Source organism: Sphingosinicella microcystinivorans (genome assembly GCF_027941835.1).
Lineage (GTDB): Bacteria > Pseudomonadota > Alphaproteobacteria > Sphingomonadales > Sphingomonadaceae > Sphingosinicella.
On record NZ_CP116005.1, the window covers coordinates 1,789,168 to 1,843,824 of the forward strand.

Here is a 54,657-nt window from a genome sequence, read left to right on the forward strand (position 1 = left end):
CTCGTTGCGCTGATCGCGAACGGCTACCGCATCCTCGCCTTCGTCTTCCTCGCCCTGTTCGTCGTCCCGCTGATGACGATCGGCCTCTACCGGCTGCTGAAGGGTGGTGCGACGGCGGAGGCGCGGGCGTGAAACGGTGCTGACCCATCGCGATCGCCGAGGGCGATGACCCGGCGCTGTCCCAGGGCTTCGGGAATTGAAACGCGGCGAAAGCGCGCCGGTCGATTCGGGAACGGTCTTTCCGGCCCGGTCGACCGGCAAGCCGTTTGCCGGGTGATGAAAAGGGAGACCTGAAATGAAGCGCGTTCTTGCCTCTGTCCTGCTCGCCGCGGCGTTTCCGGCGCACGCCGAAACGCTGCACCAGCGCACGCTGACGCTCGACACGCACCTCGACACGCCGATGCACTTCGCGCGTCCGGGCTGGAGCTTCGGCGACAGGCACAGCTACGACACCGATCTCGTGCAGGTCGATCTCGGCCGCATGGACGCGGGCGACCTCGATGGCGGCTTCTTCGTCATCTACACCGAGCAGGGGCCGGTGACGCCGGAAGGCTTCGCAAAGGCGAAGGCGTTCGCGCTCGGCCGCGCCGATCTCATCCGCGCGACGCTGGCGAAGTTCCCGGACCGTATCCGGCTCATCTCCACGGCCGCCGACGCGAAGCGGATGGACGCCGAGGGCAAGCGCTTCGGCTGGCTCAGCATCGAGAATTCCTATCCGCTCGGCGAGGACCTGTCGCTGCTGGAGGACTTCTACAGGCTCGGCGTGCGCATGGCGGGGCCGGTGCACAGCAAGAACAACCAGTTCGCCGATTCCGCGACCGACACCCCGAAATGGAACGGTCTCAGCCCGCTCGGGCGGCAATGGGTGGCGGAGGCGAACCGGCTCGGCATCGTCATCGACGCGAGCCATTCCTCCGACGCCGCGTTCGACCAGATGCTGGCGCTGTCGAAGACGCCGCTGGTCCTGTCGCATTCGGGTTCGAAGACGATATGGGACAATCCGCGCAACCTCGACGACGCGCGCATCCGCAAGCTCGCCGAGGCGGGCGGCGTGATCTGCGTGACCACCGTGTTCCTCGCCACGATGAACTTCACGCCCGAACGCAACGCGCTGTTCGCGCAGCTCGAACGGATCGGCACGATGACGCCGGAGGAGCAGGCGGAGCTGACGCGCGAGACGCGCGCGCTCGATGCCGTGCAGCCCATCCAGAACACGGATTTCGAAGCCTTCATGAAAAGCCTGCTCCACGTCATCGAGGTGGCGGGCGTCGATCATGTCGGCATCGGTGCGGACTGGGACGGCGGCGGCGGCGTCAAGGGCCTCGAGGATATCGGCGGCCTGCCGAAAGTCACCGAGCGCCTGCGCGCCGAAGGCTTCTCGGACGCGGACATCGAGAAGATCTGGAGTGGCAACGTGCTGCGGCTCCTGCGTCTCGCCGAGGAACACGCCGCGCGCTAGGCTCCGGCGCGAGGCCATTCCGGTTTCCCGCTTTTCTGTTATCAGCGGGCGAATGACCGATGCCGACATCCTGCCGCCGGAAGGCGCCGCCGCCGACTGGACCGTGCCGCAGCGCTGGGGCGACTACACGCCCGCCGAACATGCGATGTGGGACCGGCTGTTCGCGCGGCAGGCGGGGATGCTGCCCGGCCGCGTCGTGCCGGCGTTCCTGAAGGGCCTCGACACGCTCGGCATGGCGGAGGCCGGGATTCCCGATTTCGCGGCGCTGTCGGAGCGGCTGATGAAGGCGACCGGCTGGCAGATCGTCGCCGTGCCGGGCCTCGTTCCCGACGCCGTGTTCTTCGAGCACCTCGCCAACCGCCGCTTCGTCGCGGGGCGGTTCATCCGCACGCCGGAGCAGCGCGACTATCTCGAGGAGCCGGACGTGTTCCACGACGTGTTCGGCCACGCGCCGCTGCTCGCCAATCCCGTCTATGCGGACTACATGCAGGCCTACGGCGAGGGCGGCCTCAGGGCGGCGGACACGGGCGTTCTCGGCAAGCTGGCGCGGCTCTACTGGTACACGGTCGAGTTCGGCCTGATCCGCGAGGAGGGCGCGCTCAGGCTCTACGGCGCGGGCATCGTGTCCTCGTTCGGCGAATCCGTCTTCGCGCTCGACGATCCCAGCCCCAATCGCCTCGGCTTCGATCTGAAGCGCGTGATGCGCACGCGCTACCGGATCGACGACTACCAGCAGACCTATTTCGTCATCGACAGCTTCGAGGACCTGCTGGAGCAGACGCTGAACACCGATTTCGGCCCCGTCTATGCCGACCTTTCCGGCGCGGACGACATTCCGGAGGACGTCGTCCTCGAAACCGACCGCGTGTTCACGCGCGCACGCAGGTCCACGCGCGCCGCAGGAAAGCGGTCCCGTCATCCTGACCGACGCGGAAAGCCGGGAGGAAAGCCATGTCCGCATTGCCTGACGGCCGCCGCTTCGCTCCCGCCGCCGCGCGCAACCGCGGCCCGATCCTGGACGTGCTGGGGCCGTTGCTGCCGGAGTCGGGGCTGGTCCTCGAAGTCGCGAGCGGGACGGGCGAGCACGTCGTGCATTTCGCGCGGGCGCGGCCCGGTCTCGTCTGGCAGCCGTCCGACCCCTCGCCCGAGGCGCGCGAATCCGTCGCGGCGTGGCTTGCGGCGGAGGGGCTGGAAAACGTGCGCGCGCCGCTCGATCTCGATGCGGCGGCGGAGACATGGCCCGCCCTGCGCTTCGACGCGGCGGTCTGCATCAACATGCTGCACATCAGCCCGTGGGCGGCCACGGAGGGTCTGATGCGGGGCACGGGCGCGTGCCTTGCCCCCGGCGGCCTCCTCTACATCTACGGGCCGTTCCGCCGCGCCGATGCGCCGACCGCTCCGAGCAACGAGGCGTTCGACGCCGACCTCAAGGCCCGGGATTCGCGCTGGGGCCTCAGGATGCTGGAGGATGTGCGGGCCGAGGCCGAAGCGAACGGCCTCGGCTTCGAAGGCGTTGCGGACATGCCCGCGAACAACCTCTCGCTGATCTTCCGCAAGCGCTGATCGTCAAGAAAAGAGCGGCGCAGGTTGCCCCGCGCCGCTCTCTTTTTTTGCGCGAAGCCCGCGTCAGGCGTTCGCTTCGCCGTCCGTCGTGGCTGCGGCCTCGGCCGGAGCGATCTCGCCCGGCTCGAGCGTCGGGTCGCGCTCTTCGGTGAAGCCGCTCACGTCCTTCTCGAACATGTCGGCGAGCACGTCGACGCCCTGCGCCTGCAGATCGGCCTCGTCGGTCGAGCGGGCGACGTTCGCCTCGATCTCGATGCTGACTTCCGGGTGCAGCGCGATGCGGACCTTGTGAAGGCCGAGCGCCTTGATCGGCGTGTTCAGCACCACCTGGTTCTTGTGAACCGTGACCTTGTTCGCCTCGCTGAGCGCCTCGGCGATGTCGCGGGCCGCGACCGAGCCGTAGAGGTGGCCGGCGTCCGACGCCGCGCGGATCAGCACGATCTTGGCGCCGTCCAGCGTCTTCGCGTCCTTTTCGGCGCCGGAGCGCTTCTCGGCGTTTTCCTTCTCGATGCGCTCGCGGTTCGCCTCGAACTTGGCCTTGTTGGCCTCGTTGGCGCGCAGCGCCTTGCCGCGCGGCAGCAGGAAGTTGCGGGCGTAGCCGGGCTTCACCGAAACCACGTCGCCGATGCCGCCGAGGTTCTCGACGCGCTCGAGCAGGATGATGTCCATGGGCATGGGTCTTATCCTTCCTTAGCGAACGAGGAACGGCAGCAGGCCGAGGTGGCGGGCGCGCTTGATCGCCTTGGCCAGCTCACGCTGCTTCTTGGCCGAAACCGCGGTGATGCGGCTCGGCACGATCTTGCCGCGCTCGGAGACGAAGCCCTGCAACAGGCGCACGTCCTTGTAGTCGATCTTCGGCGCGTCGGCCCGGCTGAACGGGCAGGTCTTGCGGCGGCGGAAAAACGGGCGTGCCATCGTTATTCTCCTTCACGCTCGCGGCGCGGGCCGCGGTCACGATCGCCGCCGCGGTCTCCGCGATCGCCACGCGGGCCGCGCGAGTCGCGGTCGCCGCGATCGCTCTTGCGCATCATCGCCGAGGGCTCCTTCTCGAGCGCGTCGACGCGGATCGTCTGGTAGCGGATCACGTCCTCGTTGATCGCGATGTTGCGCTCCAGCTCGTGCAGCGCCGGGGCCGGGGCCTCGATGTTGAGCAGCACGTAGTGCGCCTTGCGATTCTTCTTGATGCGGTAGGCGAGGCTCTTCAGGCCCCAGTATTCGGTCTTGGCAACCTTGCCCTCGCCGTCCTCGATGATCTTCGTGAACGTTTCGGCAAGGCCGTCCACCTGCGCGGTGGACAGGTCCTGGCGCGCCAGGAAAACATGCTCGTAGAAGGGCATGGTCCTATCTTCTCCTCAAATGCCGATCGCTGACGACGGGCAATCCGCCGCCCCTCCGGCTGGCTACGGGATACAAAAGCAAGCGGCGGGAAGGCTGGCTCCCCGCCGCTGGTGACGGCCCTATGGCGCAAAAGCGCCGGAAAGGCAAGCGCGCAGCTTAGGCGGCGCTGGTCGAGGTGTAGAGCGACCAGAGCCCGGCGACGCCGCCGTAGCCGCCCGCCTCCGGAATGCTCTTGAACGTCGCCGATGCCGCCGAACGGTTGCCCGAGCGCAGCTGGCTGATGCCCGCCAGTATCTTGGCCTGGTCCGCCGTGGCGCCGCCCGCCTTGGCAGCCGCGCCGTAGAGCGAGGCGGCCTTCGCATAGTCGCCGGCGCCGAAGGCGACATGGCCGGCCTGGAGCTGACCCGCGCCGTCCTTCGGCAGCTTGGAGACGCCCGCCGCCGCGGTCGCCGCGCGCTTGGCAGCGGCTTCGAGCAGCTTGACGTTCATCGTGTCCGTCGGCGCGATCGCGCCCGACTTCATGCCGCCTTCGAGCACGCGCTTGGCGAGCGCCGGCTGGTTCGCGACGATCGCGAGCTTCGCATACTCCTGATAGTCCTCGGGCTTCGTGATGTTGCCCGTCTGCTCCATCAGCTCGAAGAGCGCGAGCTTCGCCTCGCGCGGCATCTGGGCGCCCTTCATGTCGACGAGCAGCGCGCGCCAGCGCGCCGGCGACGGGTCGATCTTGATGAGCCGCTCGGTGGTGGCGAGATAGCCCTTCTTGTCGTCCATCTTGTACTGGGCGTTGGCGAGGCTCTGCAGCCAGCCCTCGCGGGCGCCGTGCTGCTTGATGAGGTTCTGGTAGACCTCGCTCGCGCCCTTGAAGTTGCCCTGCCGGAAGTAGGACTGCGCGACGATGGTCTGGCCCTGCACGCCGCCCGTCTTCTTGCCGAGCGCGACCGCCTTGTCGAGCTGTCCGGCGCGGTAATAGAGCGGTGCGAGCTGCGAGGCGGGCGCGCCGATGCTCTCCAGCTCCTGCGCGGCGGCGGCCCAGCGGCCGGCCTTCGTGTGCACGAAGGCGGCCATTTCGGCGACCTTGCGGCGTTCCGTCGCAGTGCTGGCGGCGCTGCGGGCGGCGTTCACGCGCGCCGTCGCGGCGGCGAGATTGCCGGCCTTCGCGAGGTTCGAGGCTTCCTGCAGCGGCTTGCCGACGCTCGCGGAGAGCGCCTGCGCCACGGCCGGAGCCGAAAGGGCTGCGGGAACCGCGAGCGCCAGCGCGGCAGCCATCGTCAAGCGGGAAACAAACGTCATCGTAATCCTTCCACTCCCAGTTGCGGGTCCGGCGTGCCGAATCACGCCATATTAACGCCTGAAAGGGCCCTCCGCTCCAGGCATTTGAACATGCTTTATTACACGGCGATGATGGCCCGCTGCTGAACGGCCCGTTCATCACCGTGAATGAAAACCGCGCGAACCTTACCGATTCGGAGCCGAATCGCAACATTCCTCTGTTGCTTGCGCGCACGCGCCGACATCACTAAGCGCCTGCCGCAGGCATTGTAACACACGCGAGGAAGGGGCGGCCCCTATGGCACGCGCATTCATTTTCCCGGGGCAGGGCAGTCAGTCGGTCGGCATGGGGCAGGCGCTCGGCCTTGCGAGCGCCGCTGCGCGCGAGGTGTTCGAGGAGGTCGACGAGGCGCTCGGGCAGAACCTCTCGAAGCTGATGTTCGAGGGGCCGGAGGCCGACCTCACGCTCACCGAGAACGCCCAGCCCGCGATCATGGCGAACGCCGTCGCCGTGCTCCGCGTGCTGGAGAAGGAAGGCGGGCTGCTGCTCGCCGACAAGGCCGCCTATGTGGCGGGCCACAGCCTCGGCGAGTACACGGCGTTGTGCGCTGCCGGAAGCCTCGGCCTTGCCGAGACGGCGCGGCTCCTGAAGCTGCGCGGGCAGGCGATGCAGGCGGCGGTGCCGGTGGGCGAGGGCGCGATGGCGGCGCTGCTCGGCCTCGATTTCGACGCCGCCGTGAAGGCCGCCGCGGAGGGCGCCGGGGGCGAGGTCTGCCAGGCCGCGAACGACAACGCGCCGGGGCAGGTGGTGATTTCCGGCCACAAGGCCGCCGTCGAGCGCGCCATCGAGATCGCCAAGGGACTCGGCGCCAAGCGCGGCATGTTGCTGCCGGTCTCGGCGCCCTTCCACTGCGCGCTGATGGCGCCCGCCGCCGAAAAGATGGCCGAAGCGCTGGCAGGCGCAAACATCGCGGCGCCCTTCGTGCCGCTGGTCGCCAACGTCACCGCCGCCCCCGTCGCCGATCCCGCCGAGATCCGCCGCCTTCTCGTCGAGCAGGTGACGGGCACGGTGCGCTGGCGCGAAAGCGTCCTTGCCATGACCGGGCTCGGCGTCGACAGCTTCGTCGAGTTCGGCGGCAAGGTGCTCGGCCCGATGATCAAGCGCATCGCGCCCGATGCCGCGACGCTCAGCCTCGTTTCGATGGACGACATCGAGGCGGCGGCGAAGACACTCTAGGGGGAGGCAAGGCATGTTCGATCTCACCGGGATGAAGGCGCTCGTCACGGGCGCCAGCGGCGGCATCGGTTCGGCGATCGCGAAGGCGCTCGCGGCGCAGGGCGCGACGGTCGCGCTGTCCGGCACGCGCGAGGAGGCCCTGAAGGCGGTCGCGGCCGAAATCGGCGGCACCACGCACATCCTGCCCTGCAACCTCTCGGACAGCGCCGCGGTCGATGCGCTCGTCGGGCAGGCGGTGGAGGCGATGGGCGGCATCGACATCCTCGTCAACAACGCGGGCGTCACCCGCGACAACCTCGCCATGCGCATGAAGGACGAGGAGTGGACGGACGTCATCCGCATCAACCTCGAGGCCGCCTTCCGCCTCTCGCGCGCCGCGCTCAGGCCCATGATGAAGGCGCGTTTCGGGCGCATCGTCTCGATCACGTCGGTGGTCGGCGCCACCGGCAACCCCGGCCAGATGAACTACGCCGCCTCGAAGGCCGGCCTCGTCGGCATGTCGAAGGCGCTGGCGCAGGAAGTCGCCAGCCGCAACATCACGGTGAACTGCGTGGCGCCGGGCTTCATCGTCTCGGCGATGACGGATGCGCTCCCCGAGGCGCAGAAGGAGGCGCTGACGGGCCGGATTCCCGCCGGCCGTCTCGGCGAAGGGAACGACGTGGCGGCTGCGGTCGTTTATCTTGCCAGCCGCGAGGCGGGCTACGTCACCGGCCAGACGCTCCATGTGAACGGCGGAATGGCGATGATCTGAGCTTCATGCGGGCTTCCCGGCGCTACGCGGGGACTTGCAAGGCCACGGACACACGGCTACTGCCAAAGTCAAATGTCAGCCAGTTCTTCTGAGGGGACCATTATATGAGCGATGTCGCAGAGCGCGTGAAGAAGATCGTCGTCGAACACCTCGGCGTCGAGCCGGACAAGGTGACCGAGGACGCGAGCTTCATCGACGATCTCGGCGCGGACAGCCTCGACACCGTCGAGCTGGTGATGGCGTTCGAGGAAGAGTTCGGCGTCGAGATCCCCGACGATGCCGCCGAGAAGATCCTCACCGTGAAGGACGCGATCGGCTACATCGAGGAAAACAGCGCCGCCTGACACGGGGACGCTTGCCGGACAAAACGGCACGGAATCGCGAGCGGCTCCCCGGAAAAGCCGGTGGGCCGCTCGCTTGTTATAAGGATCACGGGAGAACCGAATGCGCCGCGTCGTCGTCACCGGACTGGGCCTCGTCACACCGCTGGGCGGAGACGTTGACTCCAGCTGGCAGGGTATCCTCGCCTCGAAGTCGGGCGCCGCGCGCATCACCCGGTTCGATCCGTCCGATCAGGCCTGCACCATCGCCTGCGAGGTGAAGATGGACGGCCGCGAGGGCGGCTGGGACGTCTCGAAGCGCGTCGATCACAAGATCCAGCGGCAGGTCGACCTGTTCATCCAGTTCGGCATCGACGCCGCCGGTCAGGCGATCGAGGACGCCGGCCTCGCGAACCTCACCGACGAGCAGAAGCTGCGCGCGGGCTGCTCGATCGGCTCGGGCATCGGCGGCCTGCCGGGCATCGAATCCGAGTCGATCGTGCTCCATGAAAAAGGCCCGCGCCGCGTCAGTCCGCACTTCGTGCACGGCCGCCTCATCAACCTCGTCTCCGGTCAGGTCTCGATCAAGTATGGCCTGATGGGCCCGAACCACGCCGTCGTCACCGCCTGCTCGACCGGCGCGCACTCGATCGGCGACGCCGCGCGCATGATCGCGCTCGACGATGCCGACATCATGCTCGCGGGCGGCGCCGAGAGTGCCATCTGCCCGCTCGGCATCGCCGGTTTCGCGCAGGCGCGCGCGCTGTCCACGGCGTTCAACGACCAGCCCGAGCGCGCCAGCCGCCCCTACGACAAGGACCGCGACGGCTTCGTCATGGGCGAGGGCGCGGGCGTCGTGGTGCTCGAGGAGTATGAGCACGCGAAGAAGCGCGGCGCGAAAATCTACGGCGAGGTGGTCGGCTACGGCCTCACCGGCGACGCCTATCACGTCACGGCGCCGCACCCCGAAGGCTTCGGCGGCTTCCGCTCGATGCAGATGGCGCTGAAGAAGGCGGGCCTGAACCCGTCCGACATCGACTATATCAACGCGCACGGCACCTCGACGCCGCTCGGCGACGAGATCGAGCTCGGCGCCGTCCGCCGCCTGTTCGGCAGCGCGATGGCGGGCGTGTCCATGTCCTCGACCAAGAGCGCCATCGGGCACCTGCTCGGCGGCGCGGGCGCGGTCGAGACGATCTTCTGCCTGCTCGCCATCCGCGATCAGATCGCCCCGCCGACGATCAACCTCGAAAACCCGAGTGACGGCTGCGCGGGCGTCGATCTCGTGCCGCTCGTGGCGCGCGAGCGGAAGATCAAGGCGGCGCTCAACAACAGCTTCGGGTTCGGCGGCACCAACGCCTCGCTGATCGTCAAGGCGCTCTGACCTCATGAAAAAGCTGCTGGTCGCCATCGTCGTCGCGGCGCTGGCGGCCGCTGCCGTGCTCGTTTTCCAGTGGACCGCGAAAGGGCCGCTGCTCGCGGACACCGATTTCATCGTGCCGCGCGGGGCGACGCTGGCCGCGACCGCCGAGCGGCTCGAAGAGCAGGGTGCGATCCGGTCCTCGGACGCGTTCCGGCTGATGGCGCGCGCGCTCGGCTCCGTCGCGCCGATCAAGGCGGGCGAGTTCCGCATTCCGGCGGGCAGCAGCCCGGCAGCGATCCTGCGCATCCTGCAATACGGTGAGCCGCTCCAGCGGCTGATCGTCATCCCCGAAGGCCTGCCGTCGATCCTCGTCCATGAAAAGCTGATGGCCGAGGAGTTGCTGACCGGCGAGGCGGAGGTCCCCGCGGAAGGCTCGGTGCTGCCGGGCGGCTACAGCTTCGAGCGCGGTGAGCCGCGCGCCGCGGTGCTGAAGCGGATGCAGGACGCGATGACGAAGACGCTCGCCGAGCTCTGGGCGGCGCGCAGGCCCTCGGCGGTCGTGAAGACGCCGGAGGAGGCGGTGAACCTCGCCGCCATCGTCGAGAAGGAAACCGCGAAGGCGGAGGAACGCCGGACGATCGCGGGCGTCTATTCGAACCGCCTCCGCATCGGCATGATGCTGCAGGCCGATCCCACGGTGATCTACCCGATCACGAAGGGCAAGCCGCTCGGCCGCCGCATCCGCCAGTCCGAGCTGCGCGCCGACAACGGCTACAACACCTACGCGAAGGCCGGGCTTCCGGCCGGGCCGATCGCCAATCCGGGGCGCGCGTCGATCGAGGCCGTGCTCGACCCGGAAACCACCGACGCGCTCTATTTCGTCGCCGACGGCACCGGCGGCCACGTGTTCGCGCGCACGCTGGGCGAGCACAACGCCAATGTCGTGAAATGGCGGGCGATCCGCCGGGAGCGCGGCGAGCTGTAGGTCAGGTGCGTCCCGCTACTCCGCCAGCCTCCGCACCGCCGTCACGGGCGCGTCGTACCGCGGGAGCAGCCGGCCCACGACATCGGCGAGCGGCTCGATCACCGTCGACATGAAGAAGGCGTTGGCGTGCAGCAGCCGCGTCTCGTCGAACATGAAGCCGACATGGCCGGGGAAGAACACGAGGTCGCCGCGCCGGTAGTGCCGGTCCTCGACCTCGCGCCCGAGCGCCGCCTGCATGTCGCTGTCGCGCGGGGCCGCGATGCCGCAGGCGCCGAGCGCGACCTGCACCAGCCCCGAGCAGTCGAGCCCGCCGCGCGTGCGGCCGCCCCACTTGTAGGGCGTGCCGAGGAAGCGTTCGGCCACCGCGACCGGATCGGCGGCATGGTCGTCGAGGGCGGCGATGTGGCGCCTGTGAACATAGCCACCGGTCGCCGATACGAACGCCTCGTCGTGGCCGTCGGCGCGGATCGGCGCGCCCATCGGCAGCGCGCCGATCACGGTGGACTTGATGTCGGGCCTCGCGAAGACCAGCGCGGTCGGCGCGGCGATCCGGTGCGTCGGCGCATCCCCGCCTTCGGCGAGCAGCGCGGCATCGACATAGCCGACATAGCGATCGTGGACGCTGTACCCCCACGCGACGCCGCCCGCCACGTTGAGCACGTCGAAGGCCTCGCCTGAAAGCAGCTCGCTCACGGCGACGGCGTCCGCCTCCGGCGCCTTGCGGATGGGCGCCTGCGGCGCGGTCAGCCGATGGCGGACGGGGGCCGCGAAGCGCGGCACGTCGACGACGCCCTCAAGCGCTATATCGGCAAGGTCGTCCCGCCACGCATTGATGCGCGGGTCCGGGCGGCCGGAACCGGTGCTAGAGGTAGGCGCGATCCTCGCGTTCGTTGCTGCGGTTGGCATGGCCCTGCGTCGTCTCGATCATTCCTGCGAAGGTTTCGAGGAATTCGTGGCCCTGCGCCGTCCGCTCGACGAAGATGTTGCGCAGGTCACTCTCGTCCTTCTGGCGGCGGATATAGCCGAAGGCGCCGAGCGTGTTGAGTGCCCGCGTGATGACGGGTTTCGAAACCCTGAGCTTGGCCGCGAGGCCGCGCACCGTGTGCGGCCCCGGCGTCAGGTAGACGAGCAGCAGCAGCGCCATCTGCCGGTTGGTGAGATCGGGACGGTTCGATTGCACATACGCGATGACGGTTCGCATCCAGGGACTGAGGAGCGCGTCGATCCGGTCGTCTAGGCCTGAGAGGGACATGGCTGTTCACCCGTTATCTTGTTTCGGGTCACCATATTTTAACGAGAGTTAATGATTAGTTGATATTTTGGGTTAACCGGTCGAAGCGTTCATTCGGAGCGATGACTACCGTAACGCTTCTCTATATACGCCCAAAACGCCCGGAGACCCAGCGCTTCTCCGCCCTTCGGACGGCCGGGCTTCGCCGACGGCATCCACGCGAACGTATCGAGGTGCGCCCACGGCGTCTTCGGATCGACGAACTTTTCGAGATAGAGCGCGGCGGTGATCGCTCCCGCGAACGCGCCCGAGGCGCTGTTGTTGATGTCGGCGACGTCGGACTTCAGCATCTCCGCATAGGGTTTCCACAGCGGCATCCGCCACAGCGGGTCGCCGCTCGCCCGCGCGCCTTCGAGGAGGCCCTCGGCGAGCGCGTCGTCGTTGGCGAACAGCGCGGGGAGGTCTGGTCCGAGCGCCACGCGCGCCGCGCCGGTCAGCGTCGCGAAGTCGAGGATGAGGTCCGGGGCGTCCTCGCCCGCGAGGGCCAGCGCGTCGCACAGCACCAGCCGCCCCTCGGCATCGGTGTTGCCGATCTCGACGGTCGTGCCCTTGCGCGTCCTGATGATGTCGCCCGGCCGGAACGCACTGCCGTCGATGGCGTTCTCGACCGCCGGGATGATGAGCCGCAGCCGCACGCGCAGCTTCGCGCCCATCACGAGCCCGGCGAGCGCCAGCGCGTGCGCCGCGCCGCCCATGTCCTTCTTCATCAGCAGCATGTTGCCCGCGGTCTTGATGTCGAGCCCGCCGGAATCGAAGCACACGCCCTTGCCGATGACGGTCAGCTTCGGGTCGCCCTTGCGGCCCCAGCCCATGTCGATGAGCCGCGGTTCCCGGCCCGCGGCGGCGGCGCGGCCGACGGCGTGGATGGTCGGGAAGTTCGCCGCCAGCAAGTCGTCGCCCTGCGTCACCTTCACCTCGGCGCCGTGGTGGCGGGCGACGTCGCGCACCGCCGCCTCCAGCGCCTCCGGCCCCATGTCCTCGGCGGGCGTGTTGACGAGGTCGCGCACCAGCGCCTGCGCGTCCGCGAGCCGCTCGAGCGCCGCGATGTCGACCGCTTTCGGTACCAGCAGCGTGCGCGCCGCGACCGGCTTCGGTTCGGAGAGGTAGCGCGCGAACGTGTAGTGCGCGAGCATCCAGCCGAGCGCCGCCGCGCCCGGCTCGCGTCCGGCAAGCCTGTAGCGCCCGGCGGGCAGGGCTTTCACGGCGGCGGCGAGGTCCCACGGCCCAAGGCTCGCGGGCGCGCCGAAGGCGGCGCTCCAGCTTTCCGCCTCGTTGCCGGGAAGGATCACCCGCGTGCCCGCCGCGCCCTTGAACTGTGCGGCCTCGACGGCGGCGCGCGCCCGCGCCGGCAGCGCGTCCCGCCACGCCTCGAAGCCTGCGGGGTCGACGAGCGCGATCTCGCGGGCGTCCTGCCCCGTGTCGTGTTCGATAAGGCCGTGTTCCATCGTGTCCGCGCTTTTTTCCGTTCCTGCTCTTCGCTTGCCGCGAAGCGGCAGACCGCCTAAACGGTCCGCCAAAATTTCAACTCCGCATCCGCGCCTGAAGGAACACAATGGCCACCAATCCGCAAGCCGCCCAGTTGCCGCCGCTCTACAACGCGCTCGCGCCGCTCTCCTCCTCGGTGCATCAGGCGCTCGGGCTGAAGTCCCGTACCGGCGCGCCGTTCGCGCGCGGGCTGCACGCGATTCCCATCACGGTCGACGAGTTCCACCTCGCGCAGCGCCACTACCCGATCGTGTTCGCGGCCGGCCAGACGCCCGTGCCCCTCGCGCTGACCTCGCTCAGCGAAGGCCAGAACCTGTTCGTCGACGAGGAAGGCAACTGGCGCGCCGGCACCTACGTGCCCGCCTATGTGCGCCGCTATCCGTTCCTGCTCGCGCGCATCAACCCGCAGTCGGAGGAGCTGACGCTCTGCTTCGACGAGACCTCCGAGGACCTCGACGCCGACGAGGGCGAGGCGCTGTTCAAGGACGGCGAGGCGACCGATGTCGTCAAGAACATCCTCGAGTTCTGCGAGCAGTTCGAGAACTCGATGCGCAAGACGCAGGCGTTCGTGCAGGAGCTCGAAAAGGGTGAATTCCTGATGGACGGCGAGGTCTCCATCCAGATGGACGGCATGGCGCAGCCCGCGATCTACCGCGGTTTCAAGATGATCTCGCAGGACAAGATCCGCGACCTTCGCGGCGATCAGGCGCGCAAGCTCATTCAGAACGGGATGCTGCCGCTGATGTACGCGCACCTCTTCTCGCTGTCCTACGTCACCGACCTGTTCTCGCAGGGCGCGGCGAAGGCCGCGGCGGAACGCGCGGACGCCTGAGCGCCCTCCCGCACTGGCTTGCGCCGAGGGGGATTCTGCCTAGACTCCCCGTACTTGCAGGGCAATCGGAGGGACGGGCTCTATGGCGACGGTACACAGCAGCTATTCAAGAACGGCGATCGCGCTTCACTGGCTGATCGCCGTTCTCGTTCTCGGCAACATCGCTGGCGCGGTATACGCCGAAGGGCTCGAAGGCCCCGAGCGCGGCGCGATCATGGGCATCCACAAGTCGGTGGGGATCACCGTCCTCGTGCTCACGCTGTGGCGGCTCGCGCTGCGGCTGAAGGACGGCTTCCTCGTCCTGCCCGCGCACATGAAGGGGTGGGAGGTCTTTCTCGCCCGTCTCACGCACGTCGGCTTCTACGTCCTGCTGCTCGCGCTGCCGCTCAGCGGCTGGGCGTTCGCGGCAAGCCCCGAACGGCCGCTGGTGTGGTTCGGCCTTTTCGAGCTTCCCCATTCGCCGCTGGACAAGGCCGGCCGCGGCGTCTTCCACGCCGTGCACGGCCCCGCCGCGTTGCTGGCGATCGTGCTCGTCGTTCTGCATGTCGCAGGCGCCTTGAAGCATCATTTCCTCGATCGCGATGATGTTCTGGCGAGAATGTTGCCTTTTTTGCGAAAAAATCGGGCAGACGCTTGAAAACTTAACAATTCAGGCCCATCTTGCGTTCGGGCGGCGCTGCGTTCCCCCCCTTTTGCGCGGCACGCCTGCGTAGCATCGTCTGACGAGGACGATGCCACGTCCTCCCTGAACCCTGGTCACTTCGGCGATTCGTCGGAGTGACCTTTTTTCTTTTGGGGCTTATTCCGCCGCGATTGCCGGCGGCCTTCCGAACATTTGCGGCAGCCAGTCGAGCAGCTCGTCCACCAGGTTTTTCAGCGTTTCCGCGATCGCGCCGAAGCCGGCGTGCCGTTCCAGCGTGTCGGGATCCATGTAGAGCGTGCGGTCGATCTCGATCTGGATCGCGAATCGGCTGCGCGCCGGGGCGGCGTGGAAGCGGGTCGTGTACCCGCCCGCATAGGGCGTGTTGCGCGCGACGCGCAGGCCCGCGCGCCGGAAATGCGCCTCCACCCGGCGCACCACCGATTCGGGGGCGGAGGTGCCGCCCGCGTCCCCGATCACGATCTCGGGCCGCTGCCGCGCCGGCAGCGAGAGCGGCGGCATCGAGTGGCCGTCGATCAGCAGCGCATAGCCGTGGCAGGCGGCGGCATCGTCGATCAGCGCCGCGAGCCGCCGGTGATACGGCGCGTGCACGGCGGCGATTCGCTGCAATGCCGCCGCGCTGCTGATCCGGTTCCTGTAGATGTGCAGCCCCGGCCCCGTCAGCCGCGGCAGCACGCCGAGCCCGGAGCGGACGCGCTCGGTGGTCTTCACCGGTCCGGCGGCGGCCGGGTCGCTCAGCAGGGTGAGGTCGATCTCCTGCGGGTCGCGGTTGAGATCGACATAGGTGCGCGCCCAGCGCGCCGTGATCAGCGGCACGCCCGATTCGGTCGCGGGCGCCAGCAGTTCATCGACATAGGCGTCCTCGGCGCGCCGCAGCCCGCCGACGTCGAGCGCGGCGGCCGACAGGAACCCGGGTGGCCACGCGCGGCCGCTGTGCGGCGAGGCGAGCACCAGCGGCACGGGCGCGCCGCGCGGGCCCGAAACGAAGTGCCCGGGCGTCAGCGCGGAGACGGACGGCTCGGCGCTCAACGGCGATGATCCCCTGCGTGCGGCATCGCGCCAGCCTAACCGCGGCGAAACGAAAGCAAAAGAGGGCCGGGGCGGGTTTCGGGCTGGCAAGCCCACGACAGGAAATGTTAAGTCCTCCCCCGTAAGAAGCGGCGGACACGACCATGACGACACAACCCGAAGGCCGCATCACGGGCCGCATCCTGCTCGCGGAAGACGACGACTCGATGCGTCTTTTCCTGGAACGCGCGATTTCCCGCGCGGGCTACGACGTGGTGGCGGTCGATCGCGGCACGGCGGCGCTGCCGCATATCGCGACGGGCGGTTTCGGGCTGCTGCTCACCGACATCGTCATGCCGGAAATGGACGGCATCGAGCTCGCCCAGCGCGCCGCGCAACTCGCGCCGTCGATGCGCGTCATGTTCATCACCGGCTTCGCCGCCGTGGCGCTGAGCCGGGGTTCCGGCGCGCCGAGCGACGCCAAGGTGCTCTCGAAGCCGTTCCACCTGCGCGACCTCGTCGCCGAGATCGACCGCATCTTCGACGGCGAATAAACGGGGCGAATAACCGGCTTGCGCCGCGCCCGGCGCTCGCCTAGAAGGCACGCCGCGTGGGCGCGTAGCTCAGTGGTAGAGCACTGTGTTGACATCGCAGGGGTCGCAAGTTCAATCCTTGCCGCGCCCACCATTCCTTCCCATCGACAGTCACGCCGGCGCGGCTTTCCCAAGCTGCCCGGGCACGTGCCTCAAACGTAGTGCGTCGATTTCCAGCCGGCCAGCTTGGCGGCGATCGCCGGCACATCGTAGCTATGGTCGACGCCTTGGCGGCGAATGTTCCACGGGTCGATCTCGCGGCTGTTCACCCCGCCGTAGGCCGAGCAGTTGGCGACATATCCGGCCGCCTTCACCTGTTCGAGCCGCTCCGGCGTGATGTCAGCCCGTTTCCCGAACGGATAGGCGAACATCACCTCGCCAAGGCCAAGCTCTCGCTCGAGCGTGGCCCGCGACGCCAGCAGCTCCTTCTCGACGAGGCCCGGTTCGCTCTTCGCGAGATTGATATGGTTCACCGTGTGCGATCCGAACGTCAGCCCCTCGGCCTGCATCTCCCGAATCTGGTCCCAGTTCATATTGGGCAGGCCGCGGCCGAGTTTCCTCAGGTCGTGCTCGAACGGCGCGTTCTCGTCGACCTTGCCCGTCGAGACGAAGAACGTGGCGGGAATGCCGTGCCTGATCAGGATCGGCGCGGCGTTCTCGTAGTTGTCGAGATAGCCGTCGGCGAACGTCACGGCGACGATCGGGCCATCGGCGGGTAGCCTGTCCTTCGTGATGTCGTCCAGCGAGACGATGCGGGTGTTCCCGGCAAGGTATCGCATGTGCTCGTCGAACTGCTCGACGCCGATCGTGACCGAGTCCCGAAGCGCATCGCTCACCCGATGATACAGCAGGACCAGAACCCGGTTCCTGTCGGTCGGGCGAAGTGCGCTGTAGGCTCGAAACACGCCGCTCTTGATGATCGCCTTGCCCGATCTCGGGGCCGTCCGGCGCTTCAGCGCCGCTTCCTGCGCAAGGGTCGGGCGCGTGTAGGTCCTGCCGCCCGGCGTTTGCGGGCGGAACGCCGCCTTCCCCTCCCGCATCAGCGCAACCGCGTCGGCCATGATCCGGACGCCGATCTCGTCAAGGCGGACCCGCAGGCCCGTGGGCGTGGAGTGCGGCTCCACGGGGATCGACTCCTCGATCAGGACCGGGCCGGTATCGAGCCCGGCCTCGACCTTGTGAACCGTGATCCCCACCTCGCCTGCGCCGTTCCAGATTTCCCAGAAGGCCGGGGGCATACCGCGATAGTCGGGCAGCTTGCCCTTGTGGATATTCAGCGTGCCCTGCACCGGCACGTCGAACAAGCCCGGTTTCAGGATCGGCGCGGCGAGCGACAGCCCGAGGTCCGGTGCGAAGGCACGGACCGTCTCGATGGTCGACGCGGCGTTGATGTTTGAAACACGTTCGACCCGAACATCGACGCCACCGCCCGCACTGCCGCCCCTGTGCGGCTTCGTCGGCCTCGACAGCCTGAGCACTTCCCTGAATTGATAAGGAATCCAGCGCCAGCCATGTTTCCTGACGTTCCGCATCTGGTTGCGGAGCAGTGTCTTTAGTCTGCGCGGGGGCTGGTGGAGAACGACGAGAATCTCGATGTCCTTCTGCCGTTTCAGCACGGTCTCGATGGTGCGCTCGACATGCCCGCCCAGCGCGGCCGTGAAAACAACCAACCGATACGTCACGCCTGCCCCCTGTGTGTCATGTTGCCTTCCGTGATGTCGACTGGCCGGATTACGATGGATTCACGATGCAAGCGTTAACGCGGAACCCGTGGTGCGTCGACCCGGCACGGCGTCCCGGGTGCGGGTCAGGACAGCGCCGGCAACCCGTTCGGGTTCCGTTCGTAAAGCAGCGCGGCGAGAAACTGCGCGCCGACACGGTGCATCGTCCGTCCCCGGTCGGCGGGCAGCCTGCCGCCTTCGCCGGTCGCGCTCCCGGCTTCCGGCAGGTCGGCGAAGACGGCGGCGGTCAGGCCGTTCGCGGGGTCGGAGAGAAGCCGGCACATGGCTTCGAAGCGCTTCACGATCTGCCGGTTGACGCGCTTGCGGTCGCGGCTCAGCAGCTCGAAGCTGTGGGAGACGATCGTGAAGGCCTGCTGGCCTTGCGCGGCGGCGTGGGCGAGGGCCGCGCGGAGTTCCCACGCGGAGAGGGCGCAGAGCTGGGCGTGGCGGAGCCGCCCCGGCACGTCGTAGATGCAGGCGACGGGAAGCTCGGTCAGCCCGTTCCGGCGGACCGGGTTCACCGTGGAGGCGGGAAGGGCGATCCGGCAGGCGCCGCCGAGGTAGGCGGGGTTGAAGCTCGAATCGTAGCGGAAGCCGAGCCCGGCGAGAACCTTGAGCGTGGTGTCGTCGGCGCCGTAGTTGCCGGCGCGGAACGCGGTCGGGCGCGGCGCGCCCGCGGCGATCAGCAGTTCGGTCGCCCGGCCGAGCAGGAAGCTCTGGTCGGCCTCGTCGAACGATCCGATGTTCGGGCCGCGCCTGCCGTCCAGCGGATCGACCGGCATGTGCTTCAGCCATTCGGTATGGATATGCAGCTGGACCTCGTGCCCGGCCGCGAGGACGGGATCGACGATCCGCTTGACGATGTCGAGGCCGAACACCTCGGCCGGCATCGGGTCGACGAAGAACACGCCCTTCAGGCCGTGCGCGTCGAGGGCCTGCATCTGGTAGCCGATGCCGAAGGCGCCGTCCGCGCAGTGGCCGAAGACGGACTGCTGCAGGTTGGTTTCAGGGTCGACGCCGCGCTGGTGGCTGCCGAGCGAGAGCTCGGTATCGACAGTGTAGAGAACATTGGTCATACCAACCCCGGCGCGAATCAACTTGAGACGGAGTTTCATTTACTCCGTCGACTGGTGGGGACAAATGCACGACTCGGTGAGCGTATCCGTTGGTCCTCACCCGTCTGCCTTGGTCCCGTTTCGATTTCAGGTCGGTGAACGGACGCTTCTCACGGTCCGGCGCCATCTCGTCACATACAAATATTCGCTCGGCGACATATTGAACGATGCCGGTCCCGCCATCCCGGCCTTGCCGTCCGATGCCGAGGGAGTCATCGTGCGTTCGCTCCCCGCCGCGAGGATCGGCGGGCTTCGCGACCTCGCCGAAGGGGCGCTCGTCTATGTGCGGCAGGAATATCCGCGCTACTACATGCGCCTCGATACGTCCTACGAGGCGTATCTGGCGCAATTCTCCGCGAAGACCCGCTCGACGCTGAAGCGCAAGGTCCGGAAGTTCGAGACGCTGTCGGACGACGGCCGGCTCGACATCCGGGAGTACAGGACGGTGCCCGAGCTCGAGCAGTTCCACGGGCTCGCGCGCGAGGTCTCGCGCAAGACGTATCAGGAGCGGCTGCTGGACAGCGGCCTGCCCGATACCGCGAGCCATCTCGCCGAGATGCGCCGCCTCGCCGCCGCGGACAGCGTCCGCGCGTGGCTGCTGTTTCTGAACGGCCAGCCGGTCAGCTATCTCTACACGCCGATCCGCGACGGCAGCGTCGTCTACGACTATCTCGGCTACGATCCGGCGTTCGCGTCCCATTCGCCCGGCACGGTGCTGCAACTGGAAGCGCTGGAGCGGCTGATGGCGGAAGGATGCCACCGCCTGTTCGATTTCACCGAGGGCGAGGGCGCCCACAAGAAGCTGTTCGCTACCGGCTCCGTCGATTGCGCGGATGTCGTCGTGCTGCGCGCGACGCTCGCCAATGCCGGCCTGGTCCGGGCGCACCGGACTTTCCACGCGCTTGTCGAGGCGGCCGGGCGGCAGACCGAGCGTCTCGGCCTCAAGGCGAAGCTGAAGCGGTGGCTGCGGCACGGCGGCGAGCCCTGATGCAGAATCCGAACAACGGATAATCCGAGGGCCGCCGCCAGCGAATGACCAGAACGTTGAGTATGACGAACATATCCATACGCCCGGCAAGGCGCATCCCGGCTTTCCGCAGGCCGCTTTGGGAGCGCGCATTGTCGGGGCTCGTCTCGGCAACGACGCGGGCGAAGTTTTCGGCACGGGCGATAGAGGCGCGTGCAGCGACCGACCGGGGTTGGCATCCCCTGCCTCGATAGGACGGTACGGTGAAGGCGTTGCCGATCAGGGCCGACGTGCCGGGAAGGCCCAATATGCACGCTGTCTTGTTCTCGAAAAAAACATAGCTGCAATGAACGATTTCACCTTCGTTCAGAATAATGAAGGCGGCCACTTTTCCGCGCTTGACGTCTTTCAGGTAATCCTGCGCGTCTCTGTCGATTTTCAATAAGGCGGCGCAGATGTCTCGGTGAGACTCTATATTCTTGTCGTCTATTACAAGGAATTGTTCACCGTCGCGTGGGTTCGGATACGGGAATTGCGAACAGTCTGCTTCGAATATCAAATGTGACTTTGCGCGGAACAGTTTTGAAACCAGGCGTGACAGGTCGATACTCAAGATCGCGTGTTTCTATATTTGACTGTCGGAAGACGGATTCGGAAGGCGCTCCTTGAGCAGGCGCCTGTAAATTTCGCCCATCCGCGGTTCGCCGATCAGGGTATCCCAGGTCACATTGCCTTCGATCAGGCAAGGGCCGTCGGCGGTCGGCGCGATGTCCCAGCCCACGGTGCGGAGCGGCTGGAACGCGCGCGCTGCGGCGATGGCGAGCTTCCGTACATCTTCCCACTGGGGAACGGTGAAGCCGATCAATTCGCGACCGGTGCGGGGATGCCGCTCCATGGTCCGCATCGAAAGCCGGCGGCTGTCGCAACCGATGACGTTTTGAATGGTGCCGCGATCAAGGTCCAGGTTGGCGACCAGGTTGCCGGTTTGACCGAAATCGAAATTGTCGTGGGCGCCGTCGTTCGCGATCAGGCGCAGTCGTCCCGCCAGAATCTCGATGCTGCCGTCCGTATTGCTCAGCGTCACGACGCGGATCGTTTGCAGGGCGTCCGTGCCCGAAAGCGCGGAGAGTTCGGGGTGGCCGATGATGCGCTGCTGGAACATCCAGCGCCGATAGCCGGTCTCCGAAAACAGGCGCAGCAGGGAACCGGCCTCGACGACGCCGCGCGTCGGCGCGTGCCATCCGTCGCCGCGGCGGACCATGTGCGTCACGCCCTTGCCGTGTACGCCGTTGATCGGCTTGACGATGATGTCGGAGGCGGCGGTCGTTCGCATGAACGACGCGAGCCCGGCCTCGTCGCGCAGCAGCGGCGCAGAACCGGCCCCGTCCCCGTTCGCTGCCCCGTCCGCATCGTAGACGGCGTGCAATACCGGAACGGCGAGCTTCGCGGCCTGACAATGGGCAGCGAAAACGAGCTTGTCCTCGGTCAGCGCGAAGGCGCGCCTGTCATTCAGTTGAAGCTGTACGTTGAGGAGTTCTTCCTTGCTGACGACGGCCTGAAAATCCGGGTCGCCGAGCCCGGGATCGAGCAGGTTCAGGAAGTGAATCTCGCTGGGTGAAAACAGGCGCCGCCGGTACAGGTGAAGGTATCGTCCGAAGGCGGAAACAGGCTCCATGCGGTAATACGCCACCGCACCTGCAAAGCGTCGTGCCTCATTGATCCATTTGCTCGGCATGGCCCTGCGCGGCTTGGTGATTGGACGTGGGCGGTGTGTAGTCCGATCGCTCGGCATCTGGCAAACGGTTTGCGCCCGCAGCGGATTGCTGCGTCTTCAGCAGGAACGCGCCGAGGTCGGGCTGCGTGAGGTAGCGGCCGTAGCCGAATTTCCGGCCCTGCCTGTCCGTGTAGGCGTCGATCCGGTCGGCTTCGGCGATCAGCGCCTCCGCGCCCTTGCCGCGCGCGAAGAACGGCACGAGGTGGTTGGAGTGCGAGCTCCACGCCCATGAATAGCCGGGCAGCTTGCCCGCGCCGTTGTTGGTGACGCGCTGGAACGGCTCGTCGAGCTTGGGGCCGTAGAGCAGGTGGTCGTGATCGGCGGTGACGACGAGCAGCGTGTCGTCCCAGCTCGCGGCGCTCTCCGGGCTGTCGACCCACGCGACGACGGCGCGCACGGCCGCGTCGAACGCCATGTATTCCTCGATCATGCGCGGAAAGTCGTTGGCGTGCATCGCCCAGTCGACCGCGCCGCCCTCGATCATCATGAAGAAGCCGTCGGGGTCCGTGCCCACGTGCTTCAGCGCCGCGATCGCCATCTCGTCGAGCGTCACCATGCCGGGCGTGAGCGGCACCGCGCCGGGGTCCGCCGTGCCGCGCGCGACGTTCTGCGGATAGCTCCGCATCGCCTGCAATGTCGGGTTCACCGCCGCGATCATCGCCAGCGGCTTTGCCGAGGTCGTCTTGCCCTCGGCGAGATCGCGGATGTCGCCCGCCGTCTCGACGAGGTTCCAGCGCGAATCCGGACCCTTCAGCTCGGCCCACAGCGCGGGGGGCATCCACTTGAAGCGGATCTCGGCGTGCTCGTCGGTGATCGGCCTGCCGTCCTGGTCGTAGTCCGGGTTGCCGCCGCCGCCGATCACGTCGAGCGAGCCGGAGAACAGGTCGCGCGCGAGGCCGTGATAGTCGTCCCGGTCCGGGTTGTGCGCGCCGCCGCCCGCCGCGGGCGTCGCGTGGTTGAACGGCACGCTCGAGATGCTGCCGGTCATCCTGCCCGCCGCCTTCGCGGCCTCGGCGACGGACTGCACGGGCGTCTCCGCGCCGTCCACGTCGATGGCGCCGTCGAAGGTGCGCACGCCGGTCATCATCGCCGACATGGTGTTGGCGCTGTCGGGCGCGACGCGGCGGTGCCACTGGTAGCCCGCGAACAGCGCGGGGTAGGGGCTGCCCGCCTTCGCCATGCCCTTCACCGGCCGCGTGTCCCACGCCTTCGCGGGGTCGTAGACGGCGTCCGGGTCCTGCGCGTAGGGGTCGCCGCCCTCCGGCACCTTGCGCTCCAGCCGCAGCCCGTAGGTCGCCATCGAGGCGCGCAGCCACGGCCCGGCGTCCATCGTCAGCGGCCGCCCGGTCCAGAAGCGCGTGGCGGCGAGCGTGTTGTGTCCGGCGCCGTCGGCGATCATCACGATCACGTTCTTCGGCATGTCCGCGGCGATGGCGGGCGTGGCGGCGGCAAGCAGCAAGGCGGTGACGAAGACGCGCATGATTTCCCCTCAGGATGTCGCGGGGACCATTGTCCCGCATATATGACAGGGGGAAGTCAAGCGGCGCGATTCGTCAGAACTGGCGGCGCGCGCGGATCATCCAGACGCGGGGCGTGTTCAGCCACGAGACGCTGCCCAGCGACGCATCGACCGTCGTCTCGTTCAGGCAATTCTCGCATTCGAGGCTCACCCGCCAGAAATTGTCGTCGGTGCGCAGCGCGATCCCCGCGTTCACCAGAAGCTGCGCCTTGCTCCGCGACCCGGTGATGAAGCCGCCGCCGTAGGGATTGGCGGGATAGACGGTGCCGCCGATGCCCGTCACGCTGCCGGTGAAGAGCGAGGCGTTCGCCGCCCCGGTTTCCATCGCCGAACGGTAGGCCACATCCACCGAGGGCGTGACGATCGAGCCCGAGACCGGCGGCAGCCAGATGTCCCACGCCGCGCCCGCCGAGAGCGTCCATTTCGGCGCGCGCACCGGGTCGGCGATGTCTCCGGCGGCGGTGACGATGCCCGCGCCGCACGACGGCGCGTCGTCCGCGCCGGACGCCCCGGCGATCAGGCCCGCGGCAAGCTCCGCGGCGCACGCCGCCTGCTGCGCGCGCACGGTGCTGCCCGCCCGGTACTTCGCGTCCTGCCAGCCCGCGGCGGCGCGGACCGTCACGTTCGTGAACGGCACTGCGGCGATTTCCAGTTCGACGCCTTTGTTCCGGAAGCCTGCGGTGCTGACGGAACCGCTGCCGTCCGCGATCTGCGCGTCGCTGCCGTCCACGTAGAAGCCGGTGAGGTCGACGGCGAGGCGGCGCTGGAACCACGTCGATTTCAGCCCGGCCTCGTAGCTCCAGATCGTCTCCGCCGCATAGGGGCGGATCGCGGCGGCGGTCGCGGCGCGCTCGCTCCAGCCCGCCGAACGGTAGCCGCGTGTCGCCGACGCGAAGAGCGCGGCGTTTTCGGCGGCCTTGAAGCTGGCGGCGAAGCGCGGCGACCAGAAGCTGTCGCCGATCTTCCCCGGCACGCCCGCCGTGACGAGCGCGTCGTCGAGGCAGCCGCCGGAGAGCGCCGCGCAGCCCGCGCGATTGTCGGCAAGGCCGAAGCGCAGGTCCTCGTCGCTGTAACGAAGCCCCGCCGTCAGCGTCAGTGCCGGGCCCGCGTTCACGTCCACCTGCGCGTAGGCGGATTTCGATTTCGTCTCCGTGGTCACGCGCCGGTCGGCGACGAGGCCCGCGACGCCGGGGCTCGCGGTGAGGAGGTCGGCGAGGTCGCTGTCGCCGTCTTCCTCGGCGTAGGAGACGCCCGCCACGTAGCTGACGAAGTCGCCCGCGAGCGCGCCGCTCAGGCGCAATTCCTGCGAGAATTGTTTGAAGTGCGTATCGCCGAGGATCGTGTAGCCGCCGTACACGTCGCCGCGCGCGGCGGGCACGGGGTTCGCGATCGTCGGCGCGTCGCGGCCGTCGCGCAGGTCGATGCCGTACTGCCGCTTGGTGTCGACATAGCCGGTGATCGCCTCCACCGTCACGGCCTCGCCCGGCGTCCACGCGATGCGCGAGGTCGCGAGGTAGGTTTTCGCCGCGTTGCCGAAGCCGAAGCCCGCCTTGCGGCCGCTGACGCCGAGCGGCGCGAAATGGTCGCCGGTGATGCTCGCCTTCTCGGGATAGCCGGTCGAGGCGAAGCGGCCCTTGCAGCCCGTGGGCGCGGCCGGGTCGCATTCGAAATCGGGCGCGTAGAGCGCCGTGCTCTCCATGCGCGCGAACGTGCCCGTCCACGTCAGCGTGTCGGCGAGCGTCCAGTGCGCGGCGGCGCGCACGCCCCAGCCGTCGTCCTCGTTCAGCCGGTCCCCGGTCGCGCCGTTCCGCACATAGCCGTTCGACTCGCGCCAGTAGCCGGAAAGGCCGAGCGAGAAGCGCTCGCCGACCGGCACGTCGAGCGCGGCGCGGAACTGGTAGGTGCCGAAGCGTCCGTAGGCGCCGTCGATATAGCCGCTCGTGCGGTCGCCCGGCGTGCGGTTCACGATGTGCAGCGCGCCGCCGCTGGTGTCGCGGCCGTAGAGCGGCCCCTGCGGACCGCGCAGCAGCTCGATGCGGTCGATGTCGAAGAAGCCGTAGTCGGTCGCCGCGCCGCGCCCGACATAAATGCCGTCGATGAACGTGCCGACGCCGCCCGACCCGCGGATGACGTAGGCGTTGTCGCTGCCGAAGCCCGGCACGTGCGCCGCAGCCGCGTTCGGGATGCCGCGCAGGGCGTCCAGCGGTGCGTCGATGCCGCGCGCCTCGATCTCGCCGGAAAGCAGCGCGGTCACGGCGAGCGGCACGGTCTCGATGGGCTGCGGGCGGAGCTGCGCGGTGACGACGATCTCCGGCAGCGCGGCGCTTGCCGTCTCGTCCTCCGCCATTGCAGGTGCGGCCGCCGCGGCGATTGCGGCGATGGCGCAGCTTCCGTGCAACAGCGAACGTCCTGACATACGCGACCTTTCCTGAAAACAAGACCTTGCCTCTTGCCTTCCCGCGCGGCGGTTCGCAAGCGATGTGCGACGGCCGCCTTCAGGGCGTGCGCTTGTCCGTCAGCAGTTCGGTCGTGCGCTTGCGGAAGACGCCGGCGATCTTCTCGCCGAACATGCCGAGAAGGCCGGGAAGCGCGAGTTCGATGCGTACCCGGTCCTCGTCCACGTCGAGGTTCGCGGTCGTCACCTGCCCCAGCGCCGTCACCTCGATCACCAGCCGGTCGCCCTGCCACGTCTTGCCGATGCGCGAGGCGAACGGCATCGCCCGGTCGAGATCGCCGAGTCCGGCGTCCATGCGGCGGCGCGCCTCGGCCCGGCCGAGGCGGTGCGGAATGTCGAAGCGGACGGGCTGGGCCATGCGCGGAGTCTAGCGGACTGTCTTGATCGTGCAAGACAGTCAGACGGCGCGGCGGATCCTGTAGACGGTGGCGGGCGGCAGGTTGCGCCAGACGCGGCCCACCGGCTCGGCGGCGAGGCCCAGCGCGGCGAGGCCGCCCCGTCCCAGCGGCGCGCGGGGTCCGTAAGTGAACTGGTAGAGCGCGCCGTCCTCCGCGAGCCGTGCGAAGATCGCCTCGAGGATGCGGCGCCTGAGCGCGGGCGGGAAGTTGAGCAGCGGCAGGCCGCTCACCGCGTCGGCGTAGCGCCGGTCCGCGAGTGGGCCGCCCGCGCCGAGCGCATCTTCCGCGCGGCCCTCGACGATCTCGACGTCCGGGAACCGCGCGCGCAGCAGCGCAGCGAACACGGGGTCGGCCTCTACCGCGGTCAGCGCTTCCGGCGCCACACCGCGCGCCAGCAGCGCCGCGGTGAACACGCCGGTGCCCGCGCCGACCTCCAGCACCGGGCCGCGCGCCGGGTTGATGCCGGAGACGATCCTGCGCGCCAGCGCCTTTCCGCTCGGCGCGACCGCGCCCACCATGCGCGCGTTGCGCAGGCGCGCAAGGAAGCGCAGCGCGTCCTCGGATCTGCTTTGCAGCCGCCGCCGCGACTGGCGCACGCGCTCGACGACGGAACGGCCGGAGACCATCAGAGCGTGCCGCCCCCCGCCTCGATCAGCTCGATCAGCTCGCCCGCCGCGCCGCGCGTGCAGGCCGTCCGCCGTCCGGCGTAGAGCGGCCCGCCCATCGTCTCCGGCGGCGCGATCAGCGGCGCGCGGACAGCGTTCAGCGAGCGGACCGCGAGGCTCACCATCGCGTTGCCGGGCGGCAGGTAGCCGAGCAGCTGCTTGCGTTCGGTGGTCCCGGGCGGGAACTGGTCGATCTCGCACACGGGCATCCGGCCGACGCTGATCACCGTCGCCTCGCTCTCGGTTTCGGGCGGCAGGCCGAAGGCGGCGTTGATGACCGGGTAGGGCAGGCGGAAGGTGCCGCCCTCGGAAAAGCCGAGCGCGTCGACATGGAAGCGCACGGCGGCGGCGCGGTCGGCGGCGGCCAGCATGGCGACCGTGATGCGGTCGACGTCCGCGGCGGCGCGCGGGAATTCGAGGTCGCGCAGCGTGTCGTTCGCGCCGTTGAAGAACAGCACCTCGCCTGCGCGCCCGGTCGCCTCGATCGGCGTCCAGCCCGCGCTCCCCGGCGCGCATTCGGGCGGCGTCAGGACGCGGATCGGGCTGCCGTGCAGCCGGTCGTGGAGCGAAGGCACGTCGCGCACGCTCAGCTCATAGCCGACCCAGCCGTAGGTCCGCATCGGGAGATAGGCGAGCACTGCGGGTTGTTCGACGAGGCGAACGAAAGCGGCGCCGCCGCCGCCGGGCGGCGCCAGCAGCGCCGTGCGCGCGCCGAGCGTCTTCAGCGCCCCCCAGCCGTTCGCCAGCTCGATCGGCACCTTGCCCGTCTCGACGCATTCGTAGCCGAGCAGCCCCGTCCAGTCGCCGAGCGACCCCTGGAAATCGGGCACCGAGATCGTGCCGCACTTGATGCGGCCGTGCGTGTCGAACATGGCACCCCGACGCTTGCCGGCTGCGCCGGCTTTTTTTCTGTTTTTGACCCCTGCACGTTCCCGTGCAAGCTTTGTTTTTACAATCGTCTGGCTTGATTCGCGCGCGGCATGAACGCTTGCCTCCAGTATGGATTTTTCCGGGACCCGGTGCGCCGGCCGCTCGTGGTCGGCCTCGCGCTCTGGTGGGGCTGGCTGGCCGTCGCCCCCAGCTATCGGGAGGACTGGCTGCTCGAGAACCTGCTGGTGTTCGTGGGCGTGCCGGCGTTCGTCCTGCTCGATCGCCGCGTGGGCTTCTCGCGCCTGTCGACGCTGGCGGCGTTCCTGTTCCTCGCCGCCCATGTCTACGGCGCGCACTACACCTATTCGGAGGCACCGTTCGGCTTCTGGCTGAAGGAGGTCGGCGGCACCGTCCGCAATCCCTACGACCGGCTCGTGCACTTCCTGTTCGGCCTGTTGCTCGCCCTGCCCATGCGGGAGACCGTGGCGCGCTACGGCGCTGCGGGCCGGGTGTGGACGCACCTGTCGGCGTGGATGTGGATCGCCGCGCTCTCCACGATCTACGAGCTGCTCGAATGGGCGGCGATGCTCGTCGTCGCGCCCGATCTCGGCATCGCCTATCTCGGCACGCAGGGCGACGTCTTCGACGCCCACAAGGACAGCGCGCTCGCGATCGCGGGCGCCGCCGTCACGCTCGCCGCGCATTTCCTGTTCGGGAGACGGACATGAGGTTGCTCGCATCCCTGCTGCTCATCGCCGCCGCGCCCGCGCTTGCCGGCGTCGAGGGCGTCTACCGCCTCGAAGGCGTGCGCGAGGCCGCCTCGGGCCTCGAGCTCACCGCCGACGGCCGCTTCCGCTACGGCCTCAGCTACGGCGCGCTCGACGAGGCCGGGGAGGGGCGCTGGGTCCGCGACGGCGACCGCATCCTGCTCACCACCGAGCCCGCATGGACCCCGCCCGCCTTCGAGCCGGTCTCGGCGGCGCGCAGCGCCGAGTTCCCCTTGCGCGTGCAGGTGACGGGGCCGGACGGCAGCCGCATGGGCTGGCCCGTGGACGTGATCCTCACCTACGCGGACGGCACGGAGACCGAAGGCTACACCCAGCCCTACGGCTACATTCCGGACCTTCCCGAAGGCACGCAGGTCACGGCGGTCAAGCTCGGCCTCGCCGTGTTCGGCTTCGTCTCGGCGCCGTTCCCGGTCGACCTCGCCCGCGCCAACGACCTTACGTTCCGCCTCGTGCCCAACAGCCTCGGCCAGCCGCCGTTCACGGACCAGCCGCTCGACATCGAAGGCGATGATCTCGTCATGCTGCGCGGCGACGCGCGTCTCACCTATCGCAAGCAATCCGAATAGCGCCGCGCGGCTATTCGCTGTCCATGATGGCTTTCAGCGACGCCGGTTTCAGGATGCGCAGCCCGCGCCGTCCCTCGGTGGCGATCACGCCTGCGTCCTTCAGCTTGCCGAGCTCGCGGCTCACCGTCTCGATGGTGAGGCCGAGCACGTCCGCCATCTCGGTGCGGGTGAGCGGAAGCTGGATCAGCTGCCCGACGCCGAGGTCGGCGCCGCAGCCGGTCTGCGCCATGCGCCGGTCGATGTCTATGAGCAGCCCGGCGAGCCGCGCGCCCGCGCTCTTGCGGCCGAGGAACAGCAGCCAGCGGCGGCTGCGTTCCAGCTCGCTCAGCGTGCGTTCGAGCAGTTGCCGCTCGAGCTGCATGTTCTCTTCCATCATGCGCTCGAAGGGCGCGCGCGCGAAGATGCACACCTCCGCCTCGGTGAGCGCGGTGATGTCGTGGTCCACCGTGTCGGCGTAGGGCCGTCCGATGAAGTCGGCGGGGTAGAGCAGCCCCACGGTCTGCGCCTCGCCCGAGGGGGTCAGCGAGCTCAGCTTCAGCACGCCGCCCAGCACGTTCGCGCACAGGATGTTCTCGTCGCCCTCGAACTGCAGCGACTCGCCGGCGGCGAGCTTGCGCCTGCGCCCGAGGCGCGACATCTCGGTCAGCGCGGCGTCGTCGAGCGTGCCGCACAGCGATCTGTCGCGAACGACGCAATCCTCGCAAACTTTCGTCAACCACCGCTCCATTTGCCGGACGTGATTCCGGTCGAGGCCCGCTTCTTCCCGCGTCTTTAGCATTATTCGCGGCGATACTTCCACACCTGCCGCTCGCCTGCGACCGATTGACCGGACGGACGGGCTGTTCGCAGGCCCTTATTCGTAGCCGGGCTCGTCCCACCACGGGAAGAAATCGGGGAGGTCCGTGGAAACCCGGTCGGGGAACACGGCGGGCCGCTTTTCGAGGAAGCTCGTCACCCCCTCGCGCGCGTCGCCCGCGCGCCCGCGCGACCAGATCGCGCGGCTGTCGATGCGGTGCGCCTCCATCGGGTGCGCGGCGCCCAGCATCCGCCACAGCATCTGCCGCGTCATCGCGGCCGAGACGGGCGCCGTGGTGTCGGCGATCTCGCGGGCGAGCGCCGTCGCCGTCTCGATGAGCGCGCCCGGCGGCACGACGCGGCTGACGAGGCCGCCCGCGAGCGCCTCGTCCGCGCCGAACACGCGGCCCGAGAAGCACCATTCGAGCGCCTTCGAAATGCCGACGATGCGCGGCAGGAACCACGACGAGCACGCCTCGGGGACGATGCCGCGCCGCGTGAACACGAAGCCGAACTTGGCGTCCTCGCTCGCGATGCGGATGTCCATCGGCAGCGCCATGGTGATGCCGACGCCCACGGCAGGCCCGTTTATGGCCGCGATCACCGGCTTCAGGCATTGGAAGATGCGCAGCGACACGCGCCCGCCGCCGTCGCGCACGGCGGGGTGCGCGTAGTCGGTGGTGCCGTCGGCGCGCACGGGGCTGTCGCCGCGCGGGCGGTCGCTGCGGTTGTCGTAGTCGAAGGTCTTGCCGCCCTCGCCGAGGTCGGCGCCCGCGCAGAAGGCGCGGCCCGCGCCGGTCACGATCACCGCGCGCACCGCGTCGTCGGCGTCGATGCGGTCGAACGCGTCCAGCATCTCGCGTATCATCGCCGCGTTGAACGCGTTGAGCCGCTCCGGCCGATCGAGCGTCAGCGTCGCGATCCCGCCCGTCACCGCGTAGCGGATCGTTTCATAGTCCATGATGCACTCCCTGTCTCGGCAAGACGCTTATGGACGGGAACGCGCCCGTTGCGGCCCGCGCACATTGCACAGGTCGATGAAGCCCGCGTCGCTTGCGAACCAGCCGTCCCGCGTGCGGTGGGCGCGGGCGTCGACGTAGCTGCGGAAGGACGCGCTGTCGGTCCGCATGATCTCGACATCGAGTCTTTCCGCCGCGGGCACGTCGCTGCCGAGCCGGATGCGCGCGATCGGCACGCGCTCCGCCGCGGTTTCGTAGAAGCCGAGGCTGCCGGTGCCCCGTTTCAGGCTGGAAAGGTGCTCGACGCCGGAGATCACGCGCCCGGCGATCGTGACGTTGCGGTCGAGGTGGCGCGGGGCGTGGCCGATGACGACGTAAAGCTCGCTGCCGTTGCCGCTGTCCGCGGCCTCGGCGCGCCCGACGCCGAGCGCGGCGTAGCAGTGCGTCGCCCATACTGCGCCGTCCTTGCGGGTCGCGGCGAAGCCGTTCACGAAGCCCGGCTCGCCGAAGCCGTCCGGCCCGGGGATCGGCGTGAAGGCGATGCCCGCCGCCGGAAGGCCGAACTCGGGCGAGAGCGTCGGTGGAACGCCCTGCTTGCGCTGCTTCGCCGGGTCCTCGGCATCGGGGTCGCCCCACTGCACGACATAGTTGTCCTGCACGCGGTTGATGCTGAGCCCGTCGAAATACCCCTCGCGCACCAGCGCGCGGATGTTGGAAACGGTGCGCGGCGCGAGGTCCGGCGCCAGCTCCATCACGACCGTGTTGCCGCCCGCGTCCATGTACAGCGTGTCCTCGGGCACGAGCGGCCGCCATTCCTCGGGCCGCGAGGCGTCGATCACCCCCTGCGACGAGAGCGGCGCGAAGCCCGCGAGCAGGCAGGCGAGGGGGATGAGCGCTTTCATGTCCGTCCTTCCGGGTGCAGGGCGAGCAGCGCGAAGCTGCAGAGCCAGTGGGAACCCATGTAATCGTCCTCGATGTGCGGCAGGCTCGCCGCCAGATGGCGCGCCGCCGTTTCGGCGTCGCCGAGTTCGCGCCAGCCCCACGCGCGCGTGAAGTTGAAGCCGTCGAGGTGGACGAGCTTGCCGTCGCTGCGGTCGAGCACGGCGGCGGGCCGGAACAGCGTCGCCGGTTCGCCTTCCCCGAGGCGGGGCACGAAAGCGCCGAGCCAGCGTTCAAACGCGGCGGCGGGCAGCACGCGCTTCATGCACAGCGCCTCGACCATCGCGGACGACAGGAATTCGTCGCCGCCCGGCTCCCACGCGGGGCAGTCGCGGTCCGCGCCGAAATAGGTCTCCGCCCGCTCGCGGATCAGCGCCGCCATCGCCGCGTCGTGAGTCTCGGCCCAGTCCAGCGCAAGGATGAAGGCGAACGCGGTGTTGGCGTGCGTGCCGCTGCGGATCGGGTAGAGCTGCTTCGGGAAGTAGCTCTTGAAGCGCCCGGCGAACGCTTCGGCGAGCGGCGCCAGCGCCGCGCCCCAATCCTTGTCCGCATGGCGCGCGGCCTCGCCGTGCAGCGCGAACAGCCACGCCCAGCCGTAGGGCCGCTCGAAGCTCGCCGACGACGGCCGCGCGAGATAGGCAAGCTCGCCCGCGACGTTCGCCGCCGTCAGCAGCGCGTCCGCCCGCGCGGCGGTCTCGCGGCTCTCCGGCAGACCCGGGAACAGCCGCCGGATGGTCAACAGCAGCCACCAGCTATGCACGCAGCTGTGCCAGTCGTAGCTGCCGTAGAACACCGGGTGCAGCGCGCGCGGCCCTTCGGCGTCGGCGGGGCCGTCCAGCACATGGTCCATCTTGTTCGGATACTCCCGCCCGACATGGCCGAGCGCGATGCGCGCGAAACGGGCGGCGAGAGTATCGTCCAGGATCATCGGAACGCGAATATATAGATGATGGCGAGGTTCACGGCGAGCAGCGGCAGCGCCGTCGCGATCTGCGCGCGGATCACGCCGTTCCGGTTCTTCAGCTCCAGCAACGCCGCGGGCACGATGTTGAAGTTCGCCGCCATCGGCGTCATCAGCGTGCCGCAGAAGCCCGCCAGCATCCCCACCGCGCCGATCACCGCCGCATCGCCGCCCATGCCCCGGATCAGCACCGGCACGCCGATCGCCGCCGCCATCACCGGGAAGGCGGCGAAGGCGTTGCCCATGATCATCGTGAAGCCCGCCATGCCGAGCGCGAACACGGCGACCGCCGCAAAGCGGCTGCCGTTCGGGATCAGCGTGCCCGCGATGTCGCCGACCACCTCGCCGACGCCCGCCAGCGCGAACACCGCGCCGAGCGAGGCGAGCATCTGCGGCAGCACCGCCGCCCAGCCCACGGAGTCGATCAGCCTGCGGCCTTCCTCCAGCGGCGCGAGCGGCGGCGGCCGCAGCCAGAGCATCGAGACGGCAAGCGCGAGCACGACGCCGATGCCGAGCGACAGCAGCGTCACCTGCTTCGGGTCGAACAGCGGCACCCCACCGATGCCGATCGCCTTGAACGCGACCGTGCCGACAAGGGCGGTCACGGGGATGACGAGCGCGGGCAGGAACAGGCGGTTGCCCAGCTTTGCCGAAAGTGCCGTTCGCGCCTCCGGCCCCGTCGTCCTCGGAGCCCCGCTGCCGAGCGCGCCCGCGCCCGCCAGCGCGACGAGGCACAGCACCAGCACGCCGTTGCCGAGGTCGCCGAGCCGGTCGCCCGCGAGGAAGCTCAGCGCCAGCAGCCCCCAGAACGCCGCGCTTCCGAACCGCTTGCGGTTGCTGCGGTCGCGGAGGCTGCCGAGCGCGAAGGCCGCGAACACCAGCCCGGCGAACGTGTAGAGCGCGGGAAGCCCGATCATTTGCGCGCGCCCAGCCGCCGGTCGAGCCGCATCAGCCGCGCGCCGTGGATGAGGAGCGCGGCGATGGCGGTCGGGATCGCCCAGACCGAGAGTTCGAGCGGCGCGAGGAAGATGCCGTAGGTCTCGAACGTGCCCTTGATGAGCAGGATCGAGGCGATGGCGATGAAGATGTCCTCGCCGAAAAAGAGCCCGACATTGTCGGTCGCCGCCGCCATCGCCTTCACCTCCTCGCGCGTCTCCGCGTCGCCCGCGCCCTGCGCTTCCGCCGCCGCTTCCGCCATCGGCGCGACGAGCGGCCGCACGGTCTGGGCGTGCCCGGCGATCGAGGTGAGGCCGAGCGCGGCGGCGATCTGGCGGATGATCAGGTAGACGATCAGCAGCCGGCCCACGGTCGCGCCCCTGAAGCGCGCGATCAGCGTCCGCGCGCGCTGCTGGAGCCCGTAGCGTTCGAGGAGGCCGATCACCGGCAGCACGATCCACACCACGCTCACGTAGCGGTTGTCGTTGAACGCCTTGCCGAACGCCGAGACCACCGCGAGCGGATCGAGACCGGCGGCGATGCCCGTGGCGAGCGCCGCGATCGTCACGACCAGCAGCGGATTGAGCCCGGCCATGAAGCCGAGCACGATGATGACGATTCCCGACAGGACGAGCACGACCCGAGACCCCCGACTCAAAGCGTCTTTACATCGCGCCCGCCGCCTTTAGCATCGGAAAAAATGACCTCTTGGGAAGGGCTTGATGACGCTTCACCTCGCGATCGTGGGTTCCGGTCCGGCAGGTTACTACACGGCGGAGGCCGCCCAGAAGCTGAACGGCGGCGACGTCCGCATCGACATCATCGACCGGCTGCCCACGCCCTTCGGCCTCATCCGCGCGGGCGTCGCGCCCGATCACCAGTCGATCAAGGCGGTCTCGCGCCGCTACGAGAAGACGGCGCTGTCCGACAGCGTCCGCTTCGTCGGCAACGTCGCCGTGGGCGACGGCGGCATTGCGATGGACGAGCTGCTCGGCCTCTACGACGCCGTGGTGCTCGCGACCGGCGCGCCGACGGATCGCCCGCTCGGCATACCGGGCGCGGACCTGCCCGGCGTCCTCGGCTCGTCGGCGTTCGTCGGCTGGTACAACGGCCACCCGGATTTCGCAGGTCTCGCGCCGCCGCTCGACAGCGAGTCGGTCGTCGTCATCGGCAACGGCAACGTCGCGATCGACTGCGCGCGCATCCTCGCCAAGCTGCCGGAGGAGTTCGAGGGCGCCGACATCGTGCAGCACGCCGTCGATGCGCTCGCCGCCTCGAAGGTCCGGCTCATCCGCATCGTCGGCCGCCGCGGCCCGCATCAGGTCAGCTTCACGCCCAAGGAGGTCGGCGAGATGGGCGAGCTCGCCCGCGCGACGCCCGTCGTCGATCCGGCCGTGTTCCCGCCCGTGGCGGAGGACGAGGCGCTTGAGCCGGGCCTGCGCAAAGTTGTCACCACCCTGCGCGCCTTCGCCGCCGCCGGCCCGGACGCAAACAAGCCCGTCCGCGTCTACTTCGACTACTTCCTCCGCCCCGTCGAGGTGCTCGGCGACGGCAAGGTCGAGGCGCTGCGCCTCGAACGCACCCGCCTCGTCGAAGGCCGCGCCGAAGGCACCGGCGAGATGCTCGACATCCCCTGCGGCATGATCGTCAGCTGCATCGGCTACCGCACGATCCCCATCGCCGGCGTGCCCTACGATGATCGCGGCGGCCGCTTCGTGAACGACGAGGGTCGCATCGCGCCCGGCCTCTACTGCGTCGGCTGGGCGCGGCGCGGACCCACCGGCACGATCGGCACGAACCGGCCGGACGGCTTCGCTATCGCCGACCTCATCGCCGCCGACATCACGCCCGCGGGCAAGGCGGGGCGCGCCGGTCTCGATGCGCTTGCCGCCGAAAAGGGCATCGACATCGTCACGTTCCGGGATTGGCAGAAGATCGACGCCGCCGAGGTCGCGCGGGCGCGCGGCGGCGCCCCGCGCGAAAAATTCGTCGCGGTCGACGACATGATGTCGGCGGCGCGAAGCTGAGGCTTGCGGGGGCACAGCCCCCTCGCTATAAGCCGCCGTCCGCTGTCCCGAGGGCTATGGTCCGCAGCGGCAAATCCTGCGCGTCGGGGAGTAGCTCAGCCTGGTAGAGCACTGTCTTCGGGAGGCAGGGGCCGGAGGTTCGAATCCTCTCTCCCCGACCACGCGCTTCCAAGGGTTTCGGTCCGATATGCACAGGGGCTGAAGGTGCCGGCGAACCCCTCCTGCCGCATGAAGTTATTCACCCCTCAGTGCCCTCGATATGCCGTCCAGCCCTGCTTCCAGGTCCGCGCGCGTCGTCCAGCCGTAGCCGAGGCGGAAGTGCGTGTCGGGCATCTCGAACCAGTGGCCCGGCCCGACATAGGTGCCGTGCGCTTCGAGCAGGCGCTTGTAGAAGGCGTTCGTGCCGCCCGGCGGCATCTCGCGCATGTGCGGGAAGCAGACCACGCCGCCCGAGGGATGCACCCAGTCGAGCAGCGGCTCCTGCGCCATCCAGTCGCTGACGAGCCGCAGGCGTAGCCGCATCTCTTCCAGCGTCGGCGTCAGCAGTTCGGCGCGGCGGGCGAGCACCTGTTCGGCGATCCATTCGTCGATGACGCTGCCGCAGATGCTGATCTGCTCCTTCGCGGCGAGGAACACCTCCTGCAAGGCCGGGTCGGCGGTGATCAGCCAGCCGATGCGGATGCCGGGCACGCCGTAGGCCTTCGACAGCGAGGAGACGCTGATCACGTGCGAACCCAGAGACGCGGCGAGCGGCAGCGTGCCGCCGTAGGAGAGGTCGCGGTAGGTCTCGTCGACGAGCAGCTTGCAGCCGTTGCCGCGCGCGAGGTCCACGAGCCCGCGCAGATCCGCCTCGCTCATCATCGTGCCGGTGGGGTTGTGCGGGCAGGTGACGCTGATGATCTTCGTGCGCGGCGTGATCGCGCCCGCGATCCGCGCGATGTCGATGCGGAAGCCCTCCTCGAACTTCAGGTCGATGAGGCTGATCGCGCAGCCGATGGCGCGCGGCGTTTCGAGGTTGGTCGCGTAGTTGGGGCGGATGACGACGAGGTGGTCGTCGGGGGCGAGCAGGGCGGTGGCGATGATGAACAGCGCCGTCGCCGCGCCGCTGCACACCAGCACGTCGTCGGGGCTCAGGCGCGGGGCATCGCCCGCGATCAGCGCGCGCAGCCGCTCGCTGCCCCGGTGCTCGCCGTAGAGCAGCGTGAGATCGGGGATGGAGAGGCCGAGGCTCGACAGCGTCTGGTCGGTGATCGAGCTTTCGGAAAGATTGTAGCGGATGTTGCCGTAGCCGTACTCCTCGGGGATTCGACCTCGATCGGCATTCTGACGTAGCGCATGGGAACAACCTCGATGCTGCGGGGCGTTGCGCTGCCTTCAATGCTCCGTCGTGCGGAGCGGGAGCAATCCCTCCGGAGAGGGGTGGCGGGATTGCGCCCAGTGCCGCGCCAGCAGTTCGGCGAGCGAGCCGACGCCGAGCTTGCGGAAGATGCGCTTGCGGTGATCCTTCACCGTGTGACGGCTGATGCCGAGCCTGAGCGCGATCGCTTCGGACGAACAGCCCCGGACGAGGAGGCCGTGCACGTCCCGTTCGCGCGCGCTGAGGCCGTCCGCCTCCGAAAGACCCGCGCCGCCCAGTGCGGCGTGACGCTCGAAAGCGGCCGCAAGCGGCCCGCCGAGGGCGCCGAGGGCGGAAAGGTGCGCGTCGGCAGCAGCGATCCGCCCGCGCTCGCGGTACAGGCTCAGTTCCACCATGCCTCCGAGCGCGGGGAAATACAGCCCGATCTCCTCCTGCCGTTCAGGCCAGCCGGGCGTGCGGAAGCCGAGTTCCTCCTCGTCCGTCCAGATCAGCGCGTCGGCGTCGGGCAGAGGGTCCGCATCGCGCACCGCGAAATCGCGGGCGCGGACGGCGCCGCTTCCCGGTGCGGCGCGCAGCATCGGGTTCACTGCGTGCGTGACGGCGGCATAGGTCTCGATTCCGCGCGTGCAGCCGACGCGCGCGAAATCGTGGAACAGCGGCTGCGCTCTCCTCCCGCGGTAAAAGACCATCGCCGACAACTCGAACCCGAGCGCGCGGCAAAGCGCCTGTGCCGTGATGCCGTGGAAATCGGCTGTGCCGATCGCACCGATGACACGGGTGAGGGCCTTGTGGAGCATGGCCCGGTTTCTAGGCGGGGCACCTGACAGGAGCTTGTCGCGGGGTGCTGGGCCAAGCGCACGAAAAAGGGCGGCCCCGAAGGACCGCCCGTATTTTCGCCTATCTGCCGCTGCGGGGTTAGCGGCGGCGGCGCAGGGCACCGATGCCGACAAGGCCGAGACCGAGCAGGCCGAGCATTCCGGGCTCGGGAACGGAGGTGTCCCGAAGCTGGATGGACGTCTCGACGCGGAAGTTCGACTCCGTCGTGTGGCGCTCCGCGAAGAACAGCTTGAAGCTGTAATCCTGTCCGACAACGAGGCCGAGCGAGGGATCGTCGAGATTGCACGTACCGGAAAGCGCGGTATGGACGCCGCCGAGGTCGATGCACTGCTTGCCGTCGATGTAGACCCAGAGGTCGTCGTCGCCGGTGAATTTGAACTGCTGGCCCGCCTGGTAGGTGAAGGTCGTCTCCAGCTCGAGCGTGAAGTGGTAGTTGTGCGGGTTGCTTTCGGTCGCGCCGGTGATGGCGTCCAGCGGGAAGAACGAGAAGTTCTCATAGCTGTAGACACCCGAGCCGGGCGACGTTTCGTTCAGCGTCAGGGTGATGATGTGGGGCGTATTGACGCCCGGCACATCCCTGTACCACTGCGCGAACGAGGCGGCGTTGGCGATGTTGCCGGTGCCGTCAACGCCTGCGAACGTGGGCTTGCCGTCGGCGTCCAGCGTGTAGCTGGCGAGGCCGGCAACGTGGCCCGCGATGGGATTGGCCTCGAAATCCGAGTGCGTGGACGAGAAGTCGCGCACGGTTGCCGAGAGCGAGATGGACGCGGCGTCGGCCGGTACGCTGGCGAGAAGCGCGATCACCGTTGCGGCGCTGCCCAGAATGCGAATGTTCATGTCATCCTCCAACTGTCCGGGCGCTTTTCCTGCTCCGGCGCCCCCGGTTACGGACAGGTATAAGCAACGTTTGTGCCAGTTGGGCTGAATCGTCGGGAATCCGCACGAATCCCGTTCTGGCGTTCGCAGGCGCGCTTTCGGAATGTAAATTATACCGGCACCAGAACGATGCCGGGACTCAGGCAGGCGGGAACTGCGTTTCCACCATCGAGGAGCGCGAGGCCCATTCGTCGTGGAGCTTCGTCAGCTCCGGCCGCGTGCGCTTCCAGTCGAGCACCGGATGCCGGTAGTCGATGTATTCGAGCGCGATCACCGAGAGCATTTCGGCGTAGCTGCGATAGGCGGGCGCGGCGGCCAGCATCGCCGGGAGGGCGTCGAGCGCGCGCTCGATCTTCCCGCGCCAGCGGCCCTGCCAGTAGATCGAGCGCTCGCCCGGCTGGCGCAGCGTTTCCATGCGCCAGGCGACGGCGGCGTCGAGGATGGCGTCGATGTGCGCGGCGAGCGTCATCGCCGCCCAGCGCTTCGGGTCGCCGGGCGCCGGATAGAGGTCGCCCGCGTCCTTGAGGCTCGCGAGATAGGCGAGGATGACGCGGCTGTCGTGCACCGCCGTGCCGTCGTCGGTGATGAGCGCGGGGATCTTGGAGACCGGGTTCACGGAGATCAGTTCGTCGGGGTCCGCGAGCGGGTCCACGGGCACCTCGTCGACGGCGTCCTCGAGATCGAGCTCACGGACGAACACGCGCACCTTGCGCGCATAGGGCGAGGTGTAGGACATGTAGAGCTTCATGAACGATTCCCTGAACCAAACGATGATTTGCGGGCACGCTAGCGATGCGGGCGCTGCAAGAAAAGCGCGACGTGCGAACCGTTTGGCGGTGCCCTCATGAGCCGCGCCGACGATCTCGCCTTCGCGCACCGCCTCACCGATGCCGCCGGCGCGGCGATCCGGCCGTGGTTCCGCGCGCGCGTCGAGGTGGAGACGAAGGGCGATGCCTCGCCCGTCACCGTCGCCGACCGCGCCGCCGAAACGGCGATGCGCGCGCTCATCGAGGCGGAGCGGCCCGGCGAGGGCATCGTCGGCGAGGAGTTCGGCGTCTCGAACCCCGGCGCGTCGCGCGTCTGGGTGCTCGATCCCATCGACGGCACGCGCAGCTTCATCGCCGGGCGGCCCATTTTCGGCACGCTGGTCGCGCTGCTCGAAGAGGGGCGCCCCGTGCTCGGCATCATCGACCAGCCGATCGGGCGGGACCGCTGGGCGGGCGCGGAAGGGGCGGCGACGACGCTGAACGGCGCGGTCGTCACCACGCGGCGCTGCCCGTCGCTGTCGATGGCGCTCATCGCCTCCTCCGGCCCGCAGTACTTTCACGCGCCCGAGCGCGCGCGCTTCGAGGCGCTCGCCGCCGCCGCGGGCCAGCTCGTCTACGGCGGGGACTGCTACAACTACGGCCTCGTCGCCGCGGGCCACATCGACATCGTCGTCGAGGCGAACTTGAAGCTGCACGACTTCGCCGCGCTCGCCCCCATCGTCATCGGCGCGGGCGGGTCGATGACGGACTGGCACGGCCGCCCGCTCACCGGCGACAGCGACGGCAGCGTCATCGCGCTCGGCGACGCATCGCTGCTCCCCGAAGTGTCGCGCCGCCTGCTTGGCTAACCGCCCGACGTCTTCTTCTCGGCCGCCTTGTCCGCCGCGCGCACCGCCGCGCCGCTCGCCCCTGCAAGCACGGGGCCGCAGTTCGTGTCCTCCTCGTCGCCGAGGTCGATGAAGGCGACGATCGCGGCGAGCGGTGAGATGAGCGCGCCGAGCACGCCGCCCGCCACCGCGCGTCCCACGAGCTTGCCCGAAATGGGATTGACGGTCGGCGCCGCGAACCAGCCGCCGACGCTCACCGGCGACTGGCCGGAGAACAGGCTGGGGTTCTTCGCGTCCGCCTCCACGGCGAGGTCGAGGCTTTCGTCCTTGAAGCTGATGCGCCCGCCGCCGCGGATCACGTTCCGGCGCGTGTCGATGAAGATCGGGTCCGCGCGCCCCACGCCGTCCTTCACCGTGAAGGCGATGAGGCCGCAGCGGATGCGCGCGGGCTCCTTCAGCTTGTCGCCGAGCGCGGCCTCCACGAAGTCGCCGATGTCGAGTTCCAGCAGCTCCGCGTTGCGCAGCCAGAAGTTGCCCTGCGGCAGGATCGCGGCGATGCGTCCGTTCGCCGAGCCCAGCGATTCGCGCACGTCGTCGCCGTAGCCGGTGAGGTGCAGTCGCCCCTTCAGCACGCCGTTGGTGCCGCTGCTCTCCACGTTGAAGCCGCGCAGCAGGTCGGCGATCCGCACCGGGCTCAGGTTCACGTCGTAGCGTGTCACCACCGGCGAGCGGCGGGCGTTGAGGTCGATGTTCCCGGTCAGCGTGCCGCCCGCGAAATCGAACCGAACGGGCTTCAGGGTCAAGAGGCGGTTGTCGAGGCCGAGCGTGAGCTGGAGGTTCTGGAGCGGGATCGTGCCGGTGCGCACGTTCGCGGCGCGATAGGCGATCTGCGCGTCGAGGCGGCTCAGCCCTTCCGCGTTCAGCGGCGCGTTCGGCAGCACGCGCGGCCGCCCGCCTTCAGTGGTGATCGCGCCCTTGCCGCCCATGCTGTCCAGCCGCTCGGGCGGAATGCCGATCCACGGTCCGGCGTCGAGGATGTCGAGCGCGCGGCTCGCGAGGTCCGCGGCGATGAACAGCCGCACGCCGCCGGTGCGCACGGTCATGCTGCCGGAAAGGTCGCTCTCGCCGAACGTCCCCGCGATCTTGGTCATGCGCCATTCGTTCCCCACGGGCCGCAGCTCGCCGCCGAGGTCGAAGCGCCGCGTTTCGGGCACGGCGACGCCGAGCAGCAGGAAGGGGGTGGCGAGGTTGCCGCCGCGCGCACGGATGCCCAGCACCGCGCCGTCCAGCTCGGTCGCGCCGGGCAGCGTGCCCGCCGCGTCGATGCGGCTGTCGCCCACCTCGATGCGGAGGGCGAGGTCGTTGCGTCCGCCCGCCACCGTCGCGTCGGGGCTTTCGAGGCGGCCGGTCACGCGGAAGGCTTTCCCCATCGAGGTGCCGCCGCCCTTGAAGCCGATCGCCTCGCCGAACCGGCTCGACCGCGCGGCGATCGGTGCGAAGGCGAGATCGGCGAGCAGCCGCCGCGGTGGGTCGCGGTAGGCGAGCGTGGTGCCGGTGATCGCGGCGCGCCGGATCTCGGGAAGCCGGAAGGGCTCGCCGCGCGTCTCGCCGAACGTCCAGCTGTTGCGCGCGCCGGCCTTGTCCCATTCCAGCGCGAAATGCGTGTCCTCCAGCGCCGCCTGCCGGAACAGCACCTTGCCGAAGATCAGCCGCAGGATGTCGATCCTGAGGTCGATCAGCTTCGAATCGACGAAGCGTTCGCCCTCCGCCCAGTCCGGGTTGGCGACGACGAGCCTTTCGGCGCGGAACTTGATGTGCAGGTTCGAATAGAGCTGGAAATCGCCGCCGACGCTCACCTCGCGGCCGACGATGCTGGTCGCGATGCGCTCGAAGGGGCGTTCGAGAAAACGCCCCTTGGTGATGAACAGGATCAGCCACAGCAGGAACAGGATGCCGACCGCCCAGAGCAAGACCTTGAGCGCGCGCTTCACCGGGTTCGGGAACCGATCCCATGTGTCGCGGCCGGATCGACCCCATTCCCGGCCCCATTCGCGGATGGACGGCGTCTGCATGGAGGGACTAACGTGCGGCGATGATCGCGCGTTCCCCCAAGCTCACTCTTGCCGCCGCGCGGATCGGCACGCCGACCGGAGATATGCTCTGCGTGTGGGACGCGGACGGGCGCGTGCGTGCGCTCGAATGGGCGGACAAGGATGATCGCTTCCACGCGCTGCTCGCGCGGTATCAGGGGCCGGACACCGTTCTCGAAATGCAGGAAACCGCGCCCGCTCGTGTCGTTCATGCGCTTGCGGCCTACTTCGAGGGCGATTTCGCGGCGACGGCGGCGATCGAGGTCGATCCCGGCGGCACGGCGTTCCAGAAGGAGGCGTGGGCCGCGCTCAGGCGCATCCCGCCCGGCGAGACGCGCACCTATGCCGAGCAGGCGGCCGCCATCGGGCGTCCCGCCGCCGTGCGCGCCGTTGGCGCGGCGAACGGCGCGAATCCCGTGGCGATCATCGTGCCCTGCCACCGCGTGATCGGGGCGGACGGCTCGCTCACCGGCTTCGGCGGCGGCATCGAGCGCAAGCGCTGGCTGCTCGCGCACGAAGGCGCTGCCGTCGCGGCGGTGCAGCCCGGCCTGTTCGGCTGAACGACGGTCAGCCCTGACGCGAAAGCGCGAGCTTCAGGCCGAACGCGATGAACACGCCGCCGGTCAGCCGGTCCATCGTCTTCACGACGCGCGGGCGCGCGAGGAACCGGCCGAGCGGCACGGTGGCGGCGATCAGCAGGGCGAACCACACGAAGCCGAGCAGCACGTGCACGCTTGCGAGGACGAACGAAAAGCCTGCGGGGTCGACGCCGGTCGGGATGAATTGCGGCAGAAAGGTGATGTAGAAGACGCCGACCTTGGGATTGAGAAGGTTCGTGACGAGGCCCCGCGTGAAGGCCTCGCGCGCAGTCCCGCCGATCGCGGCGCTGCCCGCGGTGAGCGCGCTGCGCGGTTTCAGGATCAGGCCGACGCCCAGATACAGGAGATAGGCCGCGCCTGCCCATTTCAGGACCATGAAAGCCGTCTCCGAGGCGGCGAGCAGTGCGCCGAGGCCGAGCGACACCGCCCCGCCCCAGATCAGGCAGCCGAGCCCGATGCCGAGCGCCGCGAACGCCGCGCTGCGCGCGCCGGTCGTGGCGCTCCTGAGCACCATCGCCGTGTCGACGCCGGGCGTCAGGGTCAGCACCGTCGCGGCGGCGGTGAAGGCGATCAGGGACTGGGCGACGGTCATACCGTCTCTCTAGAGCAGGCGAGGGGGGGCGGTACAGCGCCGCCCATGTGCGCCGGGCTTGCTCTTCGGCCCGCGCCCCGCTATAGCGCGCGCTTCGAAAAACGTGACCGCCCGGCCAGTGTGGGCTGCCGAGGCGGTCTTATAGCGTTTCAAGGAGACGGAAATGCCCAAGCTCAAGACGAAGAGCGGCGTCAAGAAGCGGTTGAAGATCACCGCGACCGGCAAGCTCAAGCACGGTGTCGCCGGCAAGCGCCACCGGCTCATCAGCCACAATGCCAAGTATATCCGCCAGAACCGCGGCACCGACGTGCTGGCCGACTGCGAGACCAAGAAGGTCTTGAAGCAGTGGGCGCCTTACGGCCTGAAGTAGGAGGATAGACCATGGCACGTGTCAAACGCGGCGTCACCACGCACGCCAAGCACAAGAAGATTCTGAAGGCAGCCAAGGGCTATTACGGCCGCCGGAAGAACACCATCCGCATCGCGCGTCAGGCGGTCGAGAAGGCCGGCCAGTACGCCTATCGCGACCGGAAGGTGAAGAAGCGGAATTTCCGCGCGCTCTGGATTCAGCGCATCAACGCTGCCGTCCGCGAGGAAGGCCTCACCTACGGCCGGTTCATGCACGGCCTGAAGCTGGCCGGCGTCGAACTGGACCGCAAGGTGCTCGCCGATCTCGCCGTCCACGAGGGCGACGCGTTTAAGGCCATCGTCAAGCAGGCAGAGTCCGCGCTCGCGAAGGCCGCGTAACAAACGCGAACCAAAGCAATGGCAAGGCGCGGCGCTGCCCACGGCAGCGGCCGCGCCTTTTTCTTGGTGTTAACCGGGGTTCAACCATGTCCGACCTTTCCGCCGAACGCGCCGAGTGGCTCGCCAAAATCGCCGCCGCGCCCGATGCCGCCGCCGTCGAGGCGCTGCGCGTCGCCGCGCTCGGCAAGTCCGGCGCGATCACGCAGAAGCTGAAAACGCTGGGCGGCATGGACCCGGAAGCGCGCAAAGCCGCGGGTGCGGCGCTCAACGTGCTGCGCGAGGCGGTGTCGGATGCGCTCTCGGCGCGCAAGGGCGAGCTTGAGGCCGCCGAACTCGACGCGAAGCTCGCTGCCGAGGCTGTGGACGTCACGCTTCCGGTAGAACCCGCCCGGCTCGGCACCGTGCACCCGGTTTCGCAGGTGATGGACGAGCTTGCCGAGATTTTCGCCGATCTCGGCTTCGCGGTCGCGACCGGGCCGGAGATCGAGGACGACTGGCACAATTTCACCGCGCTCAACATCCCGGAATCGCACCCGGCGCGCGCGATGCACGACACCTTCTACTTCCCCGAGCAGCTTGCCAAAGAAGGCCGCCGCTTCCTGCTGCGCACGCACACCTCGCCCGTGCAGATCCGGACGATGATGAGCCGGCAGCCGCCGATCCGCATCATCGCGCCGGGCCGCGTCTACCGCTCGGATTCGGACGCCACGCACACGCCGATGTTCCATCAGGTCGAAGGCCTCGTCATCGACCGCAACATCCACATGGGCCATCTCAAGTGGACGCTGGAAACATTCATCAAGGCCTTCTTCGAGGTCGATGACGTGACGCTGCGCTTCCGCCCCAGCTACTTCCCCTTCACCGAGCCGTCGGCGGAGGTCGATGTCGGCTGCTCGTGGGAGGGCGGCACGCTCAGGATCGGCGGCGAAGCCTCGTGGCTCGAAATCCTCGGCTCGGGCATGGTGCATCCGCGCGTCATCGCCGCCTGCGGCCTCGATCCCGCGGAATGGCAGGGCTTCGCCTTCGGTGCGGGCATCGACCGGCTGGCGATGCTCAAGTACGGCATGACCGACCTTCGCGCCTTCTTCGACGGCGACGTGCGCTGGCTGAAGCACTACGGCTTCTCGCCCTTCGCCGTGCCCACGCTTTCGGGAGGAGTCGGCGCATGAAGTTCACGCTTTCGTGGCTGAAGGACCACCTCGACACCGCCGCCTCGCTCGACGAGATCGTGCGCGGTCTCACCCGCGTCGGGCTTGAGGTCGAGGGCGTCGACAACCCCGCCGATCGTCTCGCGCCGTTCCGCGTCGCGAAGGTGCTGGAGGCCGCGCCGCACCCGCAGGCGGACAAGCTTCAGGTCTTGAAGATGGATACCGGCGCGGGCGAGCCCGTGCAGGTCGTGTGCGGCGCGCCCAATGCCCGCGCGGGCCTCTACGGCGTGTTCGCCGCGCCCGGCACTTATGTGCCCGGTATCGACGTGACCTTGAAGATCGCGGCGATCCGCGGCGTCGAGTCGCGCGGCATGATGTGCTCGGAGCGCGAGCTTGAGCTTTCGGACGCGCACACCGGCATCATCGACCTTCCCGGCGCGCCCGCCGTAGGCACGCCGTTCGCCGAGGTGCTCGGCCTCGACGATCAGGTCATCGAGGTCTCGGTCACGCCGAACCGGCAGGACTGCATGGGCGTGCGCGGCATCGCGCGTGATCTCGCCGCGCTCGGCCTCGGCACCTTGAGGCCCGGCACGGTCGAAAGCGTCGAAGGCGGCTACGACTGCCCGGTCGAGATTCGCACCGACGACCCCGAGGGCTGCCCCGCCTTCTTCGGCCGCGTCGTGCAAGGTGTAAAGAACGGCCCGTCGCCCGACTGGCTCCAGCGCCGCCTCACCGCCATCGGACTTCGTCCCATCTCCGCGCTCGTTGACATTACAAACTTCATCAGCTTCGACCGCGGCCGCCCGCTGCACGTCTATGACCTCGCCAAGCTCTCCGGCGCCGTCGTCGCCCGCCGCGCGGCGGCAGGCGAGAGCGTCGTCGCGCTGAACGGCAAGACCTACGCGCTGACCCCCGAGATGACCGTGATCGCCGACGCGCGCGAGGTCCACGACATCGCCGGCATCATGGGCGGCGAGCATTCGGGCGTCGAGGATGACACCAAGGACATCCTGATCGAGTGCGCCTACTTCGACCCGGCGCGCATCGGCCAGACCGGCCGCGCCCTCGGCCTCACCTCCGACGCCCGCGCCCGCTTCGAGCGCGGGGTCGACCCGGCGTTCCTCGAAGGCGGCCTCCAGCTCGCGACGCGCATGGTCCTCGACCTCTGCGGCGGTGCTCCCAGCCGTGAGGTTCGCGCCGGCCAGCCGCCGGAGATCGCGCCGCAGGTCGATTACGCGCCGTCGCTCACCGAGCGACTGACCGGCGTCACCGTCGATCCGGCGAAGCAGGCGGAGATTCTCGCCGCGCTCGGCTTCGCGGTCGAGACCGGTGACACGTGGCGCGTCACCGCGCCCTCATGGCGCCGCGACATCGACGGCGCCGCCGACATCGTCGAGGAGGTCGTCCGCATCTCCGGCTTCGACGCCATCCCCTCGACCGCGCTGCCGCGCGCCGAGGGTGTCGCGAAGCCCACCGCCACGCCGGTCCAGCTCACCGAGCGCACGCTGCGCCGCGCCGCCGCGGCGCGCGGTCTCGACGAGGCCGTCACGTGGAGCTTCATCGCGCCGCAGGAAGCCGAGCGCTTCGGCGGCGGCGTGTTCACGCTCGAAAACCCCATCTCGGCCGATCTCGCCGTCATGCGCCCGTCGCTGCTCCCCGGCCTCGCCGCCGCGGCGCAGCGCAACAGCGATCGCGGCGCGGCGTCCATCCGTCTGTTCGAGCTCGGCCGCCGCTATCTCGGTGAGGGTGAGCGCCTGACGCTCGGCCTCGTGCTGGCGGGTGCGCGGCAGGAGAAGGACTGGCGCGACGGTGCGGCCAAGGGCTTCGACGTGTTCGATGCGAAGGCCGAGGTGCTGGCGCTGCTCGCCGCCACGGGCGCGCCGGTGGAACGCGCGCAGGCCTTCACCGGTGCGAGCGCATGGTATCACCCCGGCCGTTCCGCGAAGCTCGGCCTCGGCCCCAAGACGATCCTTGCCGAGTTCGGCGAACTGCACCCGCGCCTTGCTCGTGCCTTCGATCTTCAGGGCCGCGTCGCGGTCGCCGAGATCTTCCTCGATGCGATCCCGGCGCCGCGCGGCAAGCGCGGACGCCCCGTCTATGCGCCGCCCGCGCTGCAGGCGGTGACGCGCGATTTCGCGTTCGTCGCCGACAAGACGCTCGCGGCAGACGCGCTGCTGCGCGCCGTGCAGAAGGCGGAGCCGAAGCGGATCACCGCGGTTCGCCTGTTCGACCTGTTCGAAGGTGCAGGCATCGAACCGGGCAAGCGCTCGCTCGCCGTGCGCGTGACGTTGCAGCCGGACGAGCGCAGCTTCACGGAGGACGAGCTTTCCGCGATCGCCGGAAAGATCGTCGCTTCGGCGCGCGGTGTCGGCGCGGACCTCCGCGAATAGGTGCGAGCGTTTCGCAAGTGCTGACGGGCTTTACCCTGTCGGCGAACTGTGAAGCGCCTGCGAGCGGAGGCTTCGGCATCCCTTTTCAGGTCGGTTTTGCGCGCTTTTTTGATGCCACGGCACGGCCTTTGGTAGTTTTTCTTAAGGTTCGGCCGGTAACCATGGCACCATGCCTTTGTCCCGGGTCTTCGAGCCGATCACGGCGCTTGCGCGGAAGTGCAAGCCTTTGCTGTGGCTTATGCTCGTGTCGGGCCTCATGGGTATTGCGGCCTTCATGGAGCCCGTCGATCTCGCGCTCCTCACGCTGCGCAACAAGATCCGCGCGCAACCGGTCAGCGGCGAGGTGGTCGTTGTCGGGATCGACGACGAGTCCATCGCGGCGACTGGCCCGTGGCCCTGGAACCGTGCGCGCCTCGCGGCGCTGACCGACCGGCTGTTTGCGGCCGGTGCCGATCGGGTTTTCTTCGATATCTACCTGCCGCCGCTCGATCCGGAGGGAGATCGCGCGTTTTCGAAGGTCATAGACCGGCATCCGGGTGCCGTGTTCCTCGCCAGCACGAACGACTACACCGCTGACGGAAAGGTGCGCGTCCTGGAGCCGTCGAGCCTCGGCGGCATCGCCGAGGTGGTCTCGACGATGAAGTTCCTGCGCTACTGGAACGGCGTCCCCGACCTTGCCTATCGGCAGATCATCGGAGACAGGGTGCGCAGGTCGATGGAAACCGCGATCGCCGGGGTGGACGGCCCGCTCGGGGCGCGGTTCCCGATCGACTATGCTTACACGCTCGGGTCGATCCCCTATGCGAGCGCGGCGGATGTCCTCGCCGGGCAGTCGGCGCTCGATGTCAACGGGCGCACGGTCGTGGTCGGGCTCAACTCGAAAACGCTTTCGGCACGTCTCGCCGTGCCGGGGCAGGGTCAGGTGACGAGTGTTTTCGTCACGGTTCTGGGCGCGGAAACGCTGAAGGCCGGAAGGCCCGCCGTGCTGGGCTGGTGGCCGCTCTGGCTCTTGGCGGCAGCCGTTTCGGCGGTGCTGGTCTACGGCAGCAACCGGCTCAAATGGATGCTCGGTGCGCCGGGCCTTGCTGCGCTTCTGGCGCTTCCGTTGGTTCTCGAACACGCCCATGTGTTTGTCGAAGCGGCGCCTGCGCTGCTGCTGGCCGCAGGTTCGCTTGTCGTCTTCGCATGGCGGCGGGTGCTCGAACGCCGACGGGAACTCGGCCTCGTGCATCCCGTTTCGGGCCTGCCCACCGTCAACGCGATGCTTCGCCGCGAGGATCTCGTCTCGTCGGAGCTCCTGATCGCCGCGCGTGTGCGCCGCTTCGCCGACATCGTCAGCACGCTGCCGCCCGATTTCGAACATGAACTCACGAAGCTCATCGCCGCGCGGCTGTCGATCGGCACGACGGGCGCGCAGCTCTGGCACGGCGACGACGGTAATTTCGTCTGGCTGACCAACGCCTCCGAGCTTGAACTGGTCGTGGACCAGTTCAAGGCGATGCAGCTGATCTTCCGCAGCCCCATCAAGGTGGCCGAGCGCAGCTATGATGTCGACGTTGCCTTCGGTATTGATCGCGAAACCGCGATGCCGATGTCGCACCGCCTTGCCAGCGCCCTTGCGGCCGCACATGCGGCGAGCGAGGAAGGCGTCTGCTGGATGGTGCACGATCCGGCGGCGGCGAAGGCCAAGGAATGGAAGCTGTCGCTGCTCGGCGAGCTCGACGATGCGCTCGAGTCCGGCCACATCTGGGTCGCCTACCAGCCGCAGCTCGATCTCAGGACGGCGACGATTTGCGGCGCCGAGGCACTGGTGCGCTGGACGCATCCGGTGCGCGGCCCCATCAGCCCGATGGATTTCGTCGAGATCGCCGAGCGTAACGGCCGGATCGGCAAGGTCACGGCCTTCGTTCTCGATCGCGCGGGTGCCGTGACGCGCGACGTTCTGCGCCGCAATCCGGCTTTCCGGATGTCGGTCAACCTGTCGCCGAGCGAACTGTCTTCCCGCATGATTGTGGATGTCGTGCGGTCCGTGCTCGCGCGCTATCAGATTCCCCCGGCCGCGCTTGTTCTCGAGATCACGGAGACGGCAGCGATCGCGGAGGGACAGGCTGCGCTCGCCACGCTGGGCGAGCTTCGCGCGCTCGGCATCGGCATCGCCATCGACGACTACGGCACCGGCATGTCGACGCTGGAGTATCTGCGGAAGATTCCCGCGACCGAGCTCAAGATCGACCGCCGTTTCACGAACGCGCTTCTGAACGGTCCCGCGGACCGTGCGGTGATGGTCTCGACCATCGAACTCGCGCACATCCTGGGGCTCGACGTCGTCGCGGAGGGGATCGAGACGCCCGAGCAGTTGTTCGCCCTCGCGCAGATCCGCTGCGACCGCGGTCAGGGTTATCACATCGCAAGGCCGATGGAGGATTCCGACCTCAAGGAGATGATCGAGTATCCCGCCAAGGTTAAGGCAAGTGGTTAATTTTTGCGGTTAACGCTTGTAAACCATATTCGTTAAGCATAAATACCAGCGTGGCAGTTTGCCGTAACTGTGATGCTGGGGAACAAAGATGCGTACGAATGCAACTCGTAAGCCGGTTCAGCCCGCCAAGGGCTTCTGGGACTGGCTGTTCGGCGGCACCTACCTCTAGATGCTGTAGTTCGAGTGCGGCACTGCCGCTCTCAATAAGAAAGCCCCCGGTTCCCGGGGGCTTTTTGTTGCGGGCGATTCGGCCTGCCCGGCGGCGCGCGTATGCGTTGCGGGTCGGTGTCCGGAAGCGTAGGCTGGAAACATGACAGACGCAGAAACGCCGCCGGCGCGTCGCCGCGCGATGAAGCCGCAGTCGCTGGAGCTTGGCGGACGTCCGCTCCATCCTTCAACGCTGATGATGGGCTACGGCTATGATCCCGCGCTTTCCGAAGGCGCGCTGAAGCCGCCGATCTTCCTGACCTCCACCTACGTTTTCGAAAGCGCGGCGGATGGCAAGCGGTTCTTCGAAGGCATCATCGGGCGCCGACCCGGCGGCGCCGAAGGCCTCGTCTACGGTCGCTTCAACGGCCCGGATCAGGAAATCCTCGAGGACCGGCTGGCGCTCTGGGAAGGGGCGGAGGATGCGCTGGTCTTCTCGACCGGCATGTCGGCCATCACCACGGCGTTGATGGCCTATGTGCAGCCCGGCGATGTCATCGTGCACTCGGCGCCGCTCTATGCTGCGACCGAAAAGCTGATCGACGCCGTGATCGGCAAGTTCTCGGTCGGCTGGATGGATTTTCGCGCGTCTGCCGGCCGGGAGGGGATCGAGGCGACGCTGCGCGCGGCGAGAGCCAAGGGGCGCGTCTCCGTGATCTATCTCGAAAGCCCGGCGAACCCGACGAACGATCTCGTCGACATCGAGGCCATGGCCGCCGCGCGCGACGCGGTGTTCGCGGAGGACGAGAAGCCCGTCATCATGTGCGACAACACCTTCCTCGGCCCCGTCTTCCAGGCACCGACACGGCACGGCGCGGACATCTCGCTCTACTCGCTCACCAAGTACGTGGGCGGCCATTCCGACCTCGTGGGCGGGGCCTGCATCGGCGGAAGGGCCGTGCTCGCGCCCGTTCTTGCGCTGCGCAACACCATTGGCACGATCACCGATCCGCATACCTCGTGGATGCTGCTGCGCAGCCTTGAAACGGTGCAGCTTCGCATGGAGCGGGCGGAAGCGAACGCGCGGACGCTCTGCGCGTTTCTGCGCGATCATCCGAAGATCGAGCGTGTCGGCTATCTCGGCTTCCTCGAACCCGGCAGCGCGCAGCGGGACATCTACGACCGGCACTGCACCGGCTCCGGCTCGACCTTCTCGGTGATCGTGAAGGGCGGCGAGGCGGAGGCGTTCCGGCTGCTCGACAATCTGAAGCTGGTGAAACTCGCCGTCTCGCTCGGCGGCACTGAAAGCCTTGCGAGCCATCCGGCGGCGATGACGCATCTGTCGGTGCCCGATGCCCGCAAGGCGGAGCTGGGGATCAGTGACAATCTGGTTCGGGTGTCGATCGGCGTTGAATATGTTGACGATCTTATCGCAGACTTCAGGCAAGCGCTGGAGGCTGTTTGAGTAAGCTAATACAGTATTCCGTTTTCGACATGGACAGGACGATCACCCGGGGCGGGTCCTATTCGCCCTGGCTGGTCTACTGGGCGTGGCACGAGGCACCGTGGCGGCTGCTGTTCCTGCCGCTGTCGCTGCTGGCGGGCGCGGCCTATGTCGCGGGGCTGGTCAGCCGGGGGCGGCTGAAGGAGATCAACCACCGGCTGCTGATGGGACGGCGCGTGCCGATGGAACGGATCGCGCCGCGCGCCGAGGGCTTCGCGCGCCGGATGGTGCCGGGGCGCACGTTTCGGGGCGCGCAGGCGCGGATCGACGCGGAGAAGGCGGAAGGGCGGATCGTGGTGATCGCGACAGCCTCCTACACCTTCTACGTCCACGCCATCGCGGCGCGGCTGGGCGTGGAGCAGATCGTCGGCACGAAGTCGCGGCGCGACGCGTCGGGCGCGGTGCTGGCGAGGCTGGACGGCGAGAACTGCTACGACGGCGCGAAGCGCGACATGGTGGCTGAGGCGCTACCGCCGCGCGAAGGGCTGCACGTCCGCTTCTTTTCGGACCACCACAGCGACGCGCCGATGTTCGAATGGGCGGACGAGGGCTTCGCGATCAACCCGACGCCGAAGCTGCGCGCGCTGGCGGCGGCGCGCGGCTGGCAGGTGATCGAATGGGAGTAGGGCGGGCCTGAAACCCGCCCTCCCGTGTCCTCAGGCGGCGAGGTTCCTGAGCACGTAGTGCAGGATGCCGCCGCTCCGGAAGTATTCCAGCTCGTTGTTGGTGTCGATGCGGCAGCGCGCGACGAACGAACCGGTGGAACCGTCCGCGCGCGTGAAGTTCACCGTCACGTCCTGACGCGGCTTGAGGTCCGCGACGCCGTCGATGCTGAACAGCTCGTCGCCGGTGAGGCCGAGCGTTTCCGCGTTGTCGCTGCCCTGGAACTGGAGCGGCAGCACGCCCATGCCGACGAGGTTCGAGCGGTGGATGCGCTCGTAGCTCTCCGCGACGACGGCGCGCACGCCGAGCAGCGTCGTGCCCTTCGCGGCCCAGTCGCGCGAGGAGCCGGTGCCGTATTCCTTGCCCGCGATGACGACGAGCGGCGTGCCTTCGTCCTTGTAGCGCATCGCCGCGTCATAGATCGCGAGCTGCTCGCCGGTCGGGACGTGCTTGGTGACGCCGCCCTCGACGCCGGGGAGCATCCTGTTCTTGATGCGGATGTTCGCGAAGGTGCCGCGCATCATGACTTCGTGGTTGCCGCGGCGCGAGCCGTAGGAGTTGAAGTCGGCGCGGCTGACCTGATGCTCGGTGAGGTAGGTGCCGGCCGGGGAATCGGCCTTGATGCTGCCCGCGGGCGAGATGTGGTCGGTGGTGATCGAGTCGCCGAACACGGCGAGCGCGCGCGCGTTCACGATGTCCGTGAGCGGCTTCGGCGTCATCGTGAGACCCTCGAAATAGGGCGGATTCTGCACGTAGGTGGACACCGACGAGAAGCTGTAGGTGCGCCCGCCGGTGACGTCGATGGCCTGCCAGCGCGCGTCGCCCTTGAAGACGTGCGCGTAGCGCGCCTTGAACATGTCCGCATCGAGCGAGGCCTCGACGGTGGAGCGGACCTCGTGATTGGTCGGCCAGATGTCCTTGAGGTACACAGGCTGGCCGTCCGACCCCGTGCCGATCGGCTCGACGGCGAGGTTCTTCCGCACCGTGCCCGCGAGCGCATAGGCGACGACGAGCGGCGGCGAGGCGAGATAGTTGGCGCGCACGTCCGGCGAGACGCGGCCCTCGAAGTTGCGGTTGCCGGAAAGCACCGACGCGGCGACGATGTCGCCGTCGTTCACCGCCTTGGAGATCGGCGCGGGCAGCGGCCCCGAGTTGCCGATGCAGGTGGTGCAGCCGTAGCCGACGAGATCGAAGCCGATGGCGTCGAGATCGGACTGGAGCCCCGACTTCACGAGATAATCGGTGACGACCTGGCTTCCGGGCGCCAGCGAGGTCTTCACCCACGGCTTGCGGTCGAGGCCCTTGGCGCGCGCCCTCTTCGCCACGAGACCGGCGGCGACGAGCACGTCCGGGTTCGAGGTGTTGGTGCAACTCGTGATGGCGGCGATCACCACGTCGCCGTGGCCGATGTCGTAGTTCGCGCCTTCAACGGGCACGCGCTTAGCGGCATTCGCCACCTTGAAGCTGCTGCCCAGCTCGGCCTCGAAACCGGCGGCGAGATCCTCGAGGAGCACGCGGTCCTGCGGGCGGCGCGGGCCGGCGAGGCTCGGGCGCACTTCCGAGAGGTCGAGCGCGAGCGTGTCTGTGAACACGGGATCGGGCGTGGCGGCGTCGCGCCACATACCCTGCGCCTTCGCATAGGCCTCCACCATCTCGCAGCGCCAGTCCTCGCGGCCGGTGAACTTCATGTAGCGGATCGTCTCGGCGTCGATCGGGAAGAAGCCGCAGGTCGCGCCGTATTCGGGCGCCATGTTGGCGATCGTGGCGCGGTCGGCGAGCGTCAGTGCATCGAGGCCGGGGCCGTAGAACTCCACGAAGCGGCCGACGACGCCCTTCGCGCGCAGCATCTGCGTGACGGTGAGCACGAGATCGGTGGCGGTGATGCCCTCCGGCAGACGGCCGGTGAGCTTGAAGCCGACGACCTCCGGGATGAGCATGGAGACGGGCTGGCCGAGCATGGCGGCCTCCGCCTCGATGCCGCCGACGCCCCAGCCGAGCACGCCGAGGCCGTTCACCATCGTGGT

General features: G+C 68.7%; 54 protein-coding genes, 2 tRNA genes and 1 pseudogene (2 of these 57 cut by a window edge). 27 read left to right on the forward strand and 30 right to left on the reverse strand.

Features of this window, described 5'->3' with window-relative positions:
• The 4 genes and pseudogenes from PE061_RS08770 to PE061_RS08785 form a co-directional block, all read left to right on the forward strand.
• Positions 1–132 carry the end of a hypothetical protein gene (locus PE061_RS08770; protein ID WP_271258711.1) on the forward strand. 990 nt of this gene lie to the left of the window's left edge, so only the last 132 of its 1,122 coding nucleotides appear in the window; the start codon falls outside the window, past its left edge; its stop codon occupies positions 130–132.
• A gap of 163 nt (positions 133–295) precedes the next feature.
• The gene (locus PE061_RS08775; RefSeq protein ID WP_271258712.1) at positions 296–1,459 is read left to right on the forward strand and encodes a dipeptidase; all 1,164 of its coding nucleotides are present in this window, start codon (positions 296–298) and stop codon (positions 1,457–1,459) included.
• A 52-nt stretch (positions 1,460–1,511) separates the two neighbouring features.
• A pseudogene (phhA, locus tag PE061_RS08780) lies at positions 1,512–2,383 on the forward strand (phenylalanine 4-monooxygenase).
• Between the two features lie 27 nt (positions 2,384–2,410).
• Positions 2,411–3,022 (forward strand): DUF938 domain-containing protein, encoded by a 612-nt coding sequence (locus PE061_RS08785; RefSeq protein WP_271258713.1) that lies wholly within the window; start codon positions 2,411–2,413, stop codon positions 3,020–3,022.
• 63 nt (positions 3,023–3,085) lie between these two features.
• Here the strand turns inward: PE061_RS08785 and rplI are convergent, their stop codons facing one another.
• The 4 genes from rplI to PE061_RS08805 form a co-directional block, all read right to left on the reverse strand.
• A complete protein-coding gene (gene rplI / locus PE061_RS08790; protein WP_271259161.1) occupies positions 3,086–3,691 on the reverse strand; it encodes a 50S ribosomal protein L9 in 606 nt (201 codons plus the stop codon).
• A 21-nt stretch (positions 3,692–3,712) separates the two neighbouring features.
• Positions 3,713–3,937: a 30S ribosomal protein S18 gene (gene rpsR, locus PE061_RS08795; RefSeq protein ID WP_121050826.1), complete on the reverse strand. Its 225-nt coding sequence runs from the start codon at positions 3,935–3,937 to the stop codon at positions 3,713–3,715.
• Between the two features lie 2 nt (positions 3,938–3,939).
• Positions 3,940–4,359 (reverse strand): 30S ribosomal protein S6, encoded by a 420-nt coding sequence (gene rpsF, locus PE061_RS08800; protein ID WP_271258714.1) that lies wholly within the window; start codon positions 4,357–4,359, stop codon positions 3,940–3,942.
• Positions 4,360–4,516: 157 nt separating this feature from the next.
• Complete coding sequence (locus tag PE061_RS08805) at positions 4,517–5,650, reverse strand: tetratricopeptide repeat protein (protein ID WP_271258715.1); 1,134 nt, start codon at positions 5,648–5,650, stop codon at positions 4,517–4,519.
• 277 nt (positions 5,651–5,927) lie between these two features.
• On the opposite strand from PE061_RS08805, the gene fabD reads away from it, so the two are divergent.
• From fabD to mltG, 5 genes are all read left to right on the forward strand, one after another.
• Positions 5,928–6,866, forward strand: a complete 939-nt coding sequence (gene fabD, locus PE061_RS08810; RefSeq protein WP_271258716.1) for an ACP S-malonyltransferase — start codon at positions 5,928–5,930, stop codon at positions 6,864–6,866.
• A gap of 13 nt (positions 6,867–6,879) precedes the next feature.
• Entirely contained in the window at positions 6,880–7,617 is a 738-nt protein-coding gene (gene fabG / locus PE061_RS08815) for a 3-oxoacyl-ACP reductase FabG (RefSeq protein WP_271258717.1), read from the forward strand.
• A gap of 104 nt (positions 7,618–7,721) precedes the next feature.
• Entirely contained in the window at positions 7,722–7,961 is a 240-nt protein-coding gene (locus PE061_RS08820) for an acyl carrier protein (RefSeq protein WP_121050812.1), read from the forward strand.
• Between the two features lie 100 nt (positions 7,962–8,061).
• Positions 8,062–9,321, forward strand: coding sequence for a beta-ketoacyl-ACP synthase II (gene fabF / locus PE061_RS08825; RefSeq protein WP_271258718.1), 1,260 nt, complete (start codon positions 8,062–8,064; stop codon positions 9,319–9,321).
• Between the two features lie 4 nt (positions 9,322–9,325).
• Positions 9,326–10,285 carry an endolytic transglycosylase MltG gene (gene mltG, locus PE061_RS08830; RefSeq protein WP_271258719.1) on the forward strand — a complete coding sequence of 320 codons (960 nt, stop codon included), beginning with the start codon at positions 9,326–9,328 and terminating at the stop codon, positions 10,283–10,285.
• Positions 10,286–10,300: 15 nt separating this feature from the next.
• Here the strand turns inward: mltG and PE061_RS08835 are convergent, their stop codons facing one another.
• The 3 genes from PE061_RS08835 to PE061_RS08845 all read right to left on the reverse strand — a co-directional run bounded on the left by PE061_RS08835 (position 10,301) and on the right by PE061_RS08845 (position 13,021).
• The gene (locus PE061_RS08835; protein WP_271258720.1) at positions 10,301–11,191 is read right to left on the reverse strand and encodes a C40 family peptidase; all 891 of its coding nucleotides are present in this window, start codon (positions 11,189–11,191) and stop codon (positions 10,301–10,303) included.
• Complete coding sequence (locus PE061_RS08840) at positions 11,148–11,537, reverse strand: MarR family transcriptional regulator (RefSeq protein ID WP_271258721.1); 390 nt, start codon at positions 11,535–11,537, stop codon at positions 11,148–11,150. Before PE061_RS08840 ends, PE061_RS08835 begins: the two co-directional genes overlap by 44 nt.
• A gap of 89 nt (positions 11,538–11,626) precedes the next feature.
• Entirely contained in the window at positions 11,627–13,021 is a 1,395-nt protein-coding gene (locus PE061_RS08845) for a leucyl aminopeptidase family protein (RefSeq protein WP_271258722.1), read from the reverse strand.
• Between the two features lie 107 nt (positions 13,022–13,128).
• On the opposite strand from PE061_RS08845, the gene PE061_RS08850 reads away from it, so the two are divergent.
• Positions 13,129–13,893, forward strand: a complete 765-nt coding sequence (locus tag PE061_RS08850) for a SapC family protein (RefSeq protein WP_271258723.1) — start codon at positions 13,129–13,131, stop codon at positions 13,891–13,893.
• Positions 13,894–13,975: 82 nt separating this feature from the next.
• Positions 13,976–14,530, forward strand: coding sequence for a cytochrome b (locus tag PE061_RS08855; protein WP_271258724.1), 555 nt, complete (start codon positions 13,976–13,978; stop codon positions 14,528–14,530).
• 162 nt (positions 14,531–14,692) lie between these two features.
• Here PE061_RS08855 and PE061_RS08860 read toward each other — a convergent pair whose 3' ends face one another.
• Positions 14,693–15,583: an N-formylglutamate amidohydrolase gene (locus PE061_RS08860; RefSeq protein ID WP_271258725.1), complete on the reverse strand. Its 891-nt coding sequence runs from the start codon at positions 15,581–15,583 to the stop codon at positions 14,693–14,695.
• 143 nt (positions 15,584–15,726) lie between these two features.
• On the opposite strand from PE061_RS08860, the gene cpdR reads away from it, so the two are divergent.
• Positions 15,727–16,116 (forward strand): cell cycle two-component system response regulator CpdR, encoded by a 390-nt coding sequence (gene cpdR / locus PE061_RS08865; protein WP_271258726.1) that lies wholly within the window; start codon positions 15,727–15,729, stop codon positions 16,114–16,116.
• A gap of 58 nt (positions 16,117–16,174) precedes the next feature.
• A tRNA-Val gene (locus tag PE061_RS08870) sits at positions 16,175–16,249 on the forward strand.
• 58 nt (positions 16,250–16,307) lie between these two features.
• On the opposite strand, the gene PE061_RS08875 is transcribed toward PE061_RS08870, so the two are convergent.
• A complete protein-coding gene (locus PE061_RS08875; RefSeq protein WP_271258727.1) occupies positions 16,308–17,837 on the reverse strand; it encodes a polysaccharide deacetylase family protein in 1,530 nt (509 codons plus the stop codon).
• A 125-nt stretch (positions 17,838–17,962) separates the two neighbouring features.
• The gene (locus tag PE061_RS08880; RefSeq protein WP_271258728.1) at positions 17,963–18,952 is read right to left on the reverse strand and encodes a hypothetical protein; all 990 of its coding nucleotides are present in this window, start codon (positions 18,950–18,952) and stop codon (positions 17,963–17,965) included.
• Between the two features lie 256 nt (positions 18,953–19,208).
• Between PE061_RS08880 and PE061_RS08885 the strand changes: the two genes are divergently transcribed.
• A complete protein-coding gene (locus PE061_RS08885; protein WP_271258729.1) occupies positions 19,209–19,979 on the forward strand; it encodes a GNAT family N-acetyltransferase in 771 nt (256 codons plus the stop codon).
• Here the strand turns inward: PE061_RS08885 and PE061_RS08890 are convergent.
• The 7 genes from PE061_RS08890 to PE061_RS08920 form a co-directional block, all read right to left on the reverse strand.
• Positions 19,933–20,571: a GNAT family N-acetyltransferase gene (locus tag PE061_RS08890; protein ID WP_271258730.1), complete on the reverse strand. Its 639-nt coding sequence runs from the start codon at positions 20,569–20,571 to the stop codon at positions 19,933–19,935. The genes PE061_RS08885 and PE061_RS08890 overlap by 47 nt on opposite strands.
• Before the next feature lie 12 nt (positions 20,572–20,583).
• Positions 20,584–21,750: a sugar-transfer associated ATP-grasp domain-containing protein gene (locus PE061_RS08895; RefSeq protein WP_271258731.1), complete on the reverse strand. Its 1,167-nt coding sequence runs from the start codon at positions 21,748–21,750 to the stop codon at positions 20,584–20,586.
• Positions 21,671–23,212 (reverse strand): alkaline phosphatase, encoded by a 1,542-nt coding sequence (locus PE061_RS08900; RefSeq protein WP_271258732.1) that lies wholly within the window; start codon positions 23,210–23,212, stop codon positions 21,671–21,673. The genes PE061_RS08895 and PE061_RS08900 overlap by 80 nt, the downstream gene beginning before the upstream one ends.
• A 73-nt stretch (positions 23,213–23,285) precedes the next feature.
• Positions 23,286–25,667 carry a TonB-dependent receptor gene (locus PE061_RS08905; RefSeq protein ID WP_271258733.1) on the reverse strand — a complete coding sequence of 794 codons (2,382 nt, stop codon included), beginning with the start codon at positions 25,665–25,667 and terminating at the stop codon, positions 23,286–23,288.
• A 79-nt stretch (positions 25,668–25,746) separates the two neighbouring features.
• Positions 25,747–26,064: a polyhydroxyalkanoic acid system family protein gene (locus tag PE061_RS08910; RefSeq protein WP_271258734.1), complete on the reverse strand. Its 318-nt coding sequence runs from the start codon at positions 26,062–26,064 to the stop codon at positions 25,747–25,749.
• 39 nt (positions 26,065–26,103) lie between these two features.
• Positions 26,104–26,730, reverse strand: a complete 627-nt coding sequence (locus PE061_RS08915; protein ID WP_271258735.1) for a class I SAM-dependent methyltransferase — start codon at positions 26,728–26,730, stop codon at positions 26,104–26,106.
• On the reverse strand, positions 26,730–27,641 hold the full coding sequence (locus tag PE061_RS08920) for a hypothetical protein (protein WP_271258736.1): 912 nt from the start codon (positions 27,639–27,641) through the stop codon (positions 26,730–26,732). The genes PE061_RS08915 and PE061_RS08920 overlap by 1 nt, the downstream gene beginning before the upstream one ends.
• Positions 27,642–27,788: 147 nt before the next feature.
• Here PE061_RS08920 and PE061_RS08925 point away from each other — a divergent pair, with 147 nt between their 5' ends.
• Positions 27,789–28,367 (forward strand): DUF2238 domain-containing protein, encoded by a 579-nt coding sequence (locus PE061_RS08925; protein WP_271258737.1) that lies wholly within the window; start codon positions 27,789–27,791, stop codon positions 28,365–28,367.
• Complete coding sequence (locus tag PE061_RS08930) at positions 28,364–28,993, forward strand: hypothetical protein (RefSeq protein WP_271258738.1); 630 nt, start codon at positions 28,364–28,366, stop codon at positions 28,991–28,993. Before PE061_RS08925 ends, PE061_RS08930 begins: the two co-directional genes overlap by 4 nt.
• Before the next feature lie 10 nt (positions 28,994–29,003).
• Here PE061_RS08930 and PE061_RS08935 read toward each other — a convergent pair whose 3' ends face one another.
• From PE061_RS08935 to PE061_RS08960, 6 genes are all read right to left on the reverse strand, one after another.
• A complete protein-coding gene (locus tag PE061_RS08935) occupies positions 29,004–29,708 on the reverse strand; it encodes a Crp/Fnr family transcriptional regulator (protein WP_271258739.1) in 705 nt (234 codons plus the stop codon).
• A gap of 138 nt (positions 29,709–29,846) precedes the next feature.
• Positions 29,847–30,749 (reverse strand): crotonase/enoyl-CoA hydratase family protein, encoded by a 903-nt coding sequence (locus PE061_RS08940; RefSeq protein WP_271258740.1) that lies wholly within the window; start codon positions 30,747–30,749, stop codon positions 29,847–29,849.
• 27 nt (positions 30,750–30,776) lie between these two features.
• Complete coding sequence (locus PE061_RS08945; RefSeq protein ID WP_271258741.1) at positions 30,777–31,649, reverse strand: peptidylprolyl isomerase; 873 nt, start codon at positions 31,647–31,649, stop codon at positions 30,777–30,779.
• Positions 31,646–32,614, reverse strand: a complete 969-nt coding sequence (locus PE061_RS08950; RefSeq protein WP_271258742.1) for a DUF2891 domain-containing protein — start codon at positions 32,612–32,614, stop codon at positions 31,646–31,648. Before PE061_RS08950 ends, PE061_RS08945 begins: the two co-directional genes overlap by 4 nt.
• Positions 32,611–33,564, reverse strand: coding sequence for a DUF979 domain-containing protein (locus tag PE061_RS08955; protein ID WP_271258743.1), 954 nt, complete (start codon positions 33,562–33,564; stop codon positions 32,611–32,613). The genes PE061_RS08950 and PE061_RS08955 overlap by 4 nt, the downstream gene beginning before the upstream one ends.
• The gene (locus PE061_RS08960) at positions 33,561–34,220 is read right to left on the reverse strand and encodes a DUF969 domain-containing protein (protein WP_271258744.1); all 660 of its coding nucleotides are present in this window, start codon (positions 34,218–34,220) and stop codon (positions 33,561–33,563) included. Before PE061_RS08960 ends, PE061_RS08955 begins: the two co-directional genes overlap by 4 nt.
• 85 nt (positions 34,221–34,305) lie before the next feature.
• Between PE061_RS08960 and PE061_RS08965 the strand changes: the two genes are divergently transcribed.
• The gene (locus tag PE061_RS08965; RefSeq protein WP_271258745.1) at positions 34,306–35,610 is read left to right on the forward strand and encodes an FAD-dependent oxidoreductase; all 1,305 of its coding nucleotides are present in this window, start codon (positions 34,306–34,308) and stop codon (positions 35,608–35,610) included.
• Between the two features lie 84 nt (positions 35,611–35,694).
• Positions 35,695–35,771, forward strand: a tRNA-Pro gene (locus tag PE061_RS08970).
• A gap of 73 nt (positions 35,772–35,844) precedes the next feature.
• Here the strand turns inward: PE061_RS08970 and PE061_RS08975 are convergent.
• From PE061_RS08975 to PE061_RS08990, 4 genes are all read right to left on the reverse strand, one after another.
• Positions 35,845–36,915 (reverse strand): pyridoxal phosphate-dependent aminotransferase, encoded by a 1,071-nt coding sequence (locus PE061_RS08975; protein WP_336297028.1) that lies wholly within the window; start codon positions 36,913–36,915, stop codon positions 35,845–35,847.
• A gap of 69 nt (positions 36,916–36,984) precedes the next feature.
• Entirely contained in the window at positions 36,985–37,764 is a 780-nt protein-coding gene (locus tag PE061_RS08980; RefSeq protein ID WP_271258746.1) for a helix-turn-helix transcriptional regulator, read from the reverse strand.
• Positions 37,765–37,882: 118 nt separating this feature from the next.
• Positions 37,883–38,641, reverse strand: coding sequence for a fibro-slime domain-containing protein (locus PE061_RS08985; protein WP_271258747.1), 759 nt, complete (start codon positions 38,639–38,641; stop codon positions 37,883–37,885).
• Between the two features lie 178 nt (positions 38,642–38,819).
• Entirely contained in the window at positions 38,820–39,428 is a 609-nt protein-coding gene (locus PE061_RS08990) for a glutathione S-transferase N-terminal domain-containing protein (protein WP_271258748.1), read from the reverse strand.
• 96 nt (positions 39,429–39,524) lie between these two features.
• On the opposite strand from PE061_RS08990, the gene hisN reads away from it, so the two are divergent.
• Positions 39,525–40,295, forward strand: a complete 771-nt coding sequence (gene hisN, locus PE061_RS08995) for a histidinol-phosphatase (RefSeq protein WP_271258749.1) — start codon at positions 39,525–39,527, stop codon at positions 40,293–40,295.
• On the opposite strand, the gene PE061_RS09000 is transcribed toward hisN, so the two are convergent.
• A complete protein-coding gene (locus PE061_RS09000) occupies positions 40,292–42,346 on the reverse strand; it encodes an AsmA family protein (RefSeq protein ID WP_271258750.1) in 2,055 nt (684 codons plus the stop codon). The genes hisN and PE061_RS09000 overlap by 4 nt on opposite strands.
• A gap of 20 nt (positions 42,347–42,366) precedes the next feature.
• Here PE061_RS09000 and PE061_RS09005 point away from each other — a divergent pair, with 20 nt between their 5' ends.
• The gene (locus PE061_RS09005) at positions 42,367–42,924 is read left to right on the forward strand and encodes a methylated-DNA--[protein]-cysteine S-methyltransferase (RefSeq protein ID WP_271258751.1); all 558 of its coding nucleotides are present in this window, start codon (positions 42,367–42,369) and stop codon (positions 42,922–42,924) included.
• Positions 42,925–42,931: 7 nt separating this feature from the next.
• On the opposite strand, the gene PE061_RS09010 is transcribed toward PE061_RS09005, so the two are convergent.
• Positions 42,932–43,555 carry a LysE family translocator gene (locus tag PE061_RS09010; RefSeq protein ID WP_271258752.1) on the reverse strand — a complete coding sequence of 208 codons (624 nt, stop codon included), beginning with the start codon at positions 43,553–43,555 and terminating at the stop codon, positions 42,932–42,934.
• 163 nt (positions 43,556–43,718) lie between these two features.
• On the opposite strand from PE061_RS09010, the gene rpmI reads away from it, so the two are divergent.
• From rpmI to PE061_RS09045, 7 genes are all read left to right on the forward strand, one after another.
• Complete coding sequence (gene rpmI, locus PE061_RS09015) at positions 43,719–43,925, forward strand: 50S ribosomal protein L35 (protein ID WP_271258753.1); 207 nt, start codon at positions 43,719–43,721, stop codon at positions 43,923–43,925.
• Between the two features lie 11 nt (positions 43,926–43,936).
• Complete coding sequence (gene rplT, locus PE061_RS09020) at positions 43,937–44,302, forward strand: 50S ribosomal protein L20 (RefSeq protein ID WP_271258754.1); 366 nt, start codon at positions 43,937–43,939, stop codon at positions 44,300–44,302.
• Positions 44,303–44,388: 86 nt separating this feature from the next.
• Positions 44,389–45,471, forward strand: coding sequence for a phenylalanine--tRNA ligase subunit alpha (pheS, locus tag PE061_RS09025; protein ID WP_271258755.1), 1,083 nt, complete (start codon positions 44,389–44,391; stop codon positions 45,469–45,471).
• Positions 45,468–47,840, forward strand: a complete 2,373-nt coding sequence (gene pheT, locus PE061_RS09030; RefSeq protein ID WP_271258756.1) for a phenylalanine--tRNA ligase subunit beta — start codon at positions 45,468–45,470, stop codon at positions 47,838–47,840. The genes pheS and pheT overlap by 4 nt, the downstream gene beginning before the upstream one ends.
• 256 nt (positions 47,841–48,096) lie before the next feature.
• A complete protein-coding gene (locus PE061_RS09035) occupies positions 48,097–50,319 on the forward strand; it encodes an EAL domain-containing protein (protein WP_271258757.1) in 2,223 nt (740 codons plus the stop codon).
• Between the two features lie 310 nt (positions 50,320–50,629).
• Positions 50,630–51,931, forward strand: coding sequence for a cystathionine gamma-synthase family protein (locus tag PE061_RS09040; RefSeq protein WP_271258758.1), 1,302 nt, complete (start codon positions 50,630–50,632; stop codon positions 51,929–51,931).
• A 29-nt stretch (positions 51,932–51,960) separates the two neighbouring features.
• Positions 51,961–52,596: an HAD family hydrolase gene (locus PE061_RS09045; protein WP_271258759.1), complete on the forward strand. Its 636-nt coding sequence runs from the start codon at positions 51,961–51,963 to the stop codon at positions 52,594–52,596.
• A gap of 30 nt (positions 52,597–52,626) precedes the next feature.
• Here PE061_RS09045 and acnA read toward each other — a convergent pair whose 3' ends face one another.
• Positions 52,627–54,657, reverse strand: partial view of an aconitate hydratase AcnA gene (gene acnA, locus PE061_RS09050; RefSeq protein ID WP_271258760.1) — the 3' portion only. Its footprint extends 651 nt past the window's final position; only the last 2,031 of its 2,682 coding nucleotides appear in the window; the start codon falls outside the window, past its right edge — the gene reads right to left on this strand; it ends in the stop codon at positions 52,627–52,629.

Excerpts from the sequence above, each read along its gene's own strand:
- PE061_RS08880 (WP_271258728.1), bottom strand. The coding sequence starts at position 18,952 with ATGACCAATGTTCTCTACACTGTCGATACCGAGCTCTCGCTCGGCAGC.
- PE061_RS09010 (WP_271258752.1), bottom strand. The coding sequence starts at position 43,555 with ATGACCGTCGCCCAGTCCCTGATCGCCTTCACCGCCGCCGCGACGGTG.
- PE061_RS08990 (WP_271258748.1), bottom strand. The coding sequence starts at position 39,428 with ATGAAGCTCTACATGTCCTACACCTCGCCCTATGCGCGCAAGGTGCGC.
- PE061_RS08805 (WP_271258715.1), bottom strand. The coding sequence starts at position 5,650 with ATGACGTTTGTTTCCCGCTTGACGATGGCTGCCGCGCTGGCGCTCGCG.
- PE061_RS08945 (WP_271258741.1), bottom strand. The coding sequence starts at position 31,649 with ATGAAAGCGCTCATCCCCCTCGCCTGCCTGCTCGCGGGCTTCGCGCCG.
- PE061_RS08920 (WP_271258736.1), bottom strand. The coding sequence starts at position 27,641 with ATGTTCGACACGCACGGCCGCATCAAGTGCGGCACGATCTCGGTGCCC.
- PE061_RS09000 (WP_271258750.1), bottom strand. The coding sequence starts at position 42,346 with ATGCAGACGCCGTCCATCCGCGAATGGGGCCGGGAATGGGGTCGATCC.
- pheT (WP_271258756.1), top strand. The coding sequence starts at position 45,468 with ATGAAGTTCACGCTTTCGTGGCTGAAGGACCACCTCGACACCGCCGCC.
- cpdR (WP_271258726.1), top strand. The coding sequence starts at position 15,727 with ATGACGACACAACCCGAAGGCCGCATCACGGGCCGCATCCTGCTCGCG.
- PE061_RS09005 (WP_271258751.1), top strand. The coding sequence starts at position 42,367 with ATGATCGCGCGTTCCCCCAAGCTCACTCTTGCCGCCGCGCGGATCGGC.
- PE061_RS08965 (WP_271258745.1), top strand. The coding sequence starts at position 34,306 with ATGACGCTTCACCTCGCGATCGTGGGTTCCGGTCCGGCAGGTTACTAC.
- PE061_RS08855 (WP_271258724.1), top strand. The coding sequence starts at position 13,976 with ATGGCGACGGTACACAGCAGCTATTCAAGAACGGCGATCGCGCTTCAC.
- PE061_RS08905 (WP_271258733.1), bottom strand. The coding sequence starts at position 25,667 with ATGTCAGGACGTTCGCTGTTGCACGGAAGCTGCGCCATCGCCGCAATC.
- PE061_RS09045 (WP_271258759.1), top strand. The coding sequence starts at position 51,961 with ATGGACAGGACGATCACCCGGGGCGGGTCCTATTCGCCCTGGCTGGTC.
- rpsF (WP_271258714.1), bottom strand. The coding sequence starts at position 4,359 with ATGCCCTTCTACGAGCATGTTTTCCTGGCGCGCCAGGACCTGTCCACC.
- PE061_RS08930 (WP_271258738.1), top strand. The coding sequence starts at position 28,364 with ATGAGGTTGCTCGCATCCCTGCTGCTCATCGCCGCCGCGCCCGCGCTT.
- PE061_RS09040 (WP_271258758.1), top strand. The coding sequence starts at position 50,630 with ATGACAGACGCAGAAACGCCGCCGGCGCGTCGCCGCGCGATGAAGCCG.
- PE061_RS08955 (WP_271258743.1), bottom strand. The coding sequence starts at position 33,564 with ATGATCGGGCTTCCCGCGCTCTACACGTTCGCCGGGCTGGTGTTCGCG.
- PE061_RS08845 (WP_271258722.1), bottom strand. The coding sequence starts at position 13,021 with ATGGAACACGGCCTTATCGAACACGACACGGGGCAGGACGCCCGCGAG.
- pheS (WP_271258755.1), top strand. The coding sequence starts at position 44,389 with ATGTCCGACCTTTCCGCCGAACGCGCCGAGTGGCTCGCCAAAATCGCC.
- PE061_RS08775 (WP_271258712.1), top strand. The coding sequence starts at position 296 with ATGAAGCGCGTTCTTGCCTCTGTCCTGCTCGCCGCGGCGTTTCCGGCG.
- PE061_RS08840 (WP_271258721.1), bottom strand. The coding sequence starts at position 11,537 with ATGTCCCTCTCAGGCCTAGACGACCGGATCGACGCGCTCCTCAGTCCC.
- PE061_RS08940 (WP_271258740.1), bottom strand. The coding sequence starts at position 30,749 with ATGGACTATGAAACGATCCGCTACGCGGTGACGGGCGGGATCGCGACG.
- hisN (WP_271258749.1), top strand. The coding sequence starts at position 39,525 with ATGAGCCGCGCCGACGATCTCGCCTTCGCGCACCGCCTCACCGATGCC.
- PE061_RS08785 (WP_271258713.1), top strand. The coding sequence starts at position 2,411 with ATGTCCGCATTGCCTGACGGCCGCCGCTTCGCTCCCGCCGCCGCGCGC.
- PE061_RS08835 (WP_271258720.1), bottom strand. The coding sequence starts at position 11,191 with ATGCCAACCGCAGCAACGAACGCGAGGATCGCGCCTACCTCTAGCACC.
- fabG (WP_271258717.1), top strand. The coding sequence starts at position 6,880 with ATGTTCGATCTCACCGGGATGAAGGCGCTCGTCACGGGCGCCAGCGGC.
- fabF (WP_271258718.1), top strand. The coding sequence starts at position 8,062 with ATGCGCCGCGTCGTCGTCACCGGACTGGGCCTCGTCACACCGCTGGGC.
- PE061_RS08915 (WP_271258735.1), bottom strand. The coding sequence starts at position 26,730 with ATGGTCTCCGGCCGTTCCGTCGTCGAGCGCGTGCGCCAGTCGCGGCGG.
- PE061_RS08850 (WP_271258723.1), top strand. The coding sequence starts at position 13,129 with ATGGCCACCAATCCGCAAGCCGCCCAGTTGCCGCCGCTCTACAACGCG.
- PE061_RS08985 (WP_271258747.1), bottom strand. The coding sequence starts at position 38,641 with ATGAACATTCGCATTCTGGGCAGCGCCGCAACGGTGATCGCGCTTCTC.
- rpmI (WP_271258753.1), top strand. The coding sequence starts at position 43,719 with ATGCCCAAGCTCAAGACGAAGAGCGGCGTCAAGAAGCGGTTGAAGATC.
- PE061_RS08910 (WP_271258734.1), bottom strand. The coding sequence starts at position 26,064 with ATGGCCCAGCCCGTCCGCTTCGACATTCCGCACCGCCTCGGCCGGGCC.
- PE061_RS08895 (WP_271258731.1), bottom strand. The coding sequence starts at position 21,750 with ATGCCGAGCGATCGGACTACACACCGCCCACGTCCAATCACCAAGCCG.
- fabD (WP_271258716.1), top strand. The coding sequence starts at position 5,928 with ATGGCACGCGCATTCATTTTCCCGGGGCAGGGCAGTCAGTCGGTCGGC.
- PE061_RS09035 (WP_271258757.1), top strand. The coding sequence starts at position 48,097 with ATGGGTATTGCGGCCTTCATGGAGCCCGTCGATCTCGCGCTCCTCACG.
- PE061_RS08820 (WP_121050812.1), top strand. The coding sequence starts at position 7,722 with ATGAGCGATGTCGCAGAGCGCGTGAAGAAGATCGTCGTCGAACACCTC.
- rplT (WP_271258754.1), top strand. The coding sequence starts at position 43,937 with ATGGCACGTGTCAAACGCGGCGTCACCACGCACGCCAAGCACAAGAAG.
- PE061_RS08950 (WP_271258742.1), bottom strand. The coding sequence starts at position 32,614 with ATGATCCTGGACGATACTCTCGCCGCCCGTTTCGCGCGCATCGCGCTC.
- mltG (WP_271258719.1), top strand. The coding sequence starts at position 9,326 with ATGAAAAAGCTGCTGGTCGCCATCGTCGTCGCGGCGCTGGCGGCCGCT.
- PE061_RS08900 (WP_271258732.1), bottom strand. The coding sequence starts at position 23,212 with ATGCGCGTCTTCGTCACCGCCTTGCTGCTTGCCGCCGCCACGCCCGCC.
- PE061_RS08980 (WP_271258746.1), bottom strand. The coding sequence starts at position 37,764 with ATGCTCCACAAGGCCCTCACCCGTGTCATCGGTGCGATCGGCACAGCC.
- rpsR (WP_121050826.1), bottom strand. The coding sequence starts at position 3,937 with ATGGCACGCCCGTTTTTCCGCCGCCGCAAGACCTGCCCGTTCAGCCGG.
- rplI (WP_271259161.1), bottom strand. The coding sequence starts at position 3,691 with ATGGACATCATCCTGCTCGAGCGCGTCGAGAACCTCGGCGGCATCGGC.